Source organism: Mariniphaga sp., assembly GCF_041687215.1.
Lineage (GTDB): Bacteria > Bacteroidota > Bacteroidia > Bacteroidales > Prolixibacteraceae > Mariniphaga.
Genome location: NZ_JAWLCI010000018.1, coordinates 1 through 57671, shown reverse-complemented (window position 1 = coordinate 57671; position 57671 = coordinate 1). Strand labels below are relative to the sequence as shown.

The window sequence follows — 57671 nt, the reverse complement described above, 5'->3', positions numbered from 1 at the left end:
CACAATTTGTACCTTCCGATTCCTTATGCAAAAAATTGCAAAATCACGTATGAATGCGATGCGGTGCGTTTTGAAAACAACCGTTGGCGCCCCAGTATTTATTACAATATATGTTACCGAACTTATTCAGAAGATGTCCGGGTAGAAAGTTTTAGCATGGATGTGATTGACCGGAACCACGAGTTGATTTCGGCTACCGGGAAACTTTTGCTGGCCGATTCTTCAGAACTAAAAGAAAGCGAAATGAAAGGGAAGCAAACCCTTGCTCCAGGTGAATCGTTAACGCTTAGTTTCGAAGGTTCAGGAATGGCCGTTTCTTATTTGACAGCTAAGCTTGAAAGTGAAAACCTTCCTCAGGCGCTTCGTTCCACCGTGCTTTCCATTTCGTTCGATGGCGAAGAAACCGTCTGGATTCCGGCAGGTGAATTTTTTGGAACAGGTTACCAGATTTTCCCCTCGAAAACCTGGTACACCAAAGTTTCTGATGATGGAAAAATGGAATCGTTCTGGCTGATGCCGTTCAAAAAAAATGTGGAAATCAAATTTACGAATTACGGTGAAGAAACAGTGACCGTTGACGCTGCTGCCGGTTTGGACAACTACAAATGGACCAATACGAGCATGTACTTTGGCGCTGCCTGGCACGAACATTATCGTATTCACTCGGCCTCCGACCCAAAACTGGAAAACCATGAGTGGCATTTCGATGTAAATTATGTGGACTTGAAAGGGAAGGGTGTTTATGTGGGCGATGCGCTCACCATTTTCAACACCGCCGATGCCTGGTGGGGCGAAGGCGACGAGAAAATATTTGTGGATGGCGAGAAATTTCCATCGTTTATCGGAACCGGAACCGAAGATTATTATGGTTATGCCTGGTGCCGGCCCGAGAAGTTTACCCATCCGTTTATTGCACAACCCACCGGTGCAGGCAATTTTCACCCGGGAATGACGGTAAATATGCGCTATCGCACATTGGATGCCATTCCTTTTCAGCAGGAAATAAGTTCCAATATTGAAATGTGGCACTGGGTAAAAACCACTGTAAACTTTGCCATGTCGTCGTTCTGGTATGCGCTGCCCGGAGTGGAAACAAACGTGAAGCCCGATGTGGATGCGGTTCAAAATCCGGTTATTTTGAAGCGCTCGGAAATTTATCCGCCGGTTGTGGATGAAAATGGAATAATAGAAGGTGAAAACCTGGATGTTATGCAAGTGCCTTCAGGGACGGCAGGGCCGCAGTCGGGTAATTTCGGCTGGGGCGGCAACAGCCAGTTGTGGTGGCGTTTTGGTGAAACAGGTAGAGAATTGCTTACCCGGTTTATTCTGGAAGAAGACGGCAGGTACAACATTTCGGCACAACTCACCAAAGCGCCCGATTATGGCATTATTCAACTTTATTTGGATGGTCAGCCCATGGGGGAGCCTTTTAACGGTTTTCAGTCCGGCGAAGTAATTACACAAAATGTAAACCTGGGCAACCGGATAGTAAATAAAGGAGAACATATTTTGTCCGTAAAAATTTTGGGAACTGATGCAAATGCCAAACCCGGCAACATGGCGGGAATTGACTGGGTGAAGTTTGAGAAGTAAAATCAGAAGGACTACTTATTCAAAGAAAAGAGAAGATTCATTTTCCTATCGAAACCTGAAAAGAATTATAAAAATATATTTCACTCTTTTGTCTTTAAATAAAAAGTCGTAACTTACACATGATCAACGCTAAAGCTTGTAGTTATGATTAATAAATACGATTTTACGCTCTCCGATCCTGACACGTTTAAAGTTTTTTCGGTAAAAGATATGCTCTTTTTGTACTGGATTTGTCCACAGGTGGACAAGCACCTGCAACTTTTCAACCATTACAATGAATTTGTATTTACCCTGAAAGGTAAAAAAACGTTTCATCACAACGGAAAATCGTGGCCACTGACTCAGGATAAATCGCTGTTTATACGCAAAACAGCCTACACCACCGAAAAGCACGAAATGGTGGGGTGGGAGGTACTGGCTTTCTTTTTTCAGGATGAAATGCTGCGACGGTTCTTCAGCGAATACCGGGAACAACTGCCGGTTAAAAATCTGCCTTCCCCGCCTACCGATATGTTTGTGGAAATAAACATGACCGAAATCATCCGCGGATTTTGTTACAGCATTGTCCCCTATTTTCAGCAAAAAAAACCACCGTCGGAGAACCTGCTTGAACTGAAGTTTAACGAGTTGCTCTTTAATGTTTTTTTGGAGCCCTCCAATTCCGGTTTGCTGGCTTATGTTTTACGTATTGTGGATCAGCAAAGCACACCAATTTGGGAAGTGATGGAAGCCAATTATATGTTTAATCTTACCATTGCCGAATATGCGCGCCTTGCCGGACGCAGCGTTGCATCCTTTAAAAGAGAATTTCAGAAATATTATAAAACTTCACCGGGAAAATGGCTTACCGCCAAACGGCTCGAACATGCAAAAATGCTGATATCAGCAAGTCAAAAAAGCATTGGTGAAATTGTTTACGACAGCGGTTTTGAAAACGTATCCCATTTCAGCCGCATTTTTAAGGAAAACTATGGCGAAACACCTTTGCAGTTCCGTAAGAAACAACAAATGGCATTGGCCTGAATCACCTGGCTCAATAATGAGCTGCAAAGAAAAATAATTGAACTTTTAAGCAAAACTGGTTTTTGCTTTCCGGCTTAATTTTGAAGAGACACTCAGATGAATGTCTATTTAAATGAAAAAAGTTCAATTATTTTATTTTTTAATATGAAAAAAATGACATTACCAATGGTTCTGCTTGCCGGAGCAGTTTTGTTCACCACAGGGCTTTCAAGTCCTAATGATTTGCCACAATCAGAAATAAATCCTGCTTTTGATGAAGCAAAAGAGTTTGATGCCGTTTTGAAAGTGATTGAAGCCGAAACCAATGCATTTTTCTTTAGAGATTATGACAGTTGGAAAAACCAATGGGTTCAGGCTGATTATACTTTTCATTCCTGGAATTTTTCTGACGGGTCATGCGGCGCCAGTATCGGCTGGCAGGCGGTGGATGAAAAAATCGGAAATTACATAAAAACGCATCCTGTGGAAGGCGGTGGCAGCAGTCACCCGGAGGTAAACCGGAAAAACATCCGCTATCATTTTTTAGGGCCCGATGCCGTCCATGTGGTTTGGGAGCAGTACAACAGCACCCTCGATTTAAGTGCATTCAACTTAAGCAATGAAGTCCGCACGCTGGAAAAAGTGAATGGAGAGTGGAAAATTGTCCAGGTCGCGGTTTTCTGGGATTATTTCAATACGATTCCTTCTGAAAAGGCGGAAAGATAAGCTCTGATTTTTCTTGTTAGAATCAATGAAAAAATGAAGTTTATAATTGGATTATCATTTCTGTTACTCACAAAAGTAGTTTGGTGCCAACCTATGAACGAAAAGGAGCCCGGTGCACCGGCAACTGGTGCATTTGGGCAATTGGCTCTGGTACCCAAAATGGAGACTGCAATTCTTTTTGATGGAGTTGTGGATTCACTGGAATGGGGTTCTATAGCTGCTTTGCCTCTTGTTAGCCATTGGCCGGCGTTTTCTGCTGAGCCCGGCACCCGAACTGAATTTCGTGTGGCGTACGATGAAAAATTCCTTTATTTCTCTGCTATTTGCTATGATGATCCCGCCCTAATCCAGCAGCCCTATTTCGAGCACGATAAACTGGACATGACAATGGACCAAATTTCATTGATTTTGGATACTTACAACGACAATGAAAATGCACTGTACTTTTGTTTGTCTCCTACCGGTTCACGCATTGATATAAGTGTCAGAAATGATGCGCAGGGAAATAATCCCAATGATTTATCGTGGAATGCCTACTGGGAAGCAAAAGTTTCTTTAAATGATGAAGGCTGGATGGCAGAAGCACGTATTCCTTTCAGCAGCCTGCGTTTTCAAAGTGAAAATGATTTGACAACAATGGGACTAATAGCCTACCGCTATCGTCCATTTAGTAAGCAATTGGATGTTTATCCTGCTATTCCCAGAGACTGGGGATTCTGGAGTTTCATCAAACCATCTCAGGCACAGGATGTCATTTTTTCAGGAATTCAGAATAAAAGGCCCTGGTTTACTTCTCCTTATGTATTGTCGCGTTTGGGATACTATCATAACCGGTTGTCGGAATCACCTGGATTTGAAAAAATATCCGGCAATAAACTGGATGTCGGATTGGATATTCAACATGCTGTTTCGAACAATCTGAACCTGGATATTACCGTAAACACAGACTTTGCGCAGGTTGAGGCCGATGATCAGGTGGTTAACCTGAGCCGGTTTTCTCTCTTTTTTCCTGAAAAAAGAAGATTTTTCCTGGAACGTTCAAGCATTATGGAATTTAGTTTTGAAAATGATAACCGGTTGTTTTACAGCAGAAGAATCGGAATCAATGAAGGTAAACTTATTCCTTTATGGGGCGGAGTGCGCCTGGTTGGTCGTATTCAAAGTTTCGATGTGGGTGTCATGACTATGCAGTCGCAGGAAAAGTTTGATTTTCCTTCTGAAAATTTCGGAGTACTCCGGTTACGAAAAAGAATTTCGGAAAACAACTCTTATGTCGGCGGTATATTCACATCGCGTACCGATTTTATGGGAAATACCAACCTAACCTACGGTTTGGATGGAATAATCAACCTTTTCAGGGATGACTATTTGAAGGTGAACCTGGCACAGAGCCGGCAATCACAGCAAACTGATTCAGACTCAAATTTTCCGAAAGATCGAAACCGGATTTATTTGCAGTGGGAGGACCGGTCTAATGTTGGATTTAATTACTCGCTGAGTTACTCACAGGTCGATTTGAACTACGACCCCGGCCTGGGTTTTGAAATGAGAAAAAATTTCAAGGCATTTGGCGACCGCATTTCCTGGGGCTGGATTCCTGGTGAAAAATCCGCTTTGGATTACCTGCAATTTACGGTCAATTCACAGGCATACTTTTCAAATACGTCAATCCAATTGGAAACTTTTTTGGTTTCGCCTTTTATCCAACTGGAGTGGAAAAACCGAAGCATCGTGCAATTCACTTATTCCCGCTTCCTTGACAATCCGCCGGTTGCCTTTAATCTTAGCCGCGAAATTGTAATTCATCCGGGAAAATATGTAAATAATGATTTAACCTTTCTCTATCAGACTTCAAGAGTGAAACTCCTCAATTCATCTTTTACATTCAACTCCGGAAATTTTTATGGAGGAAAGCGGTTTTCGGCATCGGTTACTCCTACCTACACCATTTCAAAATACATTACGCTGAATGGGTTTTATGAATTTAACCGAATCAACTTTGAATATTCGCCCGATTATATTTCACATGTGGGACGCCTGAAGATTTCATCTTCAATGAACGTAAAACTAAGCATGAATGCATTTGTGCAGTACAATTCACTGTCACAAATCAGTTTGTTCAATTTCCGTCTGCGTTATAATCCCAAAGACGGAAATGATTTATACCTGGTTTACAATGAAATGTTGAACAATAAAGGAAAAAGCGATCCGCTACTCCCGTTTTCCGATTTCAGGACTATTACGCTAAAATACGTTCATACATTTCATATTGGCAGGTAAACAGGAAGTGAATTTTGTCGCATGGACTTTAAACATTAAAATCCTGTGAAGACGAAATGCGAAAAAGAATTCAGTAACAGAATAAGAATGAACCAATAAGTAAACTTTTTGAACTTTTAAGAAAAACAGAAAAACGGTGTTTGAGCATAAATTTGTTTTGTCGTCATCGGCTCAAACAGTCTGATGCAAAAAGAAGAATTTACAATAAAATTAAAATGTACTACGATAATTAAAAGGAGGAAATGTTATGAAAAAATCAATGTTTTTTGTATTTGCATCCATCACTCTTATGGCATGTGACACTGCAATCGAAGAAGCTGTATCAGATGACATGTTTTTGCTTAAAAGCAAGAGTTTATCTGTTGAGAATTGTGAGAATGTTCGCTTTCAGGATGATTTTCAATTATCAGGTTTCTTTTATTTCGATTTTTCTGAAGTGACAGATCTGTTAGATGTCTTAAAAGATGCCGGCGCCTTTAATGTGCATCCTAAGTATGGTGACCCGATGGCATGGCTGGAAGATGAATTTAAGGTTACCGGTTTCATGGGGGCTATGCCAAACGAAACAACAATTGCCGGTGTCACCTGAGAGTTGGGATCTTTTATCACACATCGTTCTGCTACAAATGAAAAAGAAAATTCTGCGGTCTTCTATCATCTGTTTCATTTTTTTAAAAGCGATGACGGGGCATTTGTTACCTGGGATCATGCCGTACAATCGCCCGTGAAAAACAATATTGCCAGAATCAACAACAAACTGGAAGTGCTGGCAGGAAACGGTATTTTTGAAAACGCAACAGGCAAATTTATAAACAATGGGACGATAGATTTTAGTACTTTAATTCTCCATGCTGATGTCCATGGCCGTATCTGTGGAGATGGCATAGGTAATGGATATTAATTTATGCATGATGAACCATTGCCGGGCTGAAAGTATAAATTGATCATAGAAATGCAGACATAAAAAATGATAAAATTAAAATTTACTGCTATGAAATTATTCATTTCAATTATTTCAACTTTAATTATTTTAGCTTTTTAAGTATTAAATCATTTAAACGCTGCCAGGTTATGGACACCAGACCTTTCAGTCCATGATGCAATCGGGAGGGTCACTGGTTCGAATCCAGTAGTTCCCACAAAAGGTCATCAGTTAAAAATTGATGGCCTTTATTTTTTAAAATTGACATTTGCATCCTTCAAATTTTTTTTCATTATTTTCTTAAAATTCCCCTGTAATGGTATTCGGGTACAATAATTCCTGTTCATTCAAAAATGTTTTGTTAAATAGTCGATAGCCCTTGGGGTAAGCCAATTTGAAGGTTTGAATTTTCTGACATCAGTAATTTTTACCCTTTTAATCAGCATTTTTTACTTTTTGTGTCATCCTTTTTGCACGTTTAAATATGTCCTTTTCCAGTCCTGTTTTACGGCTTTATTCAACCCATGAATAAGGTTTTAAAATCGATTTACCAGTTTGGATCCCATTAACTTAGTTGCATAATATCATGCTTTAATAAAGTTAATGAAAATGAATAGGCTGTTCATAATACTATGGTTAATTTCGGGAGTTTTCAACGCCGTAGCTCAAAAAAATGAGGTAGTGAAGAAAACATTAACGAATGACTTTGTTAACTATGCATCAGGCAATATTAACAAAAAATTTACCGGACCGCCTGAAAAATCAAAGTTGAAATCTGCAGGTTCTGTTAAAGCGGTTTTCAAGATAAATTCAGAAAATTTAACTGAGGATGCACATTCTGCCCTAAACTATGCATTTCAAATTTGGGAGGGTCTTTTTTATAGCCCGGTTCCCGTAAATGTTCTGGTTAAAATGGAATCGATGGATGCCAACATTCTGGCCAAAAGCAGACCAACTTCGTTTTATATGAATTTTGAGGAAGTACTGCAAAAAAATGTTTATTACCCGGTTGCGCTGGCTGAAAAGCTTTCTGGTGAAGATATGAATCCTGGAAATTATGATATTATTTGCAGTTTTAATCAGAATTTGCCGTGGTATTTTGGGACTGATGGAAATACTCCTGAAACACATTACGATTTTGTTACTGCAATTCTGCATGAAATTGCCCACGGACTGGGTTTTTCAGGATTTTTTAAAGATGATGGTACCAATGGTTTTTTGAATAACGGAAACCATGTGCCCAGCATTTACGATTTGTATGTTTTTAACACAGATAACCAGCAGTTGGCCAATTCTGTTCTATTTCCAAGTCCGTCAGTTCAACTGCATAATGCACTGGTTTCGGGCAATCTTAGATTTTTAGCTTCAAACGAAAATGAAAAAAATGCCCGGATTTCAGAAGTTTATTCACCTCCCTACTGGAATGAAGGAGCCAGTATTTATCATTTAACAGATGATGGGGGTTTAATGATGCCATTTGCAGACAAAGGGTTAGCTATTCATCATCCGGGAAATGAAGTTTTGTCTATTTTAAATGAAATGGGTTGGAATGCCCCTGTTTTCGAATTTGAACCTTTAAAAGATTTTGAAGAACCATGTGCTGAACTACCTGTTGAAATTGAAATTTATACTGGAGATGAAACCAAAGATTTTTCGGTTCAAATCATTTCTTCTGCCAATAATTTTGAAACTTCAACTTCTGCAGAACTTACCCGCGCTGATTCTGCCGGGAAATTTAAGGGAATAATTGCTCTTGAATATTCCACCGGAAAAATTGATTATTATTTTGAAGCCAAAACAACAAATGGGAAAACTTATACATTCCCATTCTCTGCGCCAGTTAAAAAACTTACGTTTAAAATTGGCCCCGATTATATTCCACCAGTAATTGCCCATAATCCGCAAAAAATTATTCCCGGAAATTCGGTCGATTTTTTAGTTCATGCTTTGGCAAAAGATAATCTCGGGGTAAATACGGTTAAAGTGGAGTATAAATTTAACGGAGAATTGCAATCTCCTGTTGAGCTTAAATTATCAGGAAAAGAAAATTATTCAGGAATACTCCAGCTAAATAACGAACAGTTTAAAAATGGAAATTTGGAATACCGGATTGTTGCAGAAGATAAATCGGCCAATGGAAATAAAAAATATTCACCATCAGCCGGATTTTATTCGGTCAGTTTTTTCCAATCACTTGAACCGGTAAACGAATATTCTTCTGATTTTGAGACCGGCTTATCCGATTTTGCAGTTGCCGATTTCAATATTTCAAGAATGGTTGGTTTTTCAGATAATATATTGCATACTATCAATCCTTACCCCTTGTCGGCAGTGAAAGACGAAAAATTCAACCTGATTGCGCAATTAAAATACCCGGTTATTTTGCAGGAGGGTGGCGAATTGCGTTTTGATGAAGTGGTTTTGGTAGAACCCGGCGAAAAAGGCACTGACTTTACAAAAGATTTATTCTGGGATTTTGTAATTGTGGAAGGAAGTAAAGATGATGGTTTTACCTGGTCTCCTTTTTCACCCGGGTACGATTCCGGTGCAAATGAAAAATGGGAATCGGCATTTTTAACTTCAACGGTAAACAACAAATCACAGGCCGTGGGCAACCAGAATATGTTTTTGAAAAATATAATTCACCTTACCGATAATACAGATTTCTCCGCAGGTGACACGGTACTTTTTCGGTTCAGGCTTGCCTCAGACCAATCGTTGAATGGCTGGGGATGGGCAATTGATAATCTTGAAATTCAAACAAACCTGGCTACCGACAGCGATTTGATTGTCCAAAAATCAATTCTTGCATTTCCCAACCCGTTTGACAATAAATTTTTTCTTGATTTTTCGGCCTTTGAAAACAGCGATCAGGTTGAAGTTTCGGTAATCGATATTTTTGGAAAAACGATTTATAAAAAAGATGGAGTATTTCCATTGGGCAACCAGGAATCAATCGAATTGTCCGACGCAAAAAGTGGAATTTATTTGTTAAAAGTATCCTGCGGGAAAAATGAATTGTTTACCCAAAAAATGGTTAAGAAGTAGTTTGGCTTTCGCTCGTTGGTAAATCAAAATGTTATTTTATTGATAAACAAAGCACCTGGAAAAGTTAATTTCTGAACTCCTTCTTAAACAAAATACGAGCATTATTTTGATGCTATTCCGGTTTTTTTAACACCAATATAGAAGAGAATTTGCTTTCATTCTATGCACTTTCGGCTACATGCAGCCCTATTCAGCAATTAGTACCTTTGCATCTCTTTTAATTTTTGCCTGTCCCTTATTGGGATGTGGTTTCCCATTCTATTAAAAATTTTTTTAGTTAATCTCGAATTGGGCGAAAAAAATTATATTTGTCCCGTTTTTGAGTCTGCAAACCGATATTGGACGGAAGACACAAAAAAAATAGAGAAGATTTTGGCAGAATAATTTTTTGATTTTTAAAAACCAAAAATAAAAAACGGGCAAACAGTTGGGCGTCCTCTTCGTTTGAAGACCGGCTGTTTTGCTGCTGGAAAACTATAACCTTAAAGAAAGTGGATGGCTGAACCTTTACATGCCAGTTCGAAATTAAAAAATTGCTTCCAGGAGCGGATGTTTTTCAGAAAAGCACCTGCTCTGTTTTTATTGCTTTTGTTTTTAATGTTTTTTTCTTCAAATCCCCTTCAGGCACAAATTACTTCAACCAGCAATGGTAATTGGAGTTCCCCAGGCACATGGGGAACGGGTTCTGTTCCAACAGCCACAGATAATGTTGTCATAAATGATATTGTAACAATACAGGCTGGAACAACTGCTGAAGTTAATGATTTAACAATTAATGCTACTGGAAAATTGATTGTTTATGGAACTTTGATAGTCAACAACGATATGACAATGAATTTTCAGGGCAACAATGAGTCGGAATTTGTGATGGGAGTCAATTCGCTCGTTTTGGTAAAGGGCAATGTTCATTTAACAAATAAAGTTAGCCTGAATCTTTCCAGTTATTTTATTGTGATGGGTAACCTGACAAAAGATGGGGCAACTCAACAGGGAGACATTGTGATAAACGATGCCAGTATTTATATTTTCGGAACAATTAACGAAAATACAGGTTTGGTTGCTTGTGATAATTACGATGGATTAACCCAAACCAATACGGACGACTGCCATTCTGGTACCGAAACCTCCCTTGAGGAAAATGTGGACGGTGGAATCATTCCTCCTTATATTGTGGAATTAATTTATGAATGTAACCCGCCTCAAATCACCAATCCCGGTGACATCAATTCCTGCGGCAGTCTTACTTTACCTGCTATTTCGGGATCAAACCTTAGCGGAAATGCAGCATATTTTACCGGACCTGGGGGCACTGGAAGTTTACTGAATCCCGGAGATGAAATAACAATCTCAATCACTTTATATATTTATGACGATGCCGGTGGTGGATGTGTGGACGAGGAAAATTTTACAGTAACAATTTATCCGTTCCCAGCAACCGGTGAAATAATCCCTGACTAAAAATGAAAAATTGTACAAAAAATAATAACCAAAAAATCAAAACAATGAAAAAAGTATTTACATTTTTAATGACTGCCACCGCCCTGCTGCTGATAAGTTCCGGGGTAATGGCACAGGATGGGGAAACGCCTTTTGTGGGTTCAACTCATAACTATACAGTTGAACCCGAAAGTACATCTAATTCTCTCACCTGGAGTATTGTAGAGTCTACGGGTTACATTATTAATTCCCAAACCATTGATGGGGATAATTCTGTTGCAAATATAACCTGGACAACAGCAGGTTCATACAAATTGCAATTTACTGAATTGGACGGAACAACAAATTGTGCAACTATCAAAGAACTTGAAATAACAGTTTCTGAAAACACCTTCGATGTAACTGCAGTTGCGCCTGCTGCCACCTGTAATGCTGCCGACGGCATGGTAAATTATGCAGGAACTGATGTTACCACAGAAGTTTCTTTTGTAGTGGATATGAAAACCGACGATGCAGCTTTCAATCCAAACTGGGAGTTTAGTTTTACTTTAATTTCTTCCAGCGGTGCAACTGTTGCCAATGTATCAGCCGGTTCCGGAACGCTTTCTGAAAGTGGTGGAACATATACACTAACTGATCTGACGAGTACATCCGGCGCAGGTTCAGTTACCATTACAATGGATGCAACCGGAGAACTTTACAGTGCTGAAGATGTGATTTTAACTTTTACATCTGCCAAAGAACTGACATACAATACACCCGATGTTGACAGTGATGACTGGACAGCCACACAAAGCATCAACCCAATACCGCAAACATCAGATATTTCAACTGATTAGGAATTATAAAACTTTATAAATTAACATTTTAAACAAATTATTTTATTCACAATTAAAATTTACAAACATGAAAAAGCTATTTATTCTTTTGGCCGCGGTTGCCTTAACCGCAATGAGTGCAAAGGTTTTTGCACAAACAAATACCGGAACTGAACCTTCGATTGGATCAATACACAAGTATTGGGTAAATGGAACATTTGAAACTCCAACTGAAGCTGGTGAAACCAGTACTTACACGTGGTGGATTAGTACAACTCCAGGAAACCTTTTAACACCTACTGCATTAACAAGTGATTTTGAAGTTATTACAACAAATGGTGGAGTTGAATATAACACTGGAACTGTTGGAGGTAATAGTATTGAATTAAAATGGAACCCAACTGCATCAACAACAAACTATTATTATTTGGTAGTACAGGAAGTTGGAGTTGACCCTTTATGTACTAACATTAAAGCAATTCCAATTTTGCCAACCAACAATTTCACATTATTATTTGAAGCTCTTGCTTCAGACGGTACTACTTTGACAGATGATCCTACTCGTTGTCCGGTTGATATTGCACTTTCTGCTGATGGAGCAGATATTACTTACAATTACGGAACCGACAATTTCATGTTTAAACTGACGGCATCTGATCTTTATTCAAGCTGGTCATTTGTTGGAACCTTTGTCGAAACTATCAATACTGATGTAACAGTGGAATATAAAATTGGAGAAGCAGGAACCTTTGCTGAGTGGGATGATGAACCGAATCTTACAGTTCCTGCCAATGGGGCTGGTTCAGAAGTTGTTTATTTCCGTGTAAATGTGAATAACGGCACATCTGATGATGCTGCATTCGAAGAAAATCTTTCAGAAAAAACGATTACACTTACCTTGTCAGATGTTGAAGACGATGGTGAAAATGCCGTTACTGAAATAACCAATAATGCAGGGACTGATATTACTGCTACTCCTGTTCAGACTCAAACTATTCAAGCTCGTCCGTCAACAACTGGAATACAGACTGACTAATAGTTTTAAAATGAATAATAGCTTTTCAAAATACAGCTTTTGGGCAGGGAAAAATTCCCTGCCCAACCGGGCTGGATGTTGTAAGGCATTGGAATGGTCTGAACCGGATTTTTCTTTACAGGGACGTAAAGGTCACTATTGATTTGAATGGAAAAAGATTATGTAAAGAAAGTCTTTTAAGTATATGTAAATGATTTTAATGATATGATTTGCGAATTCTTCGTGATTTAGTGGCTAAAAAATAAAAGTATGCGCGCATAAATGCGAACAGTTTTTAAATACAGGCGCCTGGTATTGTCGGCAATACTGACGATTTGGGCTGTGGCTTTTGCTGCGGCACAGGAGCACTTTGTAGTTTCTGTTGGCGAAACACGCTCGTATTTTGTTGAAGAACGCACGGGAAGTGAATATGAATGGACTGTTTTCAACGAACCAACTTTTTCCATTTCAGCCACTGATCCCGAGGTGGTTTTCCCCAATGGAAATACCGGTCACATTATCAATATTCAGTGGGATAAACCAGGTTTGTATTACATCGCGGTGGTTGAAACGGATATTTCAGGGTGCACTAATTCCAAAGCAATGTCCGTAACTGTTATACCGAATAACCGGTCAGTAGGTTTTGAGTCTGTAGCAAGTCAATCCTGTTTTAATAGTTCAGAAAACAGTTTTGAATTACCTCTTATAATACTGAATAATGACGGTCTGCCGCTCACTTCAAATTATTTTCCGCTAAAAATTGAATTCAATGTAAACGGCTCAACTCATTCAGTTCTGCTTGAGTTCAGTCTGCAAAAATTACAGATAAGTGATGAGTGGTTCAGTACCGGACCCGGAATTAGCACACCAGTTACCGTTGAATTAATAAGTATTACAGATGACAATGATGTGCCGTTGCAACTTACCAATGCTGTTCATAAGCACACCATCCATGCTATACCAGAAATTGAATTTGAAAATCCGTTGCCGGAAACAATCGCTTTGTTTTCCAGCCATACATTCAGGGTCTTATCTGGTACAGATTTTATGCATGAATGGTGGTTTACCGATGAATTTAACAACCGTAATGATTTTATTTCCACTTCACATTCCACTGAAGAACGCTTCTGGGATTCCGAAGGCAACTATGAACTTTTTGTGCAGGCAACCGATGCCAACGGGTGTTTGTCTGAAATCATTTCAAAATCCTTTGCAGTTTCCGAAGTGGAAGGATTTATTCCTTCACTGGTGGCATTGCCTGACATCAATATGGGGTATGAAAATACCAAACTGTTTGGCGATGTAAGCATCAATGACTTCGATTTTCTTAACCAGGATGCCGGCGTGGTTTACACACTTGAGGGTGAAGGAATTAACGGACTAACATTTTTCGATAACGGAACTTATGAATATACACCACCGGACGGATTCACCGGGAAAGTGAATTTCAGTTATCGGGTTTGTTATTTAAACCAAAGCAACGAATGTACCGGCGCTGATGTGGAAATCAGAATATTGCCACTGGAAACAACGAATAATATAGCTCCCGTTGCAGTTACCGATGTAGCGCTAACCCTGCCCGATCAAACTGTTTTCAGTATTTTACTGGCAAATGATATTGACCCCGACGGATTTGGTGTGCCATTGAATGTGAATACTACTCCTTTATCAGGCCCGCAAAACGGAACTGTGGTTATAAACAACGACGGCAGCTTTGCCTACACACCTTTTCCGGGCTATAAAGGTATTGACCGGTTTATGTATCGCATTTGTGATTCGGGGTCACCTGTTGAATGCGATTCAGCCTGGGTGTATGTATTTGTGAGCGATTTTGGAGATGGAGTGCAGAAACCCATTTCGGCATCGGATGATATGTATTTGCATGTGGCGGGTGGAATTTACAGCCTTCGTGAAAATGATCATGACCTTTTGGGTGAAAATCTGGTGTACAATTCTGAGGCGGTGATTTCAACGTCTCACGGAACAGTGCAGATTTATCCCGATGGTACTTTTACTTATGTTCCAGAAGAAGGATATGTGGGAGTTGACTGGTTCGTTTACCAGGTTTGCAATACCAATGATCCTCAGGAATGTGTGCAGGGAACCGGATTTATTTTGGTTGCTCCGGGTAACCAGTGGGTTGAACTGGCCGGAAGAGATACCACCATCGGCAATTGCAATCCTTTTACACTGGCTGCCCTCAATCTGAGTGAATCATTTAACTACAGATGGGAACCTGCCGAATTGCTTGACGATCCCAACAGCCGGACTCCGGTTTTTGTGCCAGGCGAAACCACACTATTTACGCTCACCGTTTCGAATGAATATGGTTTTAGTGCTGAAGATTCTGTTTGGGTTAATGTTTCTAAAGTTGTAGCCGATGCGGGGGAAGATGTATTTATGTTCGGCGGTGAGTCGGCAGTTCTGGAAGGAAACAGCAGTTTGGGTACCGGCTTGCAGTACTTGTGGAAGACTTCCGACGGCATTATTGAAAGTGGTGAAACAACAGCCAACCCGGTGGTGAGTAAAACAGGAACATATATTTTGCAGGTTACCAACCAGTTTGGCTGTTCCGATGTGGATTCGGTTACCGTCGGTTTGCTGGCTTCTGCACCGGTGGCGCTCGACGATTACGACACTACTCAATACCGCATTTCTGTTAAAATAGATGTTCTGGCCAACGATTATGATGTGGACGGCGATTTAGATTCGGCTTCACTGGCAGTTTCCGTGCAACCCATGTTTGGTTCGGCTTCGGTTGATTATACAGGTCCGGCAATTGTTTATGATCCGGACAGGAATTTCCACGGGAACGACTATTTTGAATACCGCATTTGCGATTTGGCCGGAAATTGCAGCAATGCCATGGTTTACGTGTTGATAAACGATTTTCGCTTTTTTATTCCCAACGCATTCTCACCCAACAACGATGGGGTAAACGACTATTTTGAAATTCAGGGTATTGAACATTACCAGGGGAATAGCATCGAAATATTTAACCGCTGGGGCAACCGGGTTTACCGGGCCAATAATTATGGAATTGAAACGTCACCAACATTTTGGGATGGAAAATCGAATACCGGCGTAAGATTGGGGAACGAGGAATTGCCCGGCGGAACTTACTTCTACGTGCTCGATTTGGGCAACGGTGAAAAACGTATTGTTGGTTCGGTTTATTTAGACAGGTAGCAAAATGATGGTAAGAAAGAAAATAACACAACTTGCAATTCTGCTGCTTATTTTAAGCGGAAGTACAGGTGTATCCATTGCCCAGCAAGACCCGATGTACACGCAGTACATGGATAATCTGCTGATAGTGAATCCGGGTTATGCAGGCACCAAAGAAATTGGTAATTTTATGGTGGTGGCCCGTAATCAGTGGGTGGCATTCGACGGTGCACCGCGTACACGGACATTTTCTTTTCATACCCCCATAAAGGATTTGAATTTGGGAGTTGGCTTTTCTGTTTTGTCCGATAAAATAGGGCCGCTTACGCAAACCGGGCTCTATTTCGATTATTCGTATTGGTTGCGGTTGAATCAGGATTTCAGGCTTAGTCTTGGTCTGAAGGGTGGCTTCTCATTTTACCGTGCCGACCTTGTCTCACTGGAAACCATTAATCCTGACCCGATTTACCAGCGGGATATCTTTAAAAACTTCCTGCCAAACTTTGGTGTGGGAGGATTTCTTTTTTCTGAAAAAACGTATGTGGGCATTTCGGTACCTAAACTCGTTGAAAACAGTATCAGCCGCGAAGACTATTCTTCAGAATATGTTGGCAGGGAAAAGATTCATTTATACCTGATGGGAGGTCACATTTTCACGGTGAACGAATTCATTAAAATTAAAAGCCACTCCATGCTGAAGGTTGTGAAAAATGCCCCGGTTTCCTTCGATTTAACTGCACTTGGGGGTTTAAAAGATCGGTTCTGGTTTGGAACCATGTTGAGGTTTGGCGATTCCTGGGGGCTTCTGGCACAACTTAATGCCACCGAAAACATGCTGATTGGATATTCCTACGATTTAAGTTTTTCAAAACTGAATACTTTCAATAATGGCACCCACGAAGTGATGGTAAGTTATAACCTGAACTTTTTTAAATAGATACAAATATGTTTCCTGAGAGTCTTATACTAAAAACGGGATATGTTTATACATATATGTAAGTTGACAAAAAGTAATTGCTCCCGAATGCTCAGCGTTTTTGTAGAGTATGACTGTTTTATATTATTGAATGTTAAAGGAAAATAAATGAGTATGTTATCAATAAAATTACTCGCCTTAAAAATGGCGGTGACATTTTATTTTTTAATATAATCTTTTTCGGAGAGCAATAAGGTAATAAGGTAAAAATCAAACGTGTAACTATTCTACCAAGGTTAATGCATTGAAAATAAGGTTTTTCTGGTTTCGAATAAACCTTATTTTATTTCATCAAACCTACTATATAACTAAAGCAGAAAGCGACAGCGTCGCGATAATATTTGTAGAACAATTGATGTTGATTTAAAATGAAGGTGCAGCGCACCGCAATATCTCTTATGTTACGGTGCGCTGCACCTTCATGATATAATTAAAATCTCAATCTACAAATATCAGGGTGCGCTGCACCTGTTGCCTTTAAGTTATTCTTTTTGATGTTCGTTTCAAAAATCGGGGGGACTTAGTAAAAATGGCAAACAATAAATAAGTGAATTATATAACACATTCACTAAAATGAATATCATTTAAAAAATCGCTAAATGCTCGGGACCAACTAAATTCAGTTGGCACATTTTATACCTTACACAGCTTAATTTCTCTTTTCCCTGCCAAAAAATCACTTCAAAAATTCTTTTTCAGAAATAATTTCATCATATTTCTTTGTTTACGTGACAAATTGACTGTCAGTAATTTATGGATTGTAATTTGTAGCTGATTTTCGGAATTTTAAAGAGTAGTGATATGAATCTGAATAATTTTACCATAAAGGCCCAGGAGGCCGTCCAACATGCATTTCAAATTGCACAGGGAAATAACCAGCAAAGTATTGAACCCGGCCATATTTTGAAAGGATTGACCCATTCCGCCGAAAATGTGCTGGAATTTTTGTTGAAAAAGTTGGGCGTAAATATTTCCATTTTTCAACAGGCGGCTGACAAGATCATTGAATCGTACCCGCGGGTAACCGGCGGTGAACCCTATATCTCTACAACGGCCAACCGTGTGCTGCAAAAAGCCTTGGCGCTGGCTCAGGAAATGGGCGACCAGTATGTTTCGGTAGAACACATTTTACTGGCACTGCTTGATGGGGGCGATTCTGTAAGCCGCTTAATGAAAGACAACGGCATTTCCAAAAATGATTTGCAAAAAGCCATACAGGAACTGCGCAAAGGCTCCAAAGTGGACAGTCAAACTGCTGAAGACCGTTTCAATTCGCTCAACCGGTTTGCCCTGAATTTGAATGAAAGGGCGCGTTCAGGGAAACTTGATCCGGTGATCGGCCGTGATGAGGAAATCCGGCGGATTTTGCAGATTCTTACCCGTCGTACCAAAAACAACCCGATTCTGATAGGCGAGCCCGGAACCGGAAAAACCGCTATTGCCGAAGGTTTGGCCCACCGGATTGTGCGTGGCGATGTGCCCGAAAACCTGAAATCCAAACAGGTTTTTTCGCTCGATATGGGCGCATTGATTGCCGGCGCCAAATACAAAGGTGAATTCGAAGAAAGATTGAAAGCAGTGGTAAACGAAGTGGTGCATTCCAACGAAGAAGTGATTCTGTTTATCGACGAAATTCACACCCTGGTGGGCGCCGGAAAAAGCGAAGGCGCCATGGATGCGGCCAATATTCTGAAACCGGCACTGGCCCGTGGTGAGTTGCGCGCCATTGGTGCAACTACGTTTAACGAATATCAAAAATATTTTGAAAAAGATAAAGCGCTCGAACGCCGTTTCCAGGTGGTGAAAGTGGACGAACCAGATACACTCAGCGCCATTTCTATTCTGCGTGGAATAAAAGAACGGTACGAAAGTCACCACAAAGTACGGATAAAAGACGATGCTATTATTGCGGCAGTGGAGTTATCGCAACGTTACATTTCTGACCGGTTTTTACCCGACAAAGCCATCGACCTGATGGATGAGGCTGCGGCCAAACTGCGTCTGGAAATGGATTCGGTGCCGGAAGAGCTGGATGAAATTGAACGCCGCATCAAACAACTGGAAATTGAACGTGAAGCCATTAAGCGCGAAAAGGATCATAAAAAACTGGATTCGCTGGGTGGAGAAATTTCAAATTTAAAAGAAGAACAATCCCGGTTGCGCGCCAAATGGGAAAGTGAAAAGCAGGTTATTGACTCCATTCAGAAAAAGAAAGCTGAAATTGAAGATTACAAATTTGAAGCTGAAGATGCCGAACGTCAGGGCCGTTACGACCGTGTGGCCGAACTGCGTTACGGAAAAATAAAAGAGGCTGAGAATGAAATTGAAAAGCTTCAAAAAGAGTTGCAAAAAATGAAAGCTGGCGACAGCCTGATTAAAGAAGAAGTTGACGCCGAAGACATTGCCGAAGTAGTTGCCCGCTGGACCGGAATTCCGGTTTCGAAAATGTTGCAGAGCGAACGCGAAAAGTTGTTGCTCATGGAAGACGAGTTGCATAAACGTGTGGTAGGGCAGGATGAAGCCATTGCTGCCGTTTCGGACGCTGTTCGCCGCAGTAGGGCCGGTTTGCAGGACGAAAAGCGCCCCATTGGGTCGTTTATTTTTCTGGGTTCAACCGGTGTGGGAAAAACCGAGTTGGCCAAAGCACTGGCCGAATACCTGTTCAACGACGAGAACATGATTACCCGCATCGACATGTCGGAGTACCAGGAAAAATTTTCGGTTACCCGGCTTATCGGCAGTCCTCCCGGATATGTGGGTTACGACGAAGGCGGCCAGTTAACCGAGTCTGTTCGCCACAAACCCTATTCGGTGGTTTTATTCGACGAAATTGAAAAAGCACACCCTGATGTGTTTAACGTCCTGCTTCAGGTGCTCGACGATGGCCGGCTGACTGACAACAAAGGACGGACGGTCAACTTCAAAAACACCATCATCATTATGACTTCCAACCTGGGGTCGCACCTCATTCAGGAAAGTTTTGAAAACCTGGATGCCGATAATATGGGCATAGTGATGGAGCAAACGCGGAACCAGTTGCTGGAGCTTTTGCGTAAAACCATCCGGCCCGAGTTTCTGAACCGCATTGACGAAACCATTGTGTTTACGCCACTTTCGCGTGCAGACATCAACCAGATTGTAAAACTGCAGTTTAACCAGGTGGTAAAACGGTTGTCGGGTACCGATGTGAAAATCAGCCTGACCGAAAAGGCCATCGACTGGCTGGCTGCGGTAAGTTACGACCCGCACTTTGGCGCACGGCCGGTAAAACGGATTTTACAGAAATATGTGCTGAACGAATTGTCGCGCAGAATTCTGTCAGGCCAGGTGGACAAAAGCAAACCCATTGAAATTGATGTGGAAAATGAGGGACTGGTTTTTGGGAATTAGTGTGAATGCCAGCAGTGGTTTCTATCTAAAATGACTGAAAAAGGAAAACAGGATTCCGAGGCGAATTAAAATAATATGACACTCATCTTTAGGATGACTGCGTTTGCGTCAGTTTCTCAATCTGCTTCAGAACCTGCTCTGCCTCGGCATATTTTGCATCGCTGGCTTTTCGGTTGATGGTGGATAATTCATATCCTTCCTGCATCAGTTTGTCGTATTTTTTGTTCAATTTCTCTGCTTCTGTTTTCTTTTTGAATAATCCGAACATAATTTGTTTGTTTAAATTTTGCATATAAATGTTTAAACATTAAACGAATAGTTGCTTCATTTGTTTACGGATTTTGGAAATCTTGCTCATATTACATTCGAAAATTGAATAGATGCGAAGGATTGGAACTCTACAATCAAATTAAACCTGCTAAATGGGACGGAAAATTGTATCTGGGGTACTCCTGACGACTTGGCGAACCGTCCCGAGCAATCGGAATGGTGTGAGAGGTGCTCCGGTGGGCTTAACAGCTCACCGGCCATCTACTCGATTATACACCGTGTTTTATTCTTCACTTATTCTTTCAAATCTAATAAATTTTTATTTACATTTGTTGTGTAAACATGTATAAGGTTGTTTAAGGATATGGAAAAATATTTGTCTGTAAGTAAAGCTGCTGAAATTTTGGATATTAGCCCGGAAACGTTGAGAAGATGGGATAATAATGGTAAATTTAAAAGTTCCAGACATCCAATTAATAATTATCGAGTTTATTCCGAAAAACAGGTTTTGGATCTTGTCCAAGATTTGCAATTGGATTTACAATATCGTTCAAAATCGCAAAACTTTGAAGTTTTACAACCATTTTTTGAAACTCCGAATGGGAAATTATTTAAATGTGATGCAATAAAATATTTAAAACAACTTGAATCCAATTCTGTGGATTTAATTTTTGCTGACCCTCCTTATAACATCAAAAAAGCTGAGTGGGATTCATTTTCAAGTCAAAAAGAATATGTTGACTGGAGTATGGAATGGATTTCTGAGGCACATCGAGTACTTAAAAAAACGGGGTCATTATATGTTTGCGGCTTTTCTGAGATTTTGGCTGATATTAAATGGGCTGCTTCTCATCTTTTTAAAGGTTGTAAATGGTTAGTATGGTTTTATCGTAATAAGGCTAATTTAGGGAATGACTGGGGACGTTCGCATGAAAGTATTTTACATTTTCGAAAATCGAAGGAAATTATTTTTAATATTGACAAAATTAGAATTCCTTATAATGCGCATACTTTAAAATATCCCAAGAGAACACAAGCCGAATCTTCCCAGTATTCGAATGGTAAAAAAAAGGATTACAGTTGGGAACCAAATCCACTTGGAGCGAAGCCTAAAGATGTACTTGAAATTCCTACCATTTCTAATGGCGCATGGGAGAAGTATCCGCATGTAACTCAAAAACCAGTAGAATTACTGAGGAAAATTATTTTAGCCTCGTCGAATATTGATAGTTTAATTTTAGACCCATTTGGTGGTTCTGGTACAACTTATGCAGTTGCAGAAGCTTATGACAGAAGATGGTTGGGAACAGAGTTGGAATTGGAATATTGCGAAATTATCCAAAAGCGTTTAATGGATTCAGAACATATTTATAGAATTTCAAATGCAAAAGATGAAAACGAATCCAAAGAACGAAGAAAAAAATTAAGGAGTTAATAAGGTTTTTATATCAGTCGTTATTAATTCTGAGAATTGTTTCATGTAGTTTGTGTAAGGTGCTTTTGTCGCTGTTGGCGGAGGGTCTAAATAATATACTCCTTCAAGCTTCCCAATGAATTGAGTGTACACTAAAAATGAACCGGAAACTAAAGTGTAACTGATATTATCAGTATCTTTTCGTTGTACATCATTCAAAAAAATACCTATTATTTTTTGGGGATGGTTTACAAATTTTTCCAATAAAATTTTATCTAAAAACATTTTACCCATTCGGTCTTTTGATGTGGTTTTGACAGAAACTACGACCTCATTGGGATTAAGGTCTTTAGAAGTAGATTTAACTTTTGGGTATGGTGATAATACTACATCATTTTCACTTTTATAATATTTTATGCTTTTATCACTTGTATATGGGATTTTTAATACCAGTCTTTTATTAGTAATACCTATTTCTGTGAAAACACATCTAACCAGCTCTTCAAATCTATTGCCAACATGCTTCCTTGCACTATTTGGGTGTACAGTCAAATCTAAACCAACACCAATTGATTGTTGGATTGTATAAAGAACCGAGTCAATAATGTCCTTCTCAATTTTATCAGTTTTTTTGCCAGTTTTAACTTTAGCAAGAACTAATTGAAATGCCTTAAAATTGTCTTTGAAATTTGTTGGACTATTAATAAATATTTTCTTATTAATTGGTCTTAGATACTTAGTAGTCCCTGAATTTGTGCTTACATAAATAATGTAATTATTTTTTTCTTTTGACCCACTAAGAACATTTGGAAGATATTCGAGAACTCTTATTGTAATATCCTGAAAATCTGCAATATTATTCTTTGCGGTTTGTAAATCTTCTCCTAGTGGTGTCATTTTTTATTTTCAAAGATAATTTAATAGTTCAAATTTTAGTTGAATTGCGCTTTTTTTCAACATGGTGTATAACTATGTTGTCTGTGATCCAAAGCTTTACAATATTTTTTTTCAGTGGAAATTTTATCATCCTTTCTTATTTAATATTTGCATATCATCGAACGGATTTATAATGTTTTGTAAGCCCTCGCTGCTGTATCTGTGACGGAAAGTACAAGTTTAATATTTTTTGGTTCCTCAAAATTCTAAAAAACCAATTTGACCATTCTGAACCTCAGCGTTGAGCTTTTTTGCTTCAAATTATACCCTCCGGGCCTCAACGTTGAGCCTTTTTACCTCAAATTTGATTATCTGAGGTTAAAGTTTGATCCTTTAAGCCTCACGTTTGACCCTCTGAGGCCGGAGGTTGAACCATTTTGCCTCAAATTATATTCTTGGAACCTCAAATTTGAGTCTTTGAGGTACACCCCCCCACTTCGGAAGTACCACTCCCCACCTCGGTAGTACCCCCCTGAGGGATTTTTCGGAGATCACATCACATTTTTGCGGGCAACATCTGATTGACTAAAAAATCATGTGTAAATATATGTAAATCAAGTAAAGACAAAAAGAAAAAGGGTATTGGATGAACAGCGTTTATTTCTGAGTGATAAAAACCTTATTCTTTTTATTAAACCTTAGTAGCACAATCGGTTTACAAAACCTTTAAACCTTATTTTTCCAATCAAATGAAAATAAAAACAGGTACGGTTTTTAAAACATTTTCAGGATGTGTTTGGAAATAAGGTGAATAAGGTTTCAGGTAGCCGGTTGAACGAAGCTACTAAGGTTAACACCCGGAAATAAGGTTTTTGGTGTTTAAAATAAACGTTACCCCACATGTTGAACTGGTCCGGTTTCGGGGTGGGCAAAAAGGCCAAAAAAAAAGGCGCCTGGTGGGACGCCCCTTTTTTGCTTTTAATCGGCGGAAGGCTTTGGATCTCCGTTGCCCGATTTTGTTTTTTCAAACCGTTTTTTCAGGTCGTCGTAAATCGATTTGGCCCCCGGCACATTCATTTTGGTGGCCTGTTTTACCGAGTTGTAATAACTCAGCGCATTTACATAACTTTCTCCCCCGGCTTCCATAACCGTATCGTCGAGGCCGTCGTTTAATGCTGTAACGGTGCGCAAAAGCGGAGTAAGCTGTTCTGTAACTTTCATATCGCCGGCCAGGCCTTCGCGATCCATGTACGGTGGTGCAAACTGGGGTGCAGTTTGGCAGTACTCAAGGGTTTTTTCAACAAACGGGACTGTTTTGTCGCTCATTTTTGGGATAGTCCTTCTTTCCTCGGGAGTGAGTGCAATTAAATAAGGTTGCAGCACTGATGCCACTTCATTTAACTTTTGGGTTACTTCTGTAATAACCTCGTCAGGAATTGTAAAATTGATTTTGTTGTCCATAATTTGGAGTTTTTAAAATGTTAATGGTTTGTAAATATGTTTAAAAGCGTAGGCAATTTAATATGAATATCAGAACATTACAAAAAAATAAATTAAAAAAACCTACATTGTGCTATAAAACATTTTTTGTGGCGGAGGAGCGAGGATGTAAAAAAGGTAAAAAAAATATTCGCACCAGCAGCGCCAGACTGAACATATTTTGTGAAAAAGTATTTTGTATTATTTGCCGTCCGATTTATCGGACGGGTTTTAATCAATTAAAAATCTTTTTTCAGTATTTAATTAAAACCAGCGCCAGGCTTCAGCCTGGTGTAATGTGTTAAAGCCGATGTAACCGAAGCCGGCTTGAAGCCGGCTTTTTGTTTGAAGGGTTGCTTGAATTATTCACCATGCTAAAGCATGGCGCTAATTTTTTCCAGGATTTATTTAAAACCAGGGCCAGGCTTCAGCCTGGTGTTTTATTGAGTAAAAGCAACAAATACCAGCCGGCTTGAAGCCGGCTTTTTGTGTTAAAAAAATTTCTCATTTGATTGAATGGATTTTTTAAATTAAATTGTTGTTTGAAAATCAGATGAATCAAAATTAGCTCCAGGCTTCAGCCTGGTGTGTTTTAAAAGAAAAGAATAATAAATCAGCCAGCTTCTAGCCGGCTTTCAAACAAATAAAACTATGTTGCATTCGTTCGTTCGAAATTATCTCCACATTACCTGGTCAACCAAAAACAGAGTTAGGCTTTTTACAGGTAGTTCAAAAATTGAATTGAAGAATTTTATTCTCGAAAAATCCAAAGAAATTCAATGCCCGATCCTGGCAATAAATGTTCAGCCTGAACATATTCATCTTTTAATTGATTTGCCTGCAAATGTTTGTTTATCTGATTTTACAAAAATGATAAAAGGATCATCATCACATTGGATGAACGAGCAAAATCTGATTCAGGGGAAATTTTCGTGGCAAAGGGGGTACGGAGCTTTTTCGGTAAGTGCATCTCAACTGGATGCAGTGAAAAAGTATATTCGAAATCAGGATGAGCATCACAAAAGAAAAACCTTTGAAGAGGAATATCAGGAATGGAAAAAGAATTATGGTTTTTTTAATGATTGAACTGATATTCATGAAAGCCGGCTGAAGCCGGCTGTTGGTTTTATGTTTTACCTTTCTTCACCATGCTAAAGCATGGCGCTTATTTTTTCCAGGATTTATTTAAAACCAGTGCCAGGCTTCAGCCTGGTTTAATGTGTTAAAGCCGATGTAACCGAAGCCGGCTTGAAGCCGGCTTTTTGTTTGAACGGTGGTTTGAATTATTCACCATGCTAAAGCATGGCGCTAATTTTTTCCAGGAATTATTTAAAACCAGCGCCGGGCTTCAGCCTGGCGTGATGTGCAAAAAGCGAAATAAACGAAGTCGGCTTGAAGCCGGCTTTTTGTTTGAACGGTGGTTTGAATTCTTCACCATGCTAAAGCTTGGCGCTAATTTTTCCCAATATTTATTTAAAACCAGCGCCAGGCTTCAGCCAGGTGTTTTATTGAGTAAAAGCAACAAATACCAGCCGGCTTCAAGCCGGCTTTTTGTTTGAACGATGGTTTTAATTATTCACCATGCTAAAGCATGGCGCTAATTTTTCCCAGTATTTATTTAAAACCAGCGCCAGGCTTCAGCCTGGTGTTTTATTGAGTAAAAGCAACAAATACCAGCCGGCTTCCAGCCGGCTTTTACTTTATTGCACAAACTCCAGCTTCCCACCTTTCTTCAATTCATCATGATTTATTACCGGCTCAATTTCTTTTCCGTTCAGTTTTACAGAAGAAAATGTGCCGTATTGATTTCCGGGTGTGGTTTCCAGAACAAAACTTTTACCGGAATAATATTTTTTATTCAAATTAAAAGTCACTTTTTCAAATGTTGGCGAAGATAGCTGGTATTCGTTACTTCCGGGACAAACCGGGTAAAAACCTGCTGCGCCAAACACATACCAGGCCGACATTTGCCCGGAATCGTCATTGCCCGAAATTCCGCCGGGTCCGGTGCCGTATTCGGTTTGTAAAATGTGTTTAACGGTTTCCTGTGTTTTTTGCCATTGCCCCACGTAGTTGAACAAATATGGAATCTGATGGCTGGGTTCATTTCCGTGCCAGTATTCTTTGTTGTCGATGAGCGCATTCAGCTTTTGGGCAAAAGGTTCTTTCCCGCCCATTAAATCCATTAAACCTTCCACATCGTGCGGTACATACCAGGTGTAATGTTTGGGTGTTCCTTCGGTAATGTAAAACATATCTCCGTTGGCATCAAACTCGTCGGTAAATGTTCCGTCGCCATACCGTCCGCAAACCCAGCCTTTGTCCGGGTCGAACACATTGGCATAATTGAGCGACCGTGCCATCAACTCGTTGTAATCATCTGTTTCTCCCAGTTTTTGGGCAACCTGTGCCACAGCCCAGTCGTTGTAAGCATATTCCAGTGTGCGGGAAACCTGTTCGTTCCGGTGAAAAGCATGTGGAACTTCGTCTTCTATAGGAATGTATCCGAACTGCAAATACGAATCCAATGCCCGGCGGCCTTTTCCATCGATATAATCATCCATATTTTTCGGGGTTTCAAAAGCATTTTTCCGCATAAATTGGTATGCTTTTTCTGTGTCGAACTCAAAACCTTTCGCCAGCGCATCGGCAATAATGGCTGTACTGTGGTCGCCAATCATGGCCGAAGTGTAGCTGTTCCACATGGGGAAAACGGGCAACCATCCGCCCTGTTCAGCTTTTACAATAAGCGATTTTACCATGTGTTCATACTGTTCGGGAGCCACAAGGCTTACCAGCGGCATTTGCGCCCTGAAAATATCCCAGTTGGTAAAATCGCAGTAATATTCAAACCCATTGGCTTTTTGAACGGTTTCGCCACCGCCAAATTGCGGATACTCGCCGTTTACATCGCTGAATAATCTGGGGTGGATGAAGCTGTGGTACATGGCAGTATAAAATTTGGTAAAATCATCATCTGAGCCTCCTTCCACATCAATTCTTCCCAGAATAGTATTCCATGTTTTGTCGAGTTCAGATTTTGTTTTGTCAAAATCCCAGTGCGGAATTTCGGTTTCCATATTTTGGCGGGCATTTTCAATGCTGGTAAACGAAGTGCCCATTTTCATTTTAAGGGCTTCGCCTTCAGCTAAATTGAACGTAACATAGGCGCCTAAATAGTTATTGTTTTGCAATTCATTGGTTCCATGAAAAAGTTCGTTGTTCCCAAAAGTTCCGGTTTTGCTAAACGGTTTATCAAACCGGGCCACAAAATAGCCGCTGAAACCGGCTGGTTTTCCACTGCCGTTGTAAATGCGGTGCACCGGATTGTATCCGTAAACTTCTCCCTTTTCAGCATCAATTTTTATGTATCCTTCACCTTCATCGCTGTTCACATCAATTATTACGGTTGCATTTTCAGGTTCGAGCCACGAAAACCGGAAGAAACCAGTTCGCTTTGTAGCTGTTATTTCTGTCAGAATATTTTTTTCGGGCAACATGGCAGCGTAATATGCAGGCGATGATTTATCTGCATCGTATATATACAATGTTTTCCGCTGCGTTGGCAAAAACCTGAATTCCTCACCGGTAACTGTTGGGAAAACAGTGAAGCTTCCGTAATCCTGCACGCAGGAGCCGCTAGTCCAGTGGGTGGCCCGAAAACCTTGGAGGGTGGGCGTTCCCCAGTAAAACGGGGCAATACATTTTGTTTCAGTATTATGGGTTTGAGGCGTCCACTGGGTCATGCCAAACGGAGCTGTTACAGCCGGAATAGTTTGGCCATAATGTTCCTGTGTTCCCCTGTCTTTTGTAGCAGAGGGTGTTGTTGCCGGGCCCGTGCCAATCAGCAGGTCAATATATTGAAGGTAATTTTTATCTTCTTTTTGTGCACAACTTGCCAAAAAAATAAGTGCAAGAAATAAAGTCGGAATGCGTAGAATCTTCATATCACAGGTTTTTTAAAAGGTTTTTAAAATGAAGTTCCAAAAATAAGAAAACAGGATAAATATTCGCTGTTTTAGCAGTTCTGGTTTTGGTCTGTTTTTCAAATTTTCTCTCAAAAAAATGCAAACGGCCAATAAAAGACTACCAACTACTAAAATCTCCATTTATGGGTTGGAATGCGCAGATTGTTGTTGAAAAAGGTTCGGTTATTGAAATAAATTGTTGCCATTCAAAAGGTTACTTACATTTGGGTCAGTGAAACAATAAACAATTATTATCATGAAAACAAAAATGTATTTTTTAGGAGTGTTTTTGCTGGCGTTAGTTATGGGTGTTTCTGCAAAAATTAAAGAAGGTCAGGCTATTACTGGAAACTCATTAACTAATTTCGGGAAATATACCATTGAAATGTCAGAATCTCCGATGGTTATTAACAACCAGGCAGTTACCACTTATGAATTAATGTATGAAAAAACGGCCAATCCGGTTCGAATTGGCGTAGTTAAAGGGAAAAAGAGTACCACTTTTGTGGTTCGTTCCGACCAGTTTGAAGTACAGTATGCATTCGAAAAAGGAATTTTCGGTGTACAGAAAATGGAGAAAAAGTACCGTGAATTGCCCGAAGCAACCTGCGATTCCAAATTCAATAAAGTGAGTTATTATTCCCAACGCGTAATTACACAAAAACCAAAATCCGAAGACGAACTGCTGGGACTGATTGCATGTTATTTTCCCAATTTGGTTGACGAACAGTACCACGCCCAATTCTGATTTTGAATAAACAGAATCTGGAATTCTGAAAAAGATATTAAACAGCGCAATTTTTTTCATGGAGATGAAAAAATGAGCCTCTGCCAGAGGGCAGGGGCTTTATTTTCAATAAACGGTAACATTTTGTCAGCCAACAACTGTATTTAGTCTGTAAACCGTAGGGTTTTGAATGAATTGATTCTGACATTCAGTAGTTTGCAGTTTTTTATCTCGGTTGGTTCACGTATCTTTCCGGTCAGAAACAATTAAACGATGAACATCCTGGGGAAATTTTCAAAAAGGTACCGGCGAATTATTACCCATTTTTTGTTTTGGACATTTTATGTGCTGTTCTTTGGTTCGGTTTATGGTAAGTACGGGCAAAACTTTCAGTGGTATTTTATTGAATCGCTTTGCATGTTGCCTTTTGTTATGGCAGCAACTTACACCACTGTTTATGCTATTTTACCGTTTTACCTGAAAACCCGCAAACTTGTTTTAACAGTTTTACTTGTTGTTGCAGTATTGATGCTGGCCACTCTTGGCGAACGGGTTTTTTTAAGGCTGATTAATGGTTTGCCAGTAACATCCGATTCAGTTTTAGGCGTAACATTTCTTTACCTGTTTTTGGAAACCAATTTTATGGTAGCCATTGCATTTGCCATAAAAATTGTAAAAAAGTGGTTCGAACAACAAACCGAAAAACATGAAATGGAAAAACAAAACCTGAAAAAAGAGTTGCATTTATTGAAAGCACAATTACAGCCGCATTTTTTGTTTAATACCATGAATAATTTGTATTCATTATCTGTTTCAGAATCGGCAAAAACTACCGAAGGAATTGCGCAAATGGCATCATTGCTTCAGGCCGTTTTATACGAATGTAACGAATCTGAAATTCCGGTGGAACAAGAGGTTAAACTCGTTGAAAATTATGTGGAACTCGAACGGCTACGCTATGGTTCAGATTTGAATTTGAGTTTTAAAATATCGGGGCCGGTAGAAAAATGGAAAATTGCACCCATGTTACTTTTTACCTTTGTTGAAAACTGTTTTAAACACGGTGGCAGTCGAAAAAACGGGAAATTCGACATTGAAATTATCCTCATTGCTTCTACAGAAAAACTTCTTTTTCAGATTGAAAACAGTTTGCCTGCACAAAAGAAGGTGCGCGAGAAGAATACTGGCGGGGTAGGAGTTCGAAACGCAAAAAAACGACTCGAGATTCTTTACAAAAACAGGTACCAGCTTATTATTAAAGAAAAAACTCAAACCTGGAAAGTTTCTTTGGAACTGGAGAAATAAATGAATAGGTATATTTTCGATATCAGACTAAAATACAGAATAATACGGCATATAATTCTGTTTATTGGAACCGTATTGCTGTTTACGTTTGTTTTATTTTATCAGGATAAAAGTAAAAGTTTATCGGAATCTCTGATGGTTACTTTAATCAATTCAGTTTTCTTTTTCGGATATGCCTACATTGTTTTGTTTCTTCTTATTCCTGAATTTCTTTTAAAAAATAAAATTGGCTGGTTTATGTTGCTTTTATTACTGGTGGGCACTGCACTTTCGGCCCTTAAGTTTGCCGTATCTGACGAAATATTTTATGCATCCATTGCTCCGGAAAATTTTCAGCCCGGAAGCATGAAAGGATTGCGTTTTATGCTGGTGAATACAAAAGACATGACTTTTATTGTTGCACTGTTTTGTGTTGCGAAATTTACCAAAGATTATGTTTTTACCGAAAGTCAGCGAAAAAAGCTGGAGGTGCAAAATCGCGAAGCCCGGCAACGTTTACTTCAAAGCCAGTTAAATCCTCATTTTTTGTTCAATACCATCAATAATTTATATGCATTATCCCTCCTTCAGCCTGAAAAAACAACTGAAATTACCGAAAAGGTGCAGCAGATTTTACGTTACATTGTTGAGCAAAGCCGGCACAATTTTGTGCAATTAACCGAAGAAGTTGACCTGGCGGAAAACTATCTTTCTCTTGAAAAACTTCGCTATGGCAACAGACTAAAAGTTGATTTCAAAAAAAAGGGAGAGCTTTCAACCTGGAAAATACCCCCGATGGTTTTATTTTTTCTTATTGAAAATTGTATAAAACATGGCAGCAGCCCCGACATGGGTGCACCCTGGCTGTTTATCTCCATTGAGTCGCACCCTGAAAATTTGTGGATTAAGGCTGCCAACAGCAAACCAAATAATGGTAGAATATTCAAAGGCGAAAGAAATATTGGAAACGGTTTGCAAAATCTGAAAAACAGGCTGGCCATTCTTTATCCTTCAAAAGGGTATTCCATTCAGATTGATGACAGGGAAAAAGAATTCTCCATTCTGCTACAATTAAAAAAAGAATTAAATGAAATGGGTTCCAAATCATATCGGTAAACAACGAATTCTGCTTCATACAGGCTTTTGGCTGGCGTGGATTATTTCGTTTACCTTGCTGCAAAGTTTGGGGCTTGGCAAAGAAATGTTTTGCCTTTGGTTCAGGTATTATATAATCACGCTTCCGGTTTTTGTGGTACATACCTATTTAATTGCGTACTGGCTAATTCCTCTTACTTTTTACAAAAACCGTTACGGGTTGCTTACGACAGGTATTTTCGTGTTTTTGGTGCTTTTTTCGGTAATCGAACTTGTTGTTTCCAACGAATTGGTTTTTAAACCCTTTGGGAAGAATTACGCATTGGGTACGGATTATCTGAATCTGAAAAATATTCTGATTTCAGGACTTGGCAACCATTACATTATTTTGGTTTTTCTGGCCATAAAAGTAGGGAAAGCCTGGCACGAAACCCAAAACATGAAAAATGCTGAACAGCGCCTGAATGAAGAGGCTGAAATGGAAATATATTATTACCAGCACCAGCCTCGTTTAATGCTTCATTTAATGGATGTTTTGCAGGATACCATTTCAAAATCGCCTCAAAAAGTTCCGGAACTTATCATCCGGATTTCAAATTTTTTCAATCAATTTTTAAACGAAAATCATGCAGACTGGCGGCCTCTTTTAGCTGAAACAGATTTGATGGAAAGTTTTTTAAGTTTAAATAAACTTGCAATGAGCAACCATTTGAAAGCCGAAATTAAACTTAAAGGCAACCTGAAACCATTTGTAATTCCTCCCTTTTTGTTTCTGCCAGTATTGGAATTTGCAATGAAAACAGGAAAAAAGTGTAACGATTTGTTCGAATGCACCGTCTTTGTTACAGCTGAAAACAGAAAATTATATTTTGCTGTTGAATTATGGAGTGAAAACAAATTAGAATTTCCTGAAAGCCACGATTCAGAAATGCTGCGTTTGATGTTACAGCATTACTTCCCGGGTAAATTCAGGTTTACAGAAGAAACCGAAGAAAATTTCCGGATGCTTCAAGTGGAGATTTTTTACTGAAGATTGTAACGGAAACTGAAAACAGATACTTATTTTTTTGAAGCAGAAAACAACGAAAACAAATCAGTTATTACCATGAAACGAGCCATGATACATAAAGGAGTTTTAAACCGATGGCCGTCGGAATGGCGAGTTCCATCGAATACCTTTAAAAATTAAACAATTAAAATGAGATGAAAACAAATTGCCTTATTGTTGACGATGAGCCTCTTGCACGCGAATTGATTCGTAATCATATTCAAAAGCTGGACAATTTTGAAATTGTTGGTGAGTGCGGCGATGCCATGAAAGCCCTTGAAGTACTGCGCAACCACAAAGTTGATCTCATGTTTATGGACATTCAGATGCCACAGATTACCGGAATTGAATTTCTGAAAACATTGAAACATCCGCCTCAGGTAATTATCACAACTGCTTATCGTGAATATGCCCTCGAAGGGTTCGAACTGGATGTAGTGGACTATCTTTTGAAACCCATCACTTTTGAGCGGTTCCTGAAAGCAGTGAATAAATATTTTCAGGTTTCAACCGATAATTTTGGTTCGGTTGAAAATTATTCTCCGGTAAACAAAAACGATGAAGCATTTATTTATGTGAAAGAAAATAAAAAGGTGCTGAAGCTGCATCTGAATGATATTTTATACATTGAAGGCCTGAGCGAATATGTAAAAATTCATACGCCCGAAAAGCGAATTGTTACAAAAACAAGCATGACCAGTATGGAAGAAAAACTTCCGGACAACGATTTTATGCGCATTCACAAATCGTATATTGTTTCGTTACGAAAAATTGAAGCTTTTACTTCTACAAGCATTGAAATTGAGGGGAAAGGCCTGCCCATTGGCCGAAGTTTTAAAAACAGGGTGGCACAGGCTTTACATGCAGGTAACTCGGTTTTGGCGAATTAAAAAAAGACCATATTCGGGCTATCCCTTTTCCTTTTTCCAGCGCTTTTATGGGCGAAAGGCCAAGTTTTGCGCTTCGAACCTGATTAACCTGTTGAAGGTTTATTTGATTTTGGTTTTTTTCATCTGCTAAAACTTTTAGTGCAACCACCGTTTTTAAAGTAGAGCCGCGCACTCTTATTGTAAATGGCGAATATTTTGCCGGATGAATGTGCAGAAACCGGTCAGGATCCAATCCTTGTTTAATTACCCACTCAGAATTATCTGAAAGTATTATTTTTCGAAACTCCTTTGGCAGAAGCCAGTTTTTTAATCTTTCACCAGTTGATAATCCTTCTTTTTCAGCAAAATACAGGCATTGGCGGCATATTTCATCTATGGAAAGTTTTCCGCAATACAGGTCAATGAGGTTGGTGCCAATAAATAACAATTCTTTTTCTGCCTCAGGCCAGGGAAGGTTTTTCCAGTATTCAATCTGCTGTTTTAAAAAGCCAAAATGATGTTTGTGGGGGTTGAAAGTAATGGGTGGCTGAATATCGGGGTATTTAAATTCAGAAGCCATGGGTTGCTTTTTTGCAAAATTACAATTTTGGGATTTATCATTCAGGAACGAAACCGAAAAAATTATCCATACATTTGCCTGAAAATTTTAAATAATGGTTTACTTTCCGCTGCACAGGTATTTTATTTTTAACGGAGAACTGAGGCCCAACGCTTTATTCAAAGCATTTGAAAATTCAGGAGGAATTTATGAAGTGCTTCGGGTTGAAAATGGAGTACCACTATTTATGGAGGATCACCTGGAACGGTTTTACCATTCTGCATCGCTTGCAGGAAAAACCATCCGGTTCAACTCTGATCAGATTAGCCGTTTTATTTTGGAGCTCATCCATGAAAACAAGGTTTTGACCGGAAATATTCTCCTTTCGTGCAAAGAAAATCTGAAAGCATTTTTTATTCTCCACAAATATCCTGATCCCAAATGGTACCAAAACGGTGTACGATGTGGTATTTTAAAAGCGGAGCGTGAAAATCCCAATGCAAAAGTTTTTCAAACTCCGGTGAGGCAGCAGGCCGATAAACTGATGGAAAAAAAGGACTTGTACGAAGTTCTGCTGGTCGATCATTTAAACCGCATTACCGAGGGCAGCCGGAGCAATGTATTTTTTGTTGAAAAAAATGCTCTGTTTACCCCGCCCGGAAACGAAGTATTGCTTGGCATTACCCGTCAGAAAACCATTTTGCTGGCAAAAGAAGCAGGGATTCCATTCTTCGAAAAAGATGTTTTACTGGAAGACTTGCCCCGTTTTCAGGCGGCGTTTATCACCGGAACCTCGCCCAAAATTTTGCCTGTTTCACAAATCGGTGAAGGGAAATTCGATCCTCAAAACTATTTGGTTCAACTACTTCGGAAAAAATATGACGAGCTTATTGCAGATTACATTAAATCAGTACTTTAAAATATCGTTCAATCCCTGTTTCAATTTTTCCAACTGTCCGGAAGTTATGGTTCCAATTTTTCTGACCAGCCTTTCTTTTGAAACAGAACGAACATGAAAAATTAAAATTTCAGATTTTCAACTACAATCTGTTTTCCAGAATTTCTTCAACCTCTTTGTAGTCAATATCTTGTTTTTCTCCCAATTTGCTTTTGCGTTGTTTAAACCGTTCCTTAATTTTTCCAATGGTTTCGGCCGGAACATCATACTCAGGCAAAGTGCACGGCACACCCAGCGATTCGAAAAATTCCACTGTTTTGGCAATGGCTTTGTCAATGCGTTCGTCATCTGTTCCTTCCGTAATTCCCCAGATTCTTTCGCCGTATTGCAGGATTTTTTCCTTTTTGTTTTTGCGCTTAACGTGCATCATTCCGGGGAAAACAATGGCCAGAGTACGTGCATGGTCAATGCCGTGAAAAGCTGTTAGCTCATGGCCAATCATGTGGGTTGCCCAGTCGGTTGGCACACCCAATGCAATTAATCCGTTTAGCGCCATGGTTGCACTCCACATAAAATTGGCCGCAGCATCGTAATCGGTGCGGTTGGCCAGCACTTTCGGCCCTTCTTCTATTAATGTGAGAAGAATGCCTTCAGCAAACCGGTCCTGCAGCGGTGAGTTTACCGGATAAGTGAGGTATTGTTCCAGCACATGGGCATACGCATCAACAACGCCATTGGCAACCTGCCTGTCGGGCAACGAAAATACACACTCGGGGTCGAGCACCGAAAATTTTGGTGAAACGAGCGGATGGCCAAACGCCAATTTTTCCTGGGTGGAAACACGTGAAATTACTGTTGTCCAGTTCATTTCTGAGCCAGTGGCAGGTAAAGTGAGCACTGCCCCGAGCGGAACGGCGGCTTTGGGTTCTACCATAAACCGTTTGGTGAAAAAATTCCACGGATCCTTTCCTTCGTACAAAGCACCGGCGGCAATAAATTTTGTCGCATCAACAACCGAACCTCCGCCAACAGCCAGCAAAAAACCGATGTTGTTTTCTTTTACCACATCTATGGCTTTCATACAGGTTTCGTAATGCGGGTTGGCTTCAATTCCGCCAAATTCATACAATTCAAAATTCTTCAGCGCTTTTTTTACCTGGTCGTAAACTCCGTTTCGTTTGATGCTTCCACCTCCGTAGATCATTAAAACTTTGGCATCTTTTGGTATTTCACCGGCAACCTTTGGAATGGTACCTTTCCCGAAAATAATTTTTACCGTGTTTTTGTATTCGAAATTATTCATATTATAACTTTTTAATGGTTTCAATTCTACCAATAAGACAAATTTCTTTTTTATTTGTTTGAAATTGTAAAAATATTGGAAAATGCCTTTAAATTCAAATTCAACTGAACAAAAGACAGATTTTAGAGAAACAATGGCAGAATTAAACAACGAACAATTAATTGAAGTGCTCAAAAAAAGGAAATTATACCAGGAGGCTGCAGCTAAGCAAGCCATTCACGAAGCTATGGAAAGAGGCATCATTCATTCGGAAGAGGATTTACTTGGGCCGGAATTCAGGGAAAAAAAATTAAGAAGGCAGCTTTTTCCCGAAATTGAGAATGAAAAAATCAGAAATAAAATCAGAAGAAGCATTTCGCGGGGACTTTTTCTTGCAGGCTCGCTGCCGGCCATTTTAGGTGTAATCCGTTTAACCAGGGGCAATCAGGCTGAAGGAATTTTGCTTCTGGTTTTTACTGTTGTCTGGCTTGGCGCTTCGGTGTGGTTGTTCCGCATGTTTTCGCGCATTGCATTTAACACGTTGGCGGGTCTTGGCCTGTTATCACTTGTTTATGCATTGAAACAATTGTTTTTTCCGCCCGGATATTCGGTAATGGATAAGTTTATTGTAGTTATGCTTTACCTGCTGATTGCTTACGGTTTAATTTACATTAAAAGATTAAACAGGTAGCTTTTCCGTGTATTTATCCTGAAATCTATGCCTTTTGTCGAAAATTGAAACCGGATTTGACAAGAACTCCTTAAATTTGTTTCCAAACAATATTCAGCTAAAAGTCAGAAAAAAATGAATCAAAAAACTTCAAACGTCTTCAACTTGTCTTTTTTATTGCTGCTTTTTTTCAGCTTGTCATTTTCGTTTAAAAGTAACAGCCAAAACAATAATTATTTCACCAAAACTTATGAAATTGGTGAGTTCTCCGAACTTTTTCTGGAAGGGGCATTTGGCGTTGAATTAATACAAGGTAACAAAAGCACGCTGGAGGTCAGGGCGGCAGATGAAAGGGCATTTGACTACCTGAATGTAACCAACCAAAGAGACCTTTTGCATTTGCATGTTGATCGCAAACCTTTCGATTTCAGCAAGGTAACACTACTGGTTACTTTTGAAAACCTGGAACGGTTACGCATATTAGGCGGCATAAGACTCGAAACCCGCGGATTTCTGGATTTGGATGATTTGGAAATGTTGCTTGAAGGCGGCGCAAAAGTTAACCTTCAGTTAAAAGCCGGGTATGTTGGAATTGATAACCGTGGAGGTGTGCTTTGTGAATTAAGCGGAGTTTCGGAAACGCTCAACGTCCGTCTTGCCGGGGCAGGACATGTAAATGCCGGCGAACTTAAAGCCGACGATGTAACTTTCAGAATTGAAGGTGTTGGTACCGGCGTTGTTTATGCAGGTAAAACATTGGATGCCACCATTAAAGGCGCCGGAAAAATTAAATACCGCGGAAACCCGGAAGTCAATCAGAGTATTGAAGGCCTGGGTTCAGTTGAGCGTGAATAAATTAATAATTTTCCAGAAGCAGCTCCTGTTTGTTCTTATCGAATTTGGAAAAACCGCGGTCGAATATGGAATAAGAAACCTGAATTTCTGCTTTTTTCAGGGCTAAAATTTCTGTTCCGGTAATTTCTTCGATGGCAGCTTTTAGCAGCGGCTCCTGTTTGTCGCCCAGCGGTAACGCCCCAAAAAGTTCATCCTCAACCGGAATATCGGGTGTAAAACCGTCTTTAAAATCGGTTACTCCCTGCGAGTTGGCGTAGCGTAAAACTATAGGCTGAACGCCCCAGTTTTCGAAATTTTTGTAATCGGCAGGGCTGTCGTAGTATCCGTTGCCACGTTCATCCTTCAGAAAATCTTCAGGCTTGAAAGTGATGGAGGCTGTGTATTTTCCATAAGTGGATTCTCCGATGGTGGTCACATTCATATATGGTTTTAATCCGGTAATGGTGAGTTCCGAAGCAGAAGCAGTCCCCGGGCCGGTGAGTACATACATTTTGTCCAGGCCCATTTTAACACTGGTGGTATTGCTGAAAGTTACTTTCAACTGGCTGGTTACATTACGCGATTCCCAGTAACTTTGGTACTTGTCGTTCCACTGGAAGGTGACCAGCGTTGACCGGTTGTTAACTACACTGAGTGGTGCAACAGAACTGCAAAGATGTTGAGCGGCATCGGTTCCGCCACCTGGATTGTAGCGCAGGTCCACCACCAAATCTGAAATCTGTTGTTCCTGAAAATACCGGAAAGCACTATCGAGGCTCGAATTGAAGTTGGAAATATATTGAGCGTAAAACAAATAGCCAATTTTATGGCCTTCGTGTTCAATAATATCGGTAATAAGCACCGGATTCAGACTGAGTTTCCTGGCCGTCATGTTTATTGAATTCGGACTTACAGAAATTCCACCCTCACCAAGAATACCAAGTGAAATATTCAACGAACCGGCATATAGCAGGTCGGTGTAATTGTCATCGGTAATGTCATCTCCGTTCATCAGAACAATGATGTCACCGCGTTTAATTCCTGCTTCGGCAGCCGGAGTGTTGGGATATACAAACTCCACCAATGCAAAAATATCGCCGGTGTTTGAAAAACGCCCGAATGCCAGCGAATAGCCAAAAGTAGTTTCCACTCCTTCGAAACTGCTTTCCAATGCTTCAACATCGTCGGTTATAAACGACCATTTGTCTTCTGTATAAAGCAGTTTTTCAAAATACGCTTTGGGATCAAGTTCATACCGGATATCAATGTCCGGAAGTTCTTTGTACCAAAGGTAAATGTCCTCCATCACCAGGTTGATGAAATCATTTATATTTTGGGTCAAAACCGGAGCCTGCTCCCTGTTTTCTTCAGGTGGTTCGGGCGTGGGCAAAGGAGCTTCGCTGCAACTGTGCAGCATTAAAAATGCAAGGGCAAACAAAACCGCAATATTTTTAAAACCAAGTCTTTTCATCGATATTAAATAAGCATGTAAAATTAATCTTTTTCGGTTGATTGAGTTTCCTTTTCTTTCGGATATTCAATCCGAACATGGTAAATATTAATCAACTTATTTAATAACGTTTCTTTTATGATTGTAATATCCCGGAAAGTTAATTCTGATTGTTCCAGTTGCCGGTCGCGGATTTTCTGATCGACCATTTTGTTAATTAGTTCTTTCAGATTTTCCATTGTTTTTTCCTTCAGACTGCGCGATGCTGCTTCTATTCCGTCAATAATCATTACAACCGCGGCTTCCTTTGAGCGTGGCAGTGGTCCGGGATAAATGAATGAATTTTCATCCACTTTTTCTTTTGGATTTTCTTCCTGGTGTTTCAGGTAAAAATATTGTGCTTTGGTTGTTCCGTGGTGTGTGGCTATAAATTCAATCAACGCTTCAGGCAGCTTGTGCCTGCGGGCCATTTTAACGCCGTTTATTACATGGTCGATTATTATTTCGGCGCTTTTTAAATGGTTCATTGTATCGTGCGGATTAATTCCCATGGCCTGGTTTTCGATAAAAAATTCGGGCCTGGCAATTTTGCCAATGTCATGATAAAGCGAACCTGCACGTACCAAAAACGGGTTCCCGCCTATTTTCAGAATAATTTCCTCGGCCAGGTTGGCAATTTGCATCGAGTGCTGAAACGTACCGGGAGCTTTTTCGGCCAGTGTGCGCAACACGGGCTGGTTGGTGTCCGACAATTCAATAAGGGTTACATCTGAAACAAATCCGAATATTTTTTCGAAAATAAAAACCAGCGGATAAACCAGCAGAATTAATACACTACTCAAAGCAAACCAGCGCATAGTTTTATAATCGATGGAAAGGAAAGTTCCTTCATAAATCAATTCCAGTGAGATGTAAACCAGCGAGTAGGTCAGGAAAACCCAAATGGCAGCCATAATCAGGTGCCCGCGGCGGTGCATTTTATTCAGGCTGAAAACGGCAACAACACCGGCTGTTATCTGAAGCAATACAAATTCATAGTTATTCGGCGCATAAAACCCAGTAAGAATTGTGGCAATTAACAGGGTGAAAATAGCCGTGCGCGAATCGAAAAAAGTGCGCACCACAATAGGAAAAATGGCAAACGGAACCAGGTAAATATGCAGGTTGGGAAACGAGTTAATAAACAGGGTGAGAAAAACCACGCTAACTAAAAACAGCAGCAAAAAGGAGAGTTTTCTGAACTGGCTTAAAATATCATACCGGTAAATGTATAAAAAGGTAAAAAGCAATACCATAAAAACTACAATCAGTGTTCCTTTTCCAATGGAAATCATGTACCGGTTAATTCCTTCGCCCCGTTCCGATTCGTAGCTGGCTTTCAGCGATTCCAGCATCTGAAATTTTTCATCGTTTACAATTTCGCCCTGCAATATTATCCGTTCGCCGGTTTCAACCATTCCGCGGGTGGTTGAAATGCTCCGCGTAATTTCTTCCCGTTCTTTTTGTGTGGTGTTTTCATCGTAATTCAGGTTGGCAACAATGTATTTTTCCGGTTGAAGGTTTAAAAGAAAACCAGCCTGCACCGGCTGTTTCCGGGCCATTTCCCTTATTTTACTGTTGAAATCGTTATAAGCAGTTTTTTCGGAGTATATTTTTTCGGTTTGAATTCTGGTAACCACATTTCCGGTTCTTTTTCTCAGTTCAGTTTTTCCCGAAAGTTCGCTGTAAGTGTCGGCGGTTCGGGGAAGAATGCCAACAGCATAAATGTTACGCAGTTCATTTTCAACGGTAGAAAGTATTTTTTGATTTATGTTTTGAGATGAATCTGCAAGCATTTGCAAATCAGTTTTTAACTGGTTTATTTTAGCGGCTGCAAGGGTAGTGTCGAATGTGAAATAGGGGATAACTGAACCCAGCAATTCTTCTTTTTCCAGTTCCACTTCACCTTCAGTTTTTAAAATGGCAAAATCGAAAGGCGCCACCAGGTTTTCGTGGCTCCACGGAAAACCTTTCTGGTATTCATATTTAAATTTTTGCTCGCCGGGCATAATAAGAAAAAGCAACACAGCGGTTAACATAAAGGCAAAAAACCAGTAAAAGACTTGTGTGTAATTTTTCAGGTTGGTCAAAAATTTACTCATCGTTTTTCTTTTTTATTTCTCCGGAATTTTTTATTCACCGGTTATCGTTTACAAAAATCATAAATAAAAATTCATCCGCTTCAACACGCACTGTTTTTTTTATAGATTTGTGTTGAATGGCGCAAACAACGCGCAGTTTCGTTTTTACGTAATAAAATTAAGAAAATATTTGGATGGATTACGGTATTTCCGGTTTAAGCCTTATTCCTGTCAGAAAAGAGCCTTCTGAAAAAAGTGAAATGGTAACCCAGGTGCTTTTTGGTGAACATTTCGAAATTTTTGAGGAGATGGTTGGCTGGAGCCATGTTAGATTGGCCTGGGATGGTTACGAAGGCTGGATTGACAGTAAAATGATTACCCCGTTGAATGCACGCACATTTAACCGGCTCGAAAAAAGAGCTTTTGCCGTTACCGGCGATATTATTAGCATTGTTCCCGTAAACAACGAGCAAAATCTTACATTGGTGGCCGGAAGCACACTTCCCGTGTGGCGTCCTTACCTGAAGGAGTTTTCCATTGCCAACGAAAAATATAAAGCCCCGGGCGAAGTTTTTTACGGAAACCGAAAAAATACCCGGAATGTTCTCATTACTCAGGCGCTGAAATATTTTAACGCACCCTATTTGTGGGGCGGGCGTTCACCGTTTGGCATCGACTGCAGCGGGTTTACCCAGGTCATTTACAAAATGATTGGCCTGCCTATTCCGCGCGATGCCAGCCAGCAGGTGAAAATGGGAACTGCCCTGAGTTTTGTGGATGAGGCCAAACCCGGCGACCTGGCTTTTTTCGACGATGAAGAAGGAAACATTGTGCACGTGGGCATCATTTGGAAACGCAACAAAATTATTCATGCTTCGGGCAAAGTGCGTATCGACAATGTCGATCAGTTTGGAATTTTTAACGTGGATTTGAAACGTTATACCCACAAAATGCGTGTAATGAAGAAAATAATCGATTCCGATGAAACAGATTGAACTGCTCATTTATATACTAATCCTCGTGGCTGTTTTATTCCTGATTGTTAAATACTGGAAAACCGGAAGAAGAGGTTGAAGAGTAGGGAGTTGCAGGTTGCATGTTGCAGGATTCTGGTTACAGGTGACAGGTTTCAGGTTTTACTTCCGGTTGTGGTTTCCAATCTTCATGATATTTCGGTTGGCAGGGATGTAAAAATGGAATGATATTCAATAAATGAGTGGTTAACCCCGATAGCTATCGGGGCGCTCGTCCTGCAAACCGATCCACCCGGTTAATTACTCACTTTTTTCAGTGTTTTCGAAATATACTTCCAGTATTTTTTATGAAATTTTGAACCTACTTTTCCGATTATTTCGTGGTAAGTCAGCGGTTCGTCGTCGGGGTGAAACTTTCGTTTCTCCTGGTTTTCATGCAGGGCGGGCACCTCGGGGTGAAACTGCACAGCAAATACATGCGGATAATGGATGTGGGCAAGTCCTTCCACAATTTTTCCGTCGGGCGATACGGCGGTTACTTCCAATCCTTTACCCAGCTTTTCGGCGGCCTGGTGGTGACTGCTGCAAACCAGCGGAGCAGAATTTTTGCCTGTTTTCACTTGTCGGGTAAAAAACGGGTGTTGGGTAAAATGTATCGTATGGAAATTGATGCCCATCAGTTGCCGGTCGTCCGAAAGGTTTTGCCAGTAATTGCGGTGCAGGTTTTCCTTTTCGGTTTGTAAAGTTGTTTCATCATTTGTGGCGTTGTAAATCTCAGAAGGAATATCCTGAATAAGTGTTCCGCCGGTGGCCACATTCATGGTTTGCATGCCCAGACAAAAGCCGGTGATAAAATATTGCGGATTTTCCTCCAGAAACGGAACGTAGTTTTCGTTTTGAAATCCTCCAAGCAAATGAAACAGGAAAGTGGTTTCGAAATAATGACGTTCGGCTTCGGTAACAACAGAAAGGGAATTTTTTTCTCCATAAACTGATGGAGGAATGTCTGCCCCTCCAAAAAAGAAAATTCCAACAGAATTCTGAAAAATGAATTTCAGATCACTCGAAATTGAATTTTGTTTAAATAATTGGTTTTCGTTCAAATCGCCCCTTATTTCATGTAACTTAAAATAATGCAATTCGCTTTTTTCAATAAACTTGCTGGTTTCTGTAAAATCGTAATCCTGATTTTCGTGGTAAACACCCACAAAATTTATTTTTCTTGGATTTATTTTAAACAACTTTTTATTTACCAGAAACTCGATTGTTTTGATGTTGGTAACTGTTGGGTTGGCCAGCAGAATATATTTTTTGCGGGTATCAAAATCTTCCCTGAAAAAATTCTGTGCGAAAAGAACTGTTGAAAAAAGCAACAGAATATTTATGAAAATAAGCTTCTTCATAATTAATGTTTTAATTTTCGGTTCAAATATAACATTTATGCAGGCTATGAATATTATGGTTGAGAAATAAAGAAAGGCCATGTAATATTTACCAGACCCGGCAAACTTATTACATTTGTAGAAATTAAATATTAATACCATGAAATTCAATTTTAAGACTTCTTACATTATTGCCATAGTAGCTGTTTTGGTGGTACTTTTACTTTTTGGCGGTCGAATGTTTTTTATTATCGATGCCGGTGAGCGTGGGGTGATTTTCCGTCCTTACACATCTGGTCTTGACACCGAAAATATTTATGGCGAAGGATTCCATATTATTGCACCGTGGAACAACTTGTATGTTTTTAACGTGAGGGAACAGCAACGCGATGAAATGATGGATGTGCTTGACAGGAATGGTTTGTCTATCAGTACAGATATAACCGTTCGGTTCAATCCTATCTACAATAGAATCGGAAATTTATATCAGCAATTCGGGATAAATTATATTAATGTTTTGGTAATTCCCGAGGTGAGGTCAACGGTCCGGCAGGTTGCAGGTCGTTACACCGCCGAAGAAATTTATTCAACCAAAAGATCGGAGGTTGAAATGGCCATTAAAGAAGAGACCCGGATGGTGCTGGGTGAAAATTTTATTGATATGAGGGCTTTGCTCATTCGTTCCATCAACCTTCCCGACCAAATAAAAGGTGCGATTGAAAGCAAATTGAAACAGGAGCAGGAGGCTCTTGCCTATGAATACAGGTTGAGAAGAGAAGAATCAGAGGCTGAACGCCGGCGTATTGAAGCAGAGGGGATTGCAAATTTCAACCGGATTATAAATGCCAGTTTAACCGATCAGATTTTGAAGCAGCGTGGTATTGAGGCCACCATAAGTCTGGCTGAATCGCCCAATTCTAAAGTGGTGGTTATTGGTGGCGGAAAGGAAGGATTACCGCTGATTTTAGGAGGGAACTAATTTTCCATAATATAGTGAATTGAGGCTGGTAAATATTGCCGGCCTTTTTTCTTTAATTTTTTTGCAAAATGAAGAAAATTACCAATCCTTTTGCCCGTGCAGCGAAAAACGATGCTTACAATTGTTTTGGCTGTTCTCCGGCCAACAAACATGGTTTGCACCTCCGGTTTTGGCTCGATGAGGAAGAATTGGTGGCTAAATGGCAACCCCAAAAAGAATATGAAGGCTGGGTAGGTGTGCTGCATGGAGGAATTCAGGCAACTTTAATGGATGAAGCGGCTGCCTGGCTGGTTTTTGTTACATTAAATACTTCGGGTGTAACTACTGCGTTAAATATGGTTTATACCAAACCGGTTTACATTTCAAAAGGTGAAATAACAACCCGTGCCAGACTGATTTCAACAGAAAAACATCTGGCTCGTATTGAATGTACATTGTTGGATGGGTCTGGAGAAATTTGCGCCAAAGCGGAAGTTACCTATTTTTGTTTTCCTGAAAAAATTGCCCGGGCAAAATACAATTACCCCGGCGCTGAGGCTTTTTTTTCCGAATAAAAAATGAAACCAAATTACCGGCGGGGATTGATGAAAATTATTTTACAGTGGATTTTTTCTTATAGTGTAAAGGTTAAACGTCATCTTCTTCGTCGAAGTCTTCATAGTTTGAAGAGTAATCGTCCAGGTCTTCATCTTCAAATTCGTCATAAATGGTAAGTCTTCGTTTTGAGCTTTTGTCTCTTTTGCCCAGGTGTTTTTTTTGTTTCCGCTCAAAGTTGTCAGCTTCGGCGAAATTTTTTTTGTTTACTTTCCGTTTCATTTTTTAAAGTTCATTCAAAAAAAAATCATTTTATCTCAAAAAGTTTTAAAATTACAGAGCCAAAATAAGAAAAAATACAAATACAAAAAAACAAATAAAATTCATTTTTGAATTGTTTTTTAAAACTGATGAATATTTTTACAAAAAACATGATTTTCAAGTTCAGATTAAAAGCAAAATACCTGTTGAAGAGAGGATTGGTCCTGCTTATTTTATTGCTTTTTGCTGGTAAACTTGCAGCTCAGCCAAACCGAAGAGTGCAAAAGTGGTTTGACGAAGCCCGGCAGATGGTTTCCCGGCAGGAATATTCCCAGGCAATTAATCGCTGCAACCAAATTTTGGAACGTGATTCCACATTTTTGGATGCCAGGTTGTTATTGGCAGATATTTTTCATGAAACAAAAAATACTACCGATGAGGTTTTTCATTTAAAAAAAGCCATTGAAAAAACTAATTTACCCCTTGTTACCTGGCGCCTCGGGTTGGCATTAATGTCTTTGGAAAATTATGCTGAGGCTTTGTCGTATTTTCAGAATTATATAAAAAATGAAAATATTAGTGCAGAACGCAGAAAGGAGGCGGAGCAAAAAATTAAAAGTTGTGTTTATGCTGTTGAAGCCATTAAAAATCCCGTTGATTTTCAGCCGGACAGACTTCCTGTTACTATAAACAGCCCTTCAGATGAATACTGGCCCAGCCTGAGTATCGATCAGCAAAAACTTGTATTTACGCGGTTAATTAAAAAGCCGGGGTATCAACCGCAAGAGGATTTTTATACTTCCGAATTTTTCAGCAATACCTGGCAAAAAGCAATTCCAATGGATGAAATTAACACGGCTGAAAATGAAGGAGCGCAAACGCTTTCGGCTGACGGGAATTTGTTGCTCTTTACTGCCTGCAACCGGCCAGGTGGTATGGGAAGCTGCGACATTTATTACTCTATCCGCAAAGACGGACGCTGGAGTAAAGCGCAAAATGCAGGAAAACCCTTAAATACTTCAAGTTGGGAGGCACAACCATCCATTTCTTCCGACGGAAGGTTTCTGTATTTTTCGGGCAACAGGCCGGGAGGAAAAGGGGAAAAAGATATTTGGCGGGCCGAACTACTGGAAATTGAACCGAATGGCCGGATAAAATGGGGAACTCCGGTAAACCTTGGCGACAGCATAAATACTCCCGGTAACGAAACTTCACCGTTTGTTCATGCGGGAAATAAGAACTTTTATTTTGCTTCCGATTACCATGTTGGATTGGGAGGGTTCGACCTTTTTGTGTCGGATATTCTGGGCGACTCAGTTTTTTCTTTTCCCCGGAATCTTGGTTATCCGATAAATACGGTGAACGATGAGCAGGGACTGCATATCAGCGCCGACGGCCTCACCGCATTTTTCTCTTCGGCCCGCGACAGTCTCACCGGGCTCGATATCTATTCTTTTGAATTGGATGAATCTGTCAGGCCACATCCTGCCACGTATGTAAAAGCTACTGTTGTTGATGTTGAAAACGGGAAACCTTTGGAAGCTGAGGTGGCACTGGTAAACCTGGGTGGTATTACAACAGAAACACGAATTGAAAATACAAATACAAGTGGCGAATTGCTGCTTTGCCTTCCTTCCGGAAACAATTACTCCTTTTCGGTTGCAAAAGAAGGCTATCTTTTTTATTCCAATACCTTCGATTTGAGAAATTCCCGCCAATTTTACAATCCTTATGAACTTGAAATTGCACTGACGCCGATTAAGGAAGGCGCCGAAATGAATTTGCACAATATTTATTTTGAAACTGATTCTTTCAGGATTTTACCTGAATCGGAACCGGAATTGCAAAAACTGGTGGTTTTTTTAGAAGAAAATCCAACGCTAAAGGTTGAAGTTCAGGGGCACACCGATGATACCGGCCTGGCCGACAAGAATCTGATGCTTTCCGAAAAACGTGCCCGGTCGGTGGTTGAATACCTGGTTTCAAATCAAATTAATAAAAACCGGCTCACCTGGGCAGGCTTTGGCGAAAACCGCCCGGTTTCCGAAAACGACACGCCCGAAGGCCGCCAGATGAACCGGCGTACAACCATTAAAATATTAAACAATTAGTTTTCTATTTATTTCTGACTTTTTGCACTTCCTCCACCGTCACTTCGCTGGCGTTGTTGCCAAAACTCTGCCTGATATAAGTCAGTACATCAGCAATTTGTTTGTCGTTGAGGTGGGAGTGTGGCGGCATAATGCTGTTGTAAGTTTCACCGTTCACTTCAATTTTGCCACTCATGCCATTGAGCGTAAGTTCAATCAACCTTTCCTTGTCACCGTTAACCCAATCGGTTTGAATAAGAGGCGGGTGCATTCCCGGAACTCCAGATCCGTCGGCCATGTGGCAGGCCAGGCAAACCGAATCGTAAACCTTTTTGCCTGGATGATTGGCCATTTCAGCAGATTTTTCTGTGCCTGCCGGAGCTTGAGTTTGTGTTTGCTGTTGGGAGTTTTGATTACGTCCGGCGCAGGCACTGAGTAAAAATGCCAGCAGTAAAAAGAGGATTCCGTTAATTCTCATGATTCTTTCGCGTTATTTTTTGGTTTTTATTATGAATGAATTATTCTCCAGATTTTTCCCTTGTTGCTGTCCACAACATACAATGAACCATCGGGTCCCTGCGCCAGTCCGCACGGACGGTATTCGGCATCGCGGGTACTGCTTATGGTTTCAATGCCTGCAAAGCCATCGGCAAAAATTTCCCAGTCACCCGAGGGGTATGCACCTTCAAACGGCACAAATACCACAAAATAACCCGACTGCGGCTCGGGCGCCCGGTTCCACGATCCGTGAAAAGCAATGAACGCCCCGTTGCGGTATTTTTCAGGAAACATTTCACCAGAATAAAACAGCAAATCGTTTGGTCCAATGTGACCTGGAAAAGCCATAATCGGGTCCATTTTATTCTCGCAACGTTCCACCATTTCTCCATCACCGCCATATTCCGGCGCCAAAACCTTTTTTTCCCGGAACTGGTCGTAATAGCAATAAGGCCAGCCAAAATCGGCTCCTTCGGTAACCAGGAAAAATTCCTCTGCAGGAAGTTCAGCATTTTGTTTGTCATCGAATATCTCGGGGAAAAACTGGCTTAGCTGGTCGCGACCATGCTGCACTACATACAGTTCGTTCACTTGTTTGTTCCAGCTATTGGCCACTGCATGGCGTATTCCAGTAGCATAACGTTCACCATCTGTTAGTTGATCCTGATTCAAAACATCGTCCTTAAATTTCCAGATTCCGCCAGCGTATTCCAGTATCGGGCACGGGTCCATGCCAGGAGAACCTTTGGTTCGCATTTGTTCCATGCAGGCATTGGCCGGAGCGCCCACTGTAACATACATATTTCCCTGTCCGTCAAATTCCATGGGTTTGGCTTCATGTTGCCTTTCCTGTGGAAAACCGCGGGCAATCATTTCCCAGTTATTTCCGGGCAATAGTTCACCGGATTGCAAAGGATAACGGACTACTGCCGTATCGGAACCAAAATAAAGGTATCCTTTATGCAATTTAATTCCTGTTCCGGTGTGTTCCCCTGCATATTCAATTACATCGGCACGGCCATCTCCCGTTGTGTCGCGCAAACAGGCAATGCCTTTGTTTTCATCGTGATCCCTGAGCGAAACATAAATGTCGCCGTTATCATTTAAGGCAATGTGTCTTCCGCGGCCAATTTCATCTGCAACAACCAGGGCCGAAAATCCTTCAGGCAATGTAATTCCACCATTATCGGCATCAGCGGTAAGTTTTACTGTATCGGTTTTTTTCTGCTGGCTGCATGAAAATGCTGCAAGTACTATAAACAGAACAAACAAATGTTTCATAAATCTCGTTTTTATTGTTCAGTCAATTGAACGAATATCTTTTTGAAAAGTTCAGTTAAATTTTTAAAAGTTTGTTTTGAGTGGCATTGTACCAAACACTTTTTATTTTTGTTGTCAATTCAATAAAAAATGAATAGTTATTTAAAAATAAACCATCAGTCCGAGGTTCCAAAATACAAACAAGTGGTTGAATTGATAATTTCCGATATTGAGTCGGGAATTTTCAAACAAGGCCAGCGAATTCCTTCCATAAACGAAACCAGCGAAGAATTGCTGCTGTCGCGCGATACGGTTGAAAAAGCCTATGTTTTTCTGCGGAAAGCTGGTATTCTTTCATCGGTGAGGGGGAAAGGATATTATGTAAGCCAGGTAAATGTTCAAAAGCAGATTAAAGTAGCGCTCATTTTTAACAAGCTCAGCAACTATAAGCGAAGCTTGTATTACTCTTTTATTGAAACCCTTGGCAGTAAGGCGATAACAGATGTCTTTATTTACAACTACGATTTGCAGCAGTTTAAAAACATTATAGAAAACCACCTTTCAAAATACGATTACTTTGTTATTCTTCCGCATTTTAAAGATGAACATGCCGATGTGGCGAGTTTCATTCGCACAATTCCGAAAAAGAAGGTGTTAATTGTCGATCGCAATCTGGAAAGTCTGAATGATTACCCGATTGTTTTTCAGGAATATGAAAAAGATATCCAGTCGGCGCTTGCTGAAGGTACCGGGTTGATTCGAAAATACCGGAAAATCAACCTTGTTTTTCCGGTTGATCAATACTATTCAAAATATATTATCAGGGGATTTCAGATTTTTTGCCAGGTGAACGGGTTTGAATTTTCTGTTATTGACAAACTTACCTGCGAAGATGTTAAAAAAGGGGAAGCTTATGTAATCATTTCCGATGATGATTTGTACCGTTTTATTAAAATATGCCGAACGGAAAAATGGGATCTGGGAAAAGATGTGGGCGTGGTTTCTTACAATGAAAACCCGGTAAAGGAAATTCTGGAAAACGGAATAACTACCATTTCAACCAATCACGATGAAATTGGACGGATAGCAGCAGAAATGATTTTGACCGGCAATTTCAGGCGGATTAAAAGTCCGTTTGTTTTTATAAAGCGGAGTTCACTGTAATTTTCCATGTAGCAAGACCCTTGTTATTAGTGGTCTTTTTATTGTTGCTTTTTTCTTTCTATTTCGTTGCGCCTCATGGGCATCACATCAATAGTGGCATATAATTTTTCCAATGGCAGTAATTCATTTTGCCGCAGTTTTACTCCACCATCAAGGCCCAGCAAAACAACTTCAAACCCAGCGTTGGTTTTTTTATACTCATTATATAAACGCGAAGATTTTTTTTTGTTATCGCCGTTCAATCCGGTTTTGTATTCTCCGGGAAATATTTGGTATATAATTAATTTTCGCTCTTTTAAACCGTTTAAATCCTTGCTGAATTCTTCTAATTGAGACTGAAAAGTAGAGTTATTTTCGTCGTCAGTTAGTATTAAAATCAGCCTGTTTTCCCATTTGTGTTTCGACAAATCCTGAGCAGAGCCGAATAGAACGGTAAATAAAGTTACAGCCAACAATAATGTTTTCATATTATTCATTTTACAATTCTTTTTTAATTATTTACATGTGAGCAATTAAAAGGGGCATAATGTTCATTTGCTGATCATATTAAAGTTCTATTCCTTTTTTAAAAAACCATGGATTGAATTTGCCGGAAACAAAAAAATTTCTGATAGTTTTGTTTTCAAATCTAAAAACCGGCAAAAATGAAAAAACTGATTACTGTTGCTGTATTTGCCCTGATTTTTGCAGGGCTTACTCATGGACAAAACAAAAATCAACCCAATGTTTTGTTCATTGCGGTTGACGACCTGCGGCCCGAGTTGGGTTGCTACGGACAATCGCACATTCACTCCCCCCACATCGACAAACTGGCCGAAACGGGCCTTGTTTTCAACCGGGCTTATTGCAACATTCCCGTTTGCGGGGCTTCAAGGGCAAGTATTTTGTCGGGAATCAGGCCAAACCGAACCCGGTTTCTGGATTACAGTTGCCGGCAGGATGAAGACGTTCCAGGGGTGGTCAGTCTGCCCATGCACTTTAAAAACAACGGGTACACAACTGTTTCATTGGGAAAAATTTACCATCATCAAAACGACGGCAAAGGAAGCTGGAGCGAAACACCCTGGTTTCCGGAGGGCGACTGGCAGGGTTGGCAGGCCTATGTTATGCCTGAGTCGCACAAGCAAATCGAGCCACGCCCGAACGGAAACGGAATTAACGGCTCGTCGTTTGAATGGGCCGATGCGCCTGACCATATTTACCCCGATGGAATGATTGCCGATGAAGCGGTGCGCAGGATGCGGCAGTTCAGGAATTCAGGCGAACCTTTTTTTCTTGCTGTAGGATTCCTGAAACCACACTTGCCTTTTAATGCTCCGAAAAAATACTGGGATTTGTATGATTTTGATGAGATACAACTTCCTGATAATATGAAAAAACCCGACGGTGCGCCTGATGAGAGTATGCACAATTTTGGCGAATTGCGAAACTACACCGATGTACCTGACCAGGGACCGCTTGATGAAGAATTTATGCGAAAACTGATTCACGGGTATTACGCCTGCGTAAGTTATACCGATGCACAAATCGGTAAAGTGCTGAATGAACTGGAACGGTTGGGTTTGGCCGAAAACACCATTGTGATTTTGTGGGGCGACCACGGCTGGCATTTGGGCGAGCATGACCTGTGGTGTAAACACTGCAACTTTGAAAAAGTGCTGCACACACCACTTATTTTGCGGGCGCCGGGCAAAAAACAAAACCTGAAAACCGATGCCCTGGTTGAATTTGTGGATATTTATCCTTCGCTGGTAGAGTTGGCAGGACTGGAAAAACCTTTCCATTTGCAGGGGAAAAGTTTTGTTCAGCTGGCCGAAAATCCGAACCAACCATGGAAAGAAGAAGTCTTTTGCCGCTGGATTAGAGGTGAAACAGTAGTCACAAAAACACATACTTACACCGAATGGTTCAGCGATCAAACCGGAAAAGTAACAGCACGGATGATGTATAATCTGGCAGACGACCCGGAAGAAACCATAAATATTTCGGAAAAACCGGAGAATAAAAAGCTGGTAGAAGAACTTTCGGAAAAACTCAAAAAGCATATTGAGGAACGGGATGGGTTGGTCATTCCATAAAATAATCATCCAATGGTCAAATTTTTAAAGCTGTCATTTCGAATCCGCCGGCTGGCGGATTCGAAATGACAGCTTTAAAAGCAGACCCTGAAACAAGTTCAGGGTGACGTACTTTAATAAAAATGCGAATTAACTTAGAACGTCATGCCGAACTTGTTTCGTCATCTCTGTCATTTTCTCATTATGCCCAATAAAATTGGGAGAGCATTCGAAATGACAGCTTTGAGTTGACTTAACACCGGTATTTTTTAAAAGTTATCCGGTGATTTTCATTCTGAAATCAACGTTTATTCCTCAGCCGGCTTCAAATGTTTGTTGAGGAAAGTTATCATGGCCCGGTAAAAGTCGAACCGGTTTTCCTCATTGCCAAATCCATGACCTTCGTTATCTTTTACCATATATTCCACGTCAATACCGCGGGCTTTTAAGGCATCTACGATTTGGTCTGATTCTGCTTTGTTGACCCTCGGATCGTTGGCGCCCTGGGCCACAAAAAGCGGAGCCTGTATCTTGTCCACATGGAATACAGGAGATACTTCAGCCAGTAACAGGCTGTCGGCTTCCGGGTTTCCAACCATTTCGTAAAGCATGTCAAGCATGGGTTTCCAGTAGGGTGGTATGGTGTTCATAAAAGTGAAGAGGTTTGAAACGCCTACATAATCCACTCCTGCGGCATACAAATCCGGAGTTAGGGTGAGGCCGGCGAGTGTTGCATATCCACCGTAACTGCCGCCGTAAATGGCAACTCGGTCAGGATCGGCAATGCCTTGATCAATCAGCCATTTCACTCCATCCGTTATATCATCCTGCATGGTACGTCCCCATTGTTTGAATGACGATTCCCAGAATTCTTTTCCAAAACCGGTGGAACCGCGGAAATTCATTTGCAGCACGGCATACCCGTTATTGGCCAGGAACTGAACTTCAGGATTGAATCCCCAGTAATCGCGGGCCCACGGACCGCCATGTGGATTCACCACCACTGGCAGGTTTTTGGGTTCATATCCCAGCGGCAATGTCAGATATCCCTGAATAGTCAGTCCATCGCGGGAAGTATAGGAAATGGGTTGCATTTCGCACAGGTGTTCTTCGTTGAGCCAGGGGCTTAATTCAGCCAGTTTGGTCAACTCTTTGGTGCTTTTATCATAAAAATAGTAAGCGCCCCTGGTACGGTCGCTGTAAGTGCGAATCATAAACTTGTCTTCGGCTTTGTTGTGGCTTCCAACTGAAACTTCGTATCCGGGAAGTTTGGCATCCAATTCCTTTTGCATAGATTCTGCATTGGCATCAAAAAAATGCATGGTATCTTTATCAGTTGTCCAGGAAACTGCAAGCAGCTTTTTGTCTTTCCGTGAGTAATTAAGACCATCAATATCTGCCTCATTCGTTTCAAACAGCACTTCGGTTTCATTACCATTTGCCACATCAAATTTCACCAGAGCAGTTTTGTCGCGTCCCAGGTTCGAGAATGCATAAACCATTTGATTGTCGAACGTAAAAATGACCGGCGAAACGGTTTCTTTAAAGCTGGTGGTAAGCACCGGCCTGAAATCCTCTTCTTCTGTGTCGCGATAAAGAATCGTGTTGTTTACTCCATCTGAAGTGATGGCTAATCTGAGTTTGCCATCGTGGTCGGTCATCCAACCCATTATATTCCCCGGATTCTCGGCCAGCATGGTCATTTCACCAGTGAGCACATTCAGCCGGTAAGGGTCAAAAACAGTGGCATCGCGTTTATTCAGTCCAACAATCACTTCGTCTTCATCTTCTTTCAAATCATCGATAAAAGTTGTGCGCACTTTCTCGAAAACCGTTAGCCCTATTAAATCACTTCCATCGGCATTTACGCCATATAAATGAAAGTTTTCATCTCCACCGGTATCTTTCAGGAACAAAATCCGGTTGTCGCCTTTCCACAGGTAACCGGCGATGTCGCGTTCGGTTTCCGACGTGATACGAACAGCTGAATCAGCGCCGGTTTTTTGAACAAACACATTCAGCCTGCTTTCCCAGGGTGCCAGGTAGGAAAAATACTCTCCGTTGGGCGAAAGCTGAAATGCGGTTTTTTCCGGATTGCGGAAGAAATCTTCCATTGGAATTTGGGGAGCCTTTTGTGGTTCTTGTTTGCAGGCAAAAAGAATAACCATAATTGCCATAAATTTGAATATCTGTTTCATTTTTAAATAATTTAGTTTGAACGACAAGTTCCGAAAAAAATCTTTCTGATACAGTTATTTAGTCAATAAAATAATCGCGGCATTACAATTTTTTGAAAATTCGATAAAATTCATTCAGAGTTCAAATCAGAGAGAAAATTTTTAGGGAAATTCCAACTCTTTGGTTTGCTCTCTTTGTTTTTATTTAAGCATTGAAATTGAGAAAGATAACCAGAAAGAAAAAGGTTTTTCGGGAAATTTTGTTTGACGAGCTGAATTGTTGTTTGTAATATTCATTTTTCAAATGAAATATATTTGGCTGGGAACAAAATAAGTAGTTTAAAGACAAATTATGGAAACAAATTTTCTGACTGAACTTCTTTTGCCGGTTTCGCTTGCCATTATTATGTTTGGAATGGGATTGTCACTAAGTCCTGTTGATTTTAAGCGTGTTGCCGTTTATCCCAAAGCTGCAACCCTGGGCATACTTAACCAGATTGTAATTCTGCCGCTGGTGGGATTTGTCCTGCTCATGCTTATTCCCATGCGCACACCCGAACTTGCTGTGGGAATTATGATTCTGGCTGCCTGCCCCGGCGGTCCGACCTCCAATCTGATCAGTCACATTTCAAAGGGCGATACGGCTTTGTCCATTACCCTTACCGCCATTTCGAGCCTGATTGTTGTTATTACCATCCCGCTGATTGTGAATTTTTCGCTGCGTTATTTTATGCAGCACAATGAATATGTTCCGCTTCCGGTTTTCGATACCATAATTAAAGTAATTATTATAACCCTCATTCCGGTTGTAATCGGAATGGTTACTAAAGCAAAGCTTCCCCGGTTTTCAATACGCATGGAGAGGCCAGTAAAAATAATGTCGGGCATTTTGCTTTTTGTAATAATTATTGCCGCCATTTTAAACGACAGGGAAAACTTTCTTGGATTTTTTGCACAGGCCGGCCCGGTTGCCCTGGCGTTGAATTTGGCCATGCTTGCAGTGGGTTTCTTTACCGCAAAACTTGCCAGGCTCAAGGTATCGCAAAGAATAACCATTTCTGTTGAGTCGGGCATTCAAAACGGAACGCTGGGAATTGCCATTGCTGCCACCCTGCTGAAAAATCCCACCATGACCATTTCTCCGGCCGTTTACAGTCTTATCATGTTTATGACAGCCGGAATAATTATTGCCTGGGCAAACCTGAAAATGAAAGAGTTGAAGCCGACTGGAAGTAATTTCCAGGCATAAACTCATTCAACCTTTTTCGCCTTGTGTTCTCCGTTTTGAAGAAGTGTTAAACCAGTTACATCGCCATTATCATCCAAATGGAAAATGAATTCTGCATTGACCATTTTCGAGAAAAACCGGTGTTGTTCCGAAGCGAAAATTTCACTCTTCATTTGCCCGGTGGCCTGCACAAAAACGCATTTGCCTTCACGGGTAACGGTGAGAATAAATTCCGGCATCAGTTCATATTTGCCCAGGTATTTGTCGAGCAATTCATCGGGCAATTCCACTTCTTGCTTCACTTCAACCGGTTTGTCGGTTTTTTTCAGGTTCAGCGGCAAATAACCGGTACCGCTGGCCGTGAGCGAAACCACTTCGCCCTGAGCATTTCTCTTAAAAATAAATTCGTTGAAACTGTTTTTCATGAAAAACCGATCTTTCTCAAATGGCAGGAGTTTCTCCCTGTTTCCTGACGGATAGACATAAAACAGGCTGTCGTTTTCAACCAGAAGCGTTCTTGTTTCTTCCTCGTCCGATTCGTAAACGCCCACATAATCTTCCAGCGTTTTTTTATTCATTTCAATTTCATTCCGGTCGAAAGGTTTTTCAATGGCAGCGGCAGCCAGTTTAAATGCTGTACTTTGGGGTGGCATAGCGTAGCAGTTTGAAAATACAGCTACAAATACTTTTTCTTCCGGCAACCAAAGCGAAGCCGTTAAGTAGCCGTGAATTCCGCCTCCGTGCTCAATCATGGGCGAACCCTGGATGTTGCCCAGAAACCATCCGTAACCGTATCCGGTGGGTTTGCCGTTGTTCAACTTGAAAGAAGAGTGGGCTTTCAACCGGTTTTCGTGGCTGATTACCTTGTCGTTCATTACCGCGGTGTACCATGTAAAAAGGTCGTCCACCGTTGACAAAAGTGAACCGGCAGCATAAGGTTGGGTCATGCTTAAAAATTCTGCATTTACAAATTCGCCGTTTTTTTTCATGTAACCTGCAGCACGGTTTTTTATCACCCGTGAAGGATTTCCATAAGATGAATTTTGCATATCAAGCGGCTCAAAAAAAGTATCTTTAAGATATTCTTCGTAGGTTTTTCCAGAAGCTTTTTCAATGATGTAACCCAGCATAAAATAGGCTGAGTTGTTATACAGAAACTTTTCCCCCGGTGCAAAATCCATGGGCTGGTTTTTGAAAAAATCAATCATTTCAACAGGAGTAAAATCTTTTTTGCGCATTTCGGCATCCCATTCTTTCATGCTGGTGTAGCTTTTTATTCCTGAAGTGTGGGTTAGCAAGTGTTCAATGGTAATGGTGTGGCCGTGAGTGGGATAATCTTTAATGAATTTTGTGATGTCATCCTGAAGCGAAAGTTTACCTTCTTCTTCCAGTTTCAGAATGGCTGATGCAGTAAACTGTTTGGTGATGGAACCGATGCGGAAAATGTGTTCCGGTTTCAGTTTTACGTCCAGTTCCAAATTGGCATAACCAAAAGCCTTGCGATAAATCACCTGGTTGTTTTTGGCCACCAGCACAGTAAACCCCGGACTATTTTCAAAGTTTTGTTCACTTAAAATTTTATCGAACTGTTTTTCAGGGTTTTGGCTAAACGTTTTATTTGAAAGGCCAGTGACTATTAAAATAACTAAAATAAAAAAGTTTAAGCTTTTCATGTCATACGATTTTTTTAGTTTACATACCAGTAACAGAATTCATTTTATTCAATTAGACATTGTTTTTATGAATTAAGTTACAGAGGAATTATATTTTTTAAATAAAAGTTTTACAGAAAACATTACCAGCAGAAAATTTCACCACCATCATTGTATTATGACTTTTCGGGTCAAAT

General features: G+C 40.3%; 48 protein-coding genes (1 of these 48 running past the window's edge). 32 read left to right on the top strand and 16 right to left on the bottom strand.

Annotated elements, in window-relative coordinates; translation table 11 throughout:
* From ACESMA_RS08645 to clpB, 13 genes are all read left to right on the top strand, one after another.
* Positions 1-1593, top strand: partial view of a glycoside hydrolase family 172 protein gene (locus ACESMA_RS08645; protein WP_372948396.1) — the 3' portion only. The gene continues 480 nt to the left of window position 1, outside the view; only the last 1593 of its 2073 coding nucleotides appear in the window; its start codon lies off the left edge, out of view; the stop codon is at positions 1591-1593.
* 144 nt (positions 1594-1737) lie between these two features.
* A complete protein-coding gene (locus ACESMA_RS08640) occupies positions 1738-2616 on the top strand; it encodes a helix-turn-helix domain-containing protein (protein ID WP_372948395.1) in 879 nt (292 codons plus the stop codon).
* Between the two features lie 153 nt (positions 2617-2769).
* Entirely contained in the window at positions 2770-3321 is a 552-nt protein-coding gene (locus tag ACESMA_RS08635) for a hypothetical protein (protein ID WP_372948394.1), read from the top strand.
* 33 nt (positions 3322-3354) lie between these two features.
* Positions 3355-5601, top strand: a complete 2247-nt coding sequence (locus tag ACESMA_RS08630) for a carbohydrate binding family 9 domain-containing protein (protein ID WP_372948393.1) — start codon at positions 3355-3357, stop codon at positions 5599-5601.
* A 247-nt stretch (positions 5602-5848) separates the two neighbouring features.
* On the top strand, positions 5849-6190 hold the full coding sequence (locus ACESMA_RS08625; protein WP_372948392.1) for a hypothetical protein: 342 nt from the start codon (positions 5849-5851) through the stop codon (positions 6188-6190).
* A 3-nt stretch (positions 6191-6193) separates the two neighbouring features.
* The gene (locus tag ACESMA_RS08620; protein ID WP_372948391.1) at positions 6194-6502 is read left to right on the top strand and encodes a hypothetical protein; all 309 of its coding nucleotides are present in this window, start codon (positions 6194-6196) and stop codon (positions 6500-6502) included.
* Between the two features lie 702 nt (positions 6503-7204).
* Positions 7205-9571, top strand: a complete 2367-nt coding sequence (locus tag ACESMA_RS08615; protein ID WP_372948390.1) for a T9SS type A sorting domain-containing protein — start codon at positions 7205-7207, stop codon at positions 9569-9571.
* A gap of 495 nt (positions 9572-10066) precedes the next feature.
* Positions 10067-11029, top strand: a complete 963-nt coding sequence (locus tag ACESMA_RS08610; protein WP_372948389.1) for a hypothetical protein — start codon at positions 10067-10069, stop codon at positions 11027-11029.
* A 44-nt stretch (positions 11030-11073) separates the two neighbouring features.
* Positions 11074-11847, top strand: a complete 774-nt coding sequence (locus tag ACESMA_RS08605) for a hypothetical protein (protein ID WP_372948388.1) — start codon at positions 11074-11076, stop codon at positions 11845-11847.
* 67 nt (positions 11848-11914) lie between these two features.
* On the top strand, positions 11915-12862 hold the full coding sequence (locus ACESMA_RS08600; RefSeq protein ID WP_372948387.1) for a hypothetical protein: 948 nt from the start codon (positions 11915-11917) through the stop codon (positions 12860-12862).
* A gap of 261 nt (positions 12863-13123) precedes the next feature.
* Positions 13124-16030, top strand: a complete 2907-nt coding sequence (locus tag ACESMA_RS08595; protein ID WP_372948386.1) for an Ig-like domain-containing protein — start codon at positions 13124-13126, stop codon at positions 16028-16030.
* Between the two features lie 4 nt (positions 16031-16034).
* Complete coding sequence (locus ACESMA_RS08590) at positions 16035-16946, top strand: type IX secretion system membrane protein PorP/SprF (RefSeq protein ID WP_372948385.1); 912 nt, start codon at positions 16035-16037, stop codon at positions 16944-16946.
* An 840-nt stretch (positions 16947-17786) separates the two neighbouring features.
* Positions 17787-20375 carry an ATP-dependent chaperone ClpB gene (gene clpB, locus ACESMA_RS08585; protein ID WP_372948384.1) on the top strand — a complete coding sequence of 863 codons (2589 nt, stop codon included), beginning with the start codon at positions 17787-17789 and terminating at the stop codon, positions 20373-20375.
* An 88-nt stretch (positions 20376-20463) separates the two neighbouring features.
* On the opposite strand, the gene ACESMA_RS08580 is transcribed toward clpB, so the two are convergent.
* Positions 20464-20643, bottom strand: coding sequence for a Lacal_2735 family protein (locus tag ACESMA_RS08580; protein ID WP_372948383.1), 180 nt, complete (start codon positions 20641-20643; stop codon positions 20464-20466).
* A gap of 366 nt (positions 20644-21009) precedes the next feature.
* Here ACESMA_RS08580 and ACESMA_RS08575 point away from each other — a divergent pair, with 366 nt between their 5' ends.
* Complete coding sequence (locus ACESMA_RS08575; RefSeq protein ID WP_372948382.1) at positions 21010-22080, top strand: DNA methyltransferase; 1071 nt, start codon at positions 21010-21012, stop codon at positions 22078-22080.
* Here the strand turns inward: ACESMA_RS08575 and ACESMA_RS08570 are convergent.
* Together ACESMA_RS08570 and ACESMA_RS08565 are read right to left on the bottom strand one after the other, a co-directional pair.
* On the bottom strand, positions 22069-22956 hold the full coding sequence (locus tag ACESMA_RS08570; RefSeq protein WP_372948381.1) for a hypothetical protein: 888 nt from the start codon (positions 22954-22956) through the stop codon (positions 22069-22071). The two genes, ACESMA_RS08575 and ACESMA_RS08570, sit on opposite strands and share 12 nt — an antisense overlap.
* A gap of 957 nt (positions 22957-23913) precedes the next feature.
* Positions 23914-24396 carry a hypothetical protein gene (locus ACESMA_RS08565; RefSeq protein ID WP_372948380.1) on the bottom strand — a complete coding sequence of 161 codons (483 nt, stop codon included), beginning with the start codon at positions 24394-24396 and terminating at the stop codon, positions 23914-23916.
* Between the two features lie 62 nt (positions 24397-24458).
* On the opposite strand from ACESMA_RS08565, the gene ACESMA_RS08560 reads away from it, so the two are divergent.
* From ACESMA_RS08560 to ACESMA_RS08550, 3 genes are all read left to right on the top strand, one after another.
* Positions 24459-24719, top strand: coding sequence for a hypothetical protein (locus ACESMA_RS08560; protein ID WP_372948379.1), 261 nt, complete (start codon positions 24459-24461; stop codon positions 24717-24719).
* Between the two features lie 346 nt (positions 24720-25065).
* Positions 25066-25500: an IS200/IS605 family transposase gene (gene tnpA / locus ACESMA_RS08555; RefSeq protein ID WP_372948378.1), complete on the top strand. Its 435-nt coding sequence runs from the start codon at positions 25066-25068 to the stop codon at positions 25498-25500.
* A gap of 206 nt (positions 25501-25706) precedes the next feature.
* On the top strand, positions 25707-25973 hold the full coding sequence (locus ACESMA_RS08550; RefSeq protein ID WP_372948377.1) for a hypothetical protein: 267 nt from the start codon (positions 25707-25709) through the stop codon (positions 25971-25973).
* Between the two features lie 141 nt (positions 25974-26114).
* Here the strand turns inward: ACESMA_RS08550 and ACESMA_RS08545 are convergent, their stop codons facing one another.
* Entirely contained in the window at positions 26115-28361 is a 2247-nt protein-coding gene (locus tag ACESMA_RS08545; RefSeq protein ID WP_372948376.1) for a GH92 family glycosyl hydrolase, read from the bottom strand.
* A gap of 277 nt (positions 28362-28638) precedes the next feature.
* Between ACESMA_RS08545 and ACESMA_RS08540 the strand changes: the two genes are divergently transcribed.
* The 5 genes from ACESMA_RS08540 to ACESMA_RS08520 all read left to right on the top strand — a co-directional run bounded on the left by ACESMA_RS08540 (position 28639) and on the right by ACESMA_RS08520 (position 33426).
* Complete coding sequence (locus tag ACESMA_RS08540; RefSeq protein WP_372948375.1) at positions 28639-29130, top strand: hypothetical protein; 492 nt, start codon at positions 28639-28641, stop codon at positions 29128-29130.
* A 252-nt stretch (positions 29131-29382) separates the two neighbouring features.
* On the top strand, positions 29383-30414 hold the full coding sequence (locus ACESMA_RS08535; RefSeq protein ID WP_372948374.1) for a sensor histidine kinase: 1032 nt from the start codon (positions 29383-29385) through the stop codon (positions 30412-30414).
* Entirely contained in the window at positions 30415-31509 is a 1095-nt protein-coding gene (locus ACESMA_RS08530) for a sensor histidine kinase (protein ID WP_372948373.1), read from the top strand.
* Positions 31481-32518, top strand: coding sequence for a hypothetical protein (locus ACESMA_RS08525; protein WP_372948372.1), 1038 nt, complete (start codon positions 31481-31483; stop codon positions 32516-32518). Before ACESMA_RS08530 ends, ACESMA_RS08525 begins: the two co-directional genes overlap by 29 nt.
* 173 nt (positions 32519-32691) lie before the next feature.
* Positions 32692-33426 (top strand): LytR/AlgR family response regulator transcription factor, encoded by a 735-nt coding sequence (locus ACESMA_RS08520; RefSeq protein WP_372948371.1) that lies wholly within the window; start codon positions 32692-32694, stop codon positions 33424-33426.
* Here ACESMA_RS08520 and ACESMA_RS08515 read toward each other — a convergent pair.
* On the bottom strand, positions 33371-33985 hold the full coding sequence (locus ACESMA_RS08515) for a hypothetical protein (protein ID WP_372948370.1): 615 nt from the start codon (positions 33983-33985) through the stop codon (positions 33371-33373). The genes ACESMA_RS08520 and ACESMA_RS08515 overlap by 56 nt on opposite strands.
* Before the next feature lie 94 nt (positions 33986-34079).
* Here ACESMA_RS08515 and ACESMA_RS08510 point away from each other — a divergent pair, with 94 nt between their 5' ends.
* Positions 34080-34883 (top strand): aminotransferase class IV, encoded by an 804-nt coding sequence (locus ACESMA_RS08510; RefSeq protein ID WP_372948369.1) that lies wholly within the window; start codon positions 34080-34082, stop codon positions 34881-34883.
* On the opposite strand, the gene ACESMA_RS08505 is transcribed toward ACESMA_RS08510, so the two are convergent.
* Together ACESMA_RS08505 and ACESMA_RS08500 are read right to left on the bottom strand one after the other, a co-directional pair.
* On the bottom strand, positions 34872-34985 hold the full coding sequence (locus ACESMA_RS08505) for a hypothetical protein (protein WP_372948403.1): 114 nt from the start codon (positions 34983-34985) through the stop codon (positions 34872-34874). The genes ACESMA_RS08510 and ACESMA_RS08505 overlap by 12 nt on opposite strands.
* Positions 34986-35004: 19 nt before the next feature.
* On the bottom strand, positions 35005-36165 hold the full coding sequence (locus ACESMA_RS08500) for an iron-containing alcohol dehydrogenase (RefSeq protein WP_372948368.1): 1161 nt from the start codon (positions 36163-36165) through the stop codon (positions 35005-35007).
* Between the two features lie 82 nt (positions 36166-36247).
* Here ACESMA_RS08500 and ACESMA_RS08495 point away from each other — a divergent pair, with 82 nt between their 5' ends.
* Positions 36248-36835, top strand: a complete 588-nt coding sequence (locus ACESMA_RS08495; RefSeq protein ID WP_372948367.1) for a hypothetical protein — start codon at positions 36248-36250, stop codon at positions 36833-36835.
* 114 nt (positions 36836-36949) lie between these two features.
* A complete protein-coding gene (locus ACESMA_RS08490) occupies positions 36950-37669 on the top strand; it encodes a head GIN domain-containing protein (protein ID WP_372948366.1) in 720 nt (239 codons plus the stop codon).
* 1 nt (position 37670) lies between these two features.
* Here the strand turns inward: ACESMA_RS08490 and ACESMA_RS08485 are convergent, their stop codons facing one another.
* The gene (locus ACESMA_RS08485) at positions 37671-39119 is read right to left on the bottom strand and encodes a S41 family peptidase (protein WP_372948365.1); all 1449 of its coding nucleotides are present in this window, start codon (positions 39117-39119) and stop codon (positions 37671-37673) included.
* Between the two features lie 23 nt (positions 39120-39142).
* Positions 39143-41239: an HD family phosphohydrolase gene (locus tag ACESMA_RS08480; RefSeq protein ID WP_372948364.1), complete on the bottom strand. Its 2097-nt coding sequence runs from the start codon at positions 41237-41239 to the stop codon at positions 39143-39145.
* A gap of 173 nt (positions 41240-41412) precedes the next feature.
* Between ACESMA_RS08480 and ACESMA_RS08475 the strand changes: the two genes are divergently transcribed.
* Positions 41413-42213, top strand: a complete 801-nt coding sequence (locus ACESMA_RS08475) for an NlpC/P60 family protein (protein WP_372948363.1) — start codon at positions 41413-41415, stop codon at positions 42211-42213.
* Between the two features lie 275 nt (positions 42214-42488).
* Here ACESMA_RS08475 and ACESMA_RS08470 read toward each other — a convergent pair whose 3' ends face one another.
* Positions 42489-43595: a gamma-glutamyl-gamma-aminobutyrate hydrolase family protein gene (locus ACESMA_RS08470; RefSeq protein ID WP_372948362.1), complete on the bottom strand. Its 1107-nt coding sequence runs from the start codon at positions 43593-43595 to the stop codon at positions 42489-42491.
* A gap of 139 nt (positions 43596-43734) precedes the next feature.
* Between ACESMA_RS08470 and ACESMA_RS08465 the strand changes: the two genes are divergently transcribed.
* Positions 43735-44553: a prohibitin family protein gene (locus ACESMA_RS08465; RefSeq protein ID WP_372948361.1), complete on the top strand. Its 819-nt coding sequence runs from the start codon at positions 43735-43737 to the stop codon at positions 44551-44553.
* Between the two features lie 68 nt (positions 44554-44621).
* The gene (locus ACESMA_RS08460; RefSeq protein ID WP_372948360.1) at positions 44622-45107 is read left to right on the top strand and encodes a PaaI family thioesterase; all 486 of its coding nucleotides are present in this window, start codon (positions 44622-44624) and stop codon (positions 45105-45107) included.
* 73 nt (positions 45108-45180) lie between these two features.
* On the opposite strand, the gene ACESMA_RS08455 is transcribed toward ACESMA_RS08460, so the two are convergent.
* Positions 45181-45369: a hypothetical protein gene (locus ACESMA_RS08455; RefSeq protein WP_372948359.1), complete on the bottom strand. Its 189-nt coding sequence runs from the start codon at positions 45367-45369 to the stop codon at positions 45181-45183.
* 128 nt (positions 45370-45497) lie between these two features.
* Between ACESMA_RS08455 and ACESMA_RS08450 the strand changes: the two genes are divergently transcribed.
* Positions 45498-47459 carry an OmpA family protein gene (locus tag ACESMA_RS08450; RefSeq protein ID WP_372948358.1) on the top strand — a complete coding sequence of 654 codons (1962 nt, stop codon included), beginning with the start codon at positions 45498-45500 and terminating at the stop codon, positions 47457-47459.
* A gap of 4 nt (positions 47460-47463) precedes the next feature.
* Here ACESMA_RS08450 and ACESMA_RS08445 read toward each other — a convergent pair whose 3' ends face one another.
* Both ACESMA_RS08445 and ACESMA_RS08440 read right to left on the bottom strand, forming a co-directional pair.
* Entirely contained in the window at positions 47464-47916 is a 453-nt protein-coding gene (locus ACESMA_RS08445; RefSeq protein WP_372948357.1) for a c-type cytochrome, read from the bottom strand.
* A 29-nt stretch (positions 47917-47945) separates the two neighbouring features.
* Positions 47946-49217, bottom strand: coding sequence for a PQQ-dependent sugar dehydrogenase (locus tag ACESMA_RS08440; RefSeq protein ID WP_372948356.1), 1272 nt, complete (start codon positions 49215-49217; stop codon positions 47946-47948).
* Between the two features lie 129 nt (positions 49218-49346).
* Between ACESMA_RS08440 and ACESMA_RS08435 the strand changes: the two genes are divergently transcribed.
* Positions 49347-50360, top strand: a complete 1014-nt coding sequence (locus ACESMA_RS08435; RefSeq protein ID WP_372948355.1) for a GntR family transcriptional regulator — start codon at positions 49347-49349, stop codon at positions 50358-50360.
* A gap of 38 nt (positions 50361-50398) precedes the next feature.
* On the opposite strand, the gene ACESMA_RS08430 is transcribed toward ACESMA_RS08435, so the two are convergent.
* Positions 50399-50827 carry a DUF4174 domain-containing protein gene (locus ACESMA_RS08430; protein ID WP_372948354.1) on the bottom strand — a complete coding sequence of 143 codons (429 nt, stop codon included), beginning with the start codon at positions 50825-50827 and terminating at the stop codon, positions 50399-50401.
* A 177-nt stretch (positions 50828-51004) separates the two neighbouring features.
* Here ACESMA_RS08430 and ACESMA_RS08425 point away from each other — a divergent pair, with 177 nt between their 5' ends.
* The gene (locus ACESMA_RS08425; protein ID WP_372948353.1) at positions 51005-52438 is read left to right on the top strand and encodes a sulfatase; all 1434 of its coding nucleotides are present in this window, start codon (positions 51005-51007) and stop codon (positions 52436-52438) included.
* 287 nt (positions 52439-52725) lie between these two features.
* Here ACESMA_RS08425 and ACESMA_RS08420 read toward each other — a convergent pair whose 3' ends face one another.
* A complete protein-coding gene (locus ACESMA_RS08420; protein ID WP_372948352.1) occupies positions 52726-54615 on the bottom strand; it encodes an alpha/beta hydrolase family protein in 1890 nt (629 codons plus the stop codon).
* 331 nt (positions 54616-54946) lie between these two features.
* Between ACESMA_RS08420 and ACESMA_RS08415 the strand changes: the two genes are divergently transcribed.
* On the top strand, positions 54947-55843 hold the full coding sequence (locus ACESMA_RS08415) for a bile acid:sodium symporter family protein (RefSeq protein ID WP_372948351.1): 897 nt from the start codon (positions 54947-54949) through the stop codon (positions 55841-55843).
* Positions 55844-55845: 2 nt separating this feature from the next.
* Here the strand turns inward: ACESMA_RS08415 and ACESMA_RS08410 are convergent, their stop codons facing one another.
* Entirely contained in the window at positions 55846-57495 is a 1650-nt protein-coding gene (locus ACESMA_RS08410) for a serine hydrolase (RefSeq protein WP_372948350.1), read from the bottom strand.
* Positions 57496-57671: the final 176 nt, after the last annotated feature.

Excerpts from the sequence above, each read along its gene's own strand:
- ACESMA_RS08640 (WP_372948395.1), top strand. The coding sequence starts at position 1,738 with ATGATTAATAAATACGATTTTACGCTCTCCGATCCTGACACGTTTAAA.
- ACESMA_RS08635 (WP_372948394.1), top strand. The coding sequence starts at position 2,770 with ATGACATTACCAATGGTTCTGCTTGCCGGAGCAGTTTTGTTCACCACA.
- ACESMA_RS08630 (WP_372948393.1), top strand. The coding sequence starts at position 3,355 with ATGAAGTTTATAATTGGATTATCATTTCTGTTACTCACAAAAGTAGTT.
- ACESMA_RS08625 (WP_372948392.1), top strand. The coding sequence starts at position 5,849 with ATGAAAAAATCAATGTTTTTTGTATTTGCATCCATCACTCTTATGGCA.
- ACESMA_RS08610 (WP_372948389.1), top strand. The coding sequence starts at position 10,067 with ATGGCTGAACCTTTACATGCCAGTTCGAAATTAAAAAATTGCTTCCAG.
- ACESMA_RS08605 (WP_372948388.1), top strand. The coding sequence starts at position 11,074 with ATGAAAAAAGTATTTACATTTTTAATGACTGCCACCGCCCTGCTGCTG.
- ACESMA_RS08600 (WP_372948387.1), top strand. The coding sequence starts at position 11,915 with ATGAAAAAGCTATTTATTCTTTTGGCCGCGGTTGCCTTAACCGCAATG.
- ACESMA_RS08595 (WP_372948386.1), top strand. The coding sequence starts at position 13,124 with ATGCGAACAGTTTTTAAATACAGGCGCCTGGTATTGTCGGCAATACTG.
- ACESMA_RS08590 (WP_372948385.1), top strand. The coding sequence starts at position 16,035 with ATGATGGTAAGAAAGAAAATAACACAACTTGCAATTCTGCTGCTTATT.
- clpB (WP_372948384.1), top strand. The coding sequence starts at position 17,787 with ATGAATCTGAATAATTTTACCATAAAGGCCCAGGAGGCCGTCCAACAT.
- ACESMA_RS08580 (WP_372948383.1), bottom strand. The coding sequence starts at position 20,643 with ATGTTCGGATTATTCAAAAAGAAAACAGAAGCAGAGAAATTGAACAAA.
- ACESMA_RS08575 (WP_372948382.1), top strand. The coding sequence starts at position 21,010 with ATGGAAAAATATTTGTCTGTAAGTAAAGCTGCTGAAATTTTGGATATT.
- ACESMA_RS08570 (WP_372948381.1), bottom strand. The coding sequence starts at position 22,956 with ATGACACCACTAGGAGAAGATTTACAAACCGCAAAGAATAATATTGCA.
- ACESMA_RS08565 (WP_372948380.1), bottom strand. The coding sequence starts at position 24,396 with ATGGACAACAAAATCAATTTTACAATTCCTGACGAGGTTATTACAGAA.
- ACESMA_RS08560 (WP_372948379.1), top strand. The coding sequence starts at position 24,459 with ATGAATATCAGAACATTACAAAAAAATAAATTAAAAAAACCTACATTG.
- tnpA (WP_372948378.1), top strand. The coding sequence starts at position 25,066 with ATGTTGCATTCGTTCGTTCGAAATTATCTCCACATTACCTGGTCAACC.
- ACESMA_RS08550 (WP_372948377.1), top strand. The coding sequence starts at position 25,707 with ATGCTAAAGCATGGCGCTAATTTTTTCCAGGAATTATTTAAAACCAGC.
- ACESMA_RS08545 (WP_372948376.1), bottom strand. The coding sequence starts at position 28,361 with ATGAAGATTCTACGCATTCCGACTTTATTTCTTGCACTTATTTTTTTG.
- ACESMA_RS08540 (WP_372948375.1), top strand. The coding sequence starts at position 28,639 with ATGAAAACAAAAATGTATTTTTTAGGAGTGTTTTTGCTGGCGTTAGTT.
- ACESMA_RS08535 (WP_372948374.1), top strand. The coding sequence starts at position 29,383 with ATGAACATCCTGGGGAAATTTTCAAAAAGGTACCGGCGAATTATTACC.
- ACESMA_RS08530 (WP_372948373.1), top strand. The coding sequence starts at position 30,415 with ATGAATAGGTATATTTTCGATATCAGACTAAAATACAGAATAATACGG.
- ACESMA_RS08525 (WP_372948372.1), top strand. The coding sequence starts at position 31,481 with ATGAAATGGGTTCCAAATCATATCGGTAAACAACGAATTCTGCTTCAT.
- ACESMA_RS08520 (WP_372948371.1), top strand. The coding sequence starts at position 32,692 with ATGAAAACAAATTGCCTTATTGTTGACGATGAGCCTCTTGCACGCGAA.
- ACESMA_RS08515 (WP_372948370.1), bottom strand. The coding sequence starts at position 33,985 with ATGGCTTCTGAATTTAAATACCCCGATATTCAGCCACCCATTACTTTC.
- ACESMA_RS08510 (WP_372948369.1), top strand. The coding sequence starts at position 34,080 with ATGGTTTACTTTCCGCTGCACAGGTATTTTATTTTTAACGGAGAACTG.
- ACESMA_RS08500 (WP_372948368.1), bottom strand. The coding sequence starts at position 36,165 with ATGAATAATTTCGAATACAAAAACACGGTAAAAATTATTTTCGGGAAA.
- ACESMA_RS08495 (WP_372948367.1), top strand. The coding sequence starts at position 36,248 with ATGCCTTTAAATTCAAATTCAACTGAACAAAAGACAGATTTTAGAGAA.
- ACESMA_RS08490 (WP_372948366.1), top strand. The coding sequence starts at position 36,950 with ATGAATCAAAAAACTTCAAACGTCTTCAACTTGTCTTTTTTATTGCTG.
- ACESMA_RS08485 (WP_372948365.1), bottom strand. The coding sequence starts at position 39,119 with ATGAAAAGACTTGGTTTTAAAAATATTGCGGTTTTGTTTGCCCTTGCA.
- ACESMA_RS08480 (WP_372948364.1), bottom strand. The coding sequence starts at position 41,239 with ATGAGTAAATTTTTGACCAACCTGAAAAATTACACACAAGTCTTTTAC.
- ACESMA_RS08475 (WP_372948363.1), top strand. The coding sequence starts at position 41,413 with ATGGATTACGGTATTTCCGGTTTAAGCCTTATTCCTGTCAGAAAAGAG.
- ACESMA_RS08470 (WP_372948362.1), bottom strand. The coding sequence starts at position 43,595 with ATGAAGAAGCTTATTTTCATAAATATTCTGTTGCTTTTTTCAACAGTT.
- ACESMA_RS08465 (WP_372948361.1), top strand. The coding sequence starts at position 43,735 with ATGAAATTCAATTTTAAGACTTCTTACATTATTGCCATAGTAGCTGTT.
- ACESMA_RS08460 (WP_372948360.1), top strand. The coding sequence starts at position 44,622 with ATGAAGAAAATTACCAATCCTTTTGCCCGTGCAGCGAAAAACGATGCT.
- ACESMA_RS08455 (WP_372948359.1), bottom strand. The coding sequence starts at position 45,369 with ATGAAACGGAAAGTAAACAAAAAAAATTTCGCCGAAGCTGACAACTTT.
- ACESMA_RS08450 (WP_372948358.1), top strand. The coding sequence starts at position 45,498 with ATGAATATTTTTACAAAAAACATGATTTTCAAGTTCAGATTAAAAGCA.
- ACESMA_RS08445 (WP_372948357.1), bottom strand. The coding sequence starts at position 47,916 with ATGAGAATTAACGGAATCCTCTTTTTACTGCTGGCATTTTTACTCAGT.
- ACESMA_RS08440 (WP_372948356.1), bottom strand. The coding sequence starts at position 49,217 with ATGAAACATTTGTTTGTTCTGTTTATAGTACTTGCAGCATTTTCATGC.
- ACESMA_RS08435 (WP_372948355.1), top strand. The coding sequence starts at position 49,347 with ATGAATAGTTATTTAAAAATAAACCATCAGTCCGAGGTTCCAAAATAC.
- ACESMA_RS08430 (WP_372948354.1), bottom strand. The coding sequence starts at position 50,827 with ATGAAAACATTATTGTTGGCTGTAACTTTATTTACCGTTCTATTCGGC.
- ACESMA_RS08425 (WP_372948353.1), top strand. The coding sequence starts at position 51,005 with ATGAAAAAACTGATTACTGTTGCTGTATTTGCCCTGATTTTTGCAGGG.
- ACESMA_RS08420 (WP_372948352.1), bottom strand. The coding sequence starts at position 54,615 with ATGAAACAGATATTCAAATTTATGGCAATTATGGTTATTCTTTTTGCC.
- ACESMA_RS08415 (WP_372948351.1), top strand. The coding sequence starts at position 54,947 with ATGGAAACAAATTTTCTGACTGAACTTCTTTTGCCGGTTTCGCTTGCC.
- ACESMA_RS08410 (WP_372948350.1), bottom strand. The coding sequence starts at position 57,495 with ATGAAAAGCTTAAACTTTTTTATTTTAGTTATTTTAATAGTCACTGGC.